General features: G+C 46.1%; 41 protein-coding genes and 1 tRNA gene (2 of these 42 cut by a window edge). 23 read left to right on the top strand and 19 right to left on the bottom strand.

What is annotated here, in order from left to right; all coding sequences use genetic code 11:
• The 4 genes from FHS86_RS00450 to FHS86_RS00465 all read left to right on the top strand — a co-directional run.
• Positions 1-426, top strand: the 3' portion of a protein-coding gene (locus tag FHS86_RS00450; protein WP_429409974.1) for a lipoprotein signal peptidase. The gene continues 213 nt to the left of window position 1, outside the view; 426 of the gene's 639 nt are visible here — the last part of the coding sequence; its start codon lies beyond the left edge, outside the window; its stop codon occupies positions 424-426.
• 210 nt (positions 427-636) lie between these two features.
• A tRNA-Ile gene (locus tag FHS86_RS00455) sits at positions 637-710 on the top strand.
• A gap of 55 nt (positions 711-765) precedes the next feature.
• A complete protein-coding gene (locus FHS86_RS00460) occupies positions 766-1,062 on the top strand; it encodes a GIY-YIG nuclease family protein (protein WP_429409975.1) in 297 nt (98 codons plus the stop codon).
• A gap of 120 nt (positions 1,063-1,182) precedes the next feature.
• Positions 1,183-1,392 carry a GIY-YIG nuclease family protein gene (locus tag FHS86_RS00465; protein WP_429409977.1) on the top strand — a complete coding sequence of 70 codons (210 nt, stop codon included), beginning with the start codon at positions 1,183-1,185 and terminating at the stop codon, positions 1,390-1,392.
• 226 nt (positions 1,393-1,618) lie between these two features.
• Here the strand turns inward: FHS86_RS00465 and FHS86_RS00470 are convergent, their stop codons facing one another.
• Complete coding sequence (locus FHS86_RS00470; RefSeq protein ID WP_429409979.1) at positions 1,619-2,530, bottom strand: helix-turn-helix domain-containing protein; 912 nt, start codon at positions 2,528-2,530, stop codon at positions 1,619-1,621.
• A 353-nt stretch (positions 2,531-2,883) separates the two neighbouring features.
• Here FHS86_RS00470 and FHS86_RS00475 point away from each other — a divergent pair, with 353 nt between their 5' ends.
• From FHS86_RS00475 to FHS86_RS00510, 8 genes are all read left to right on the top strand, one after another.
• Positions 2,884-3,996, top strand: coding sequence for an alpha/beta hydrolase (locus FHS86_RS00475; RefSeq protein WP_429409981.1), 1,113 nt, complete (start codon positions 2,884-2,886; stop codon positions 3,994-3,996).
• A gap of 8 nt (positions 3,997-4,004) precedes the next feature.
• Positions 4,005-4,856 carry an aldo/keto reductase gene (locus FHS86_RS00480; RefSeq protein ID WP_429409983.1) on the top strand — a complete coding sequence of 284 codons (852 nt, stop codon included), beginning with the start codon at positions 4,005-4,007 and terminating at the stop codon, positions 4,854-4,856.
• Between the two features lie 27 nt (positions 4,857-4,883).
• Positions 4,884-5,930: an alpha/beta hydrolase gene (locus FHS86_RS00485; RefSeq protein WP_429409985.1), complete on the top strand. Its 1,047-nt coding sequence runs from the start codon at positions 4,884-4,886 to the stop codon at positions 5,928-5,930.
• A 10-nt stretch (positions 5,931-5,940) separates the two neighbouring features.
• Positions 5,941-6,405 (top strand): nuclear transport factor 2 family protein, encoded by a 465-nt coding sequence (locus FHS86_RS00490; protein ID WP_429409987.1) that lies wholly within the window; start codon positions 5,941-5,943, stop codon positions 6,403-6,405.
• An 80-nt stretch (positions 6,406-6,485) separates the two neighbouring features.
• Positions 6,486-7,406, top strand: a complete 921-nt coding sequence (locus FHS86_RS00495) for an aldo/keto reductase (protein ID WP_429409989.1) — start codon at positions 6,486-6,488, stop codon at positions 7,404-7,406.
• 134 nt (positions 7,407-7,540) lie between these two features.
• Positions 7,541-8,800, top strand: a complete 1,260-nt coding sequence (locus FHS86_RS00500) for a DUF418 domain-containing protein (protein WP_429410989.1) — start codon at positions 7,541-7,543, stop codon at positions 8,798-8,800.
• Between the two features lie 4 nt (positions 8,801-8,804).
• Positions 8,805-9,536: a carboxymuconolactone decarboxylase family protein gene (locus tag FHS86_RS00505; RefSeq protein WP_429409991.1), complete on the top strand. Its 732-nt coding sequence runs from the start codon at positions 8,805-8,807 to the stop codon at positions 9,534-9,536.
• Between the two features lie 18 nt (positions 9,537-9,554).
• On the top strand, positions 9,555-10,040 hold the full coding sequence (locus FHS86_RS00510; protein ID WP_429409993.1) for a cupin domain-containing protein: 486 nt from the start codon (positions 9,555-9,557) through the stop codon (positions 10,038-10,040).
• A gap of 470 nt (positions 10,041-10,510) precedes the next feature.
• Here the strand turns inward: FHS86_RS00510 and FHS86_RS00515 are convergent, their stop codons facing one another.
• Both FHS86_RS00515 and FHS86_RS00520 read right to left on the bottom strand, forming a co-directional pair.
• Positions 10,511-11,563 (bottom strand): virulence RhuM family protein, encoded by a 1,053-nt coding sequence (locus FHS86_RS00515; protein ID WP_429409995.1) that lies wholly within the window; start codon positions 11,561-11,563, stop codon positions 10,511-10,513.
• A gap of 545 nt (positions 11,564-12,108) precedes the next feature.
• The gene (locus FHS86_RS00520; RefSeq protein WP_429409997.1) at positions 12,109-12,816 is read right to left on the bottom strand and encodes a DNA-binding domain-containing protein; all 708 of its coding nucleotides are present in this window, start codon (positions 12,814-12,816) and stop codon (positions 12,109-12,111) included.
• A gap of 869 nt (positions 12,817-13,685) precedes the next feature.
• Between FHS86_RS00520 and FHS86_RS00525 the strand changes: the two genes are divergently transcribed.
• From FHS86_RS00525 to FHS86_RS00570, 10 genes are all read left to right on the top strand, one after another.
• Positions 13,686-15,710, top strand: a complete 2,025-nt coding sequence (locus FHS86_RS00525; protein ID WP_429409999.1) for a glycoside hydrolase family 53 protein — start codon at positions 13,686-13,688, stop codon at positions 15,708-15,710.
• Between the two features lie 13 nt (positions 15,711-15,723).
• Complete coding sequence (locus FHS86_RS00530) at positions 15,724-18,159, top strand: glycoside hydrolase family 2 TIM barrel-domain containing protein (protein WP_429410002.1); 2,436 nt, start codon at positions 15,724-15,726, stop codon at positions 18,157-18,159.
• Between the two features lie 101 nt (positions 18,160-18,260).
• Positions 18,261-19,868, top strand: coding sequence for a family 43 glycosylhydrolase (locus tag FHS86_RS00535; RefSeq protein ID WP_429410004.1), 1,608 nt, complete (start codon positions 18,261-18,263; stop codon positions 19,866-19,868).
• A 38-nt stretch (positions 19,869-19,906) separates the two neighbouring features.
• Positions 19,907-20,899: a glycoside hydrolase family 43 protein gene (locus FHS86_RS00540; RefSeq protein WP_429410006.1), complete on the top strand. Its 993-nt coding sequence runs from the start codon at positions 19,907-19,909 to the stop codon at positions 20,897-20,899.
• Between the two features lie 15 nt (positions 20,900-20,914).
• Entirely contained in the window at positions 20,915-21,985 is a 1,071-nt protein-coding gene (locus FHS86_RS00545) for a glycoside hydrolase family 43 protein (protein ID WP_429410008.1), read from the top strand.
• Positions 21,986-21,990: 5 nt separating this feature from the next.
• On the top strand, positions 21,991-22,992 hold the full coding sequence (locus FHS86_RS00550; RefSeq protein ID WP_429410010.1) for a glycoside hydrolase family 43 protein: 1,002 nt from the start codon (positions 21,991-21,993) through the stop codon (positions 22,990-22,992).
• Positions 22,993-23,300: 308 nt separating this feature from the next.
• Complete coding sequence (locus tag FHS86_RS00555) at positions 23,301-23,879, top strand: Panacea domain-containing protein (protein WP_429410012.1); 579 nt, start codon at positions 23,301-23,303, stop codon at positions 23,877-23,879.
• A gap of 271 nt (positions 23,880-24,150) precedes the next feature.
• Positions 24,151-27,204, top strand: coding sequence for a rhamnogalacturonan lyase family protein (locus tag FHS86_RS00560; RefSeq protein WP_429410014.1), 3,054 nt, complete (start codon positions 24,151-24,153; stop codon positions 27,202-27,204).
• A gap of 220 nt (positions 27,205-27,424) precedes the next feature.
• The gene (locus FHS86_RS00565) at positions 27,425-30,751 is read left to right on the top strand and encodes an exo-rhamnogalacturonan lyase family protein (protein WP_429410016.1); all 3,327 of its coding nucleotides are present in this window, start codon (positions 27,425-27,427) and stop codon (positions 30,749-30,751) included.
• Between the two features lie 23 nt (positions 30,752-30,774).
• Positions 30,775-32,127, top strand: a complete 1,353-nt coding sequence (locus FHS86_RS00570) for a glycoside hydrolase family 88/105 protein (protein WP_429410018.1) — start codon at positions 30,775-30,777, stop codon at positions 32,125-32,127.
• 14 nt (positions 32,128-32,141) lie between these two features.
• Here FHS86_RS00570 and FHS86_RS00575 read toward each other — a convergent pair whose 3' ends face one another.
• From FHS86_RS00575 to FHS86_RS00590, 4 genes are all read right to left on the bottom strand, one after another.
• On the bottom strand, positions 32,142-33,437 hold the full coding sequence (locus tag FHS86_RS00575; RefSeq protein ID WP_429410020.1) for a BamA/TamA family outer membrane protein: 1,296 nt from the start codon (positions 33,435-33,437) through the stop codon (positions 32,142-32,144).
• A gap of 103 nt (positions 33,438-33,540) precedes the next feature.
• On the bottom strand, positions 33,541-34,977 hold the full coding sequence (locus FHS86_RS00580) for an NAD(P)(+) transhydrogenase (Re/Si-specific) subunit beta (RefSeq protein WP_429410022.1): 1,437 nt from the start codon (positions 34,975-34,977) through the stop codon (positions 33,541-33,543).
• A 6-nt stretch (positions 34,978-34,983) separates the two neighbouring features.
• Positions 34,984-35,298, bottom strand: a complete 315-nt coding sequence (locus FHS86_RS00585; protein ID WP_429410024.1) for an NAD(P) transhydrogenase subunit alpha part 2 — start codon at positions 35,296-35,298, stop codon at positions 34,984-34,986.
• Between the two features lie 3 nt (positions 35,299-35,301).
• Entirely contained in the window at positions 35,302-36,441 is a 1,140-nt protein-coding gene (locus FHS86_RS00590) for a Re/Si-specific NAD(P)(+) transhydrogenase subunit alpha (protein ID WP_429410026.1), read from the bottom strand.
• A 211-nt stretch (positions 36,442-36,652) separates the two neighbouring features.
• Here FHS86_RS00590 and FHS86_RS00595 point away from each other — a divergent pair, with 211 nt between their 5' ends.
• Entirely contained in the window at positions 36,653-39,385 is a 2,733-nt protein-coding gene (locus FHS86_RS00595) for an alpha-L-arabinofuranosidase C-terminal domain-containing protein (protein ID WP_429410028.1), read from the top strand.
• A 10-nt stretch (positions 39,386-39,395) separates the two neighbouring features.
• Here the strand turns inward: FHS86_RS00595 and FHS86_RS00600 are convergent, their stop codons facing one another.
• The 12 genes from FHS86_RS00600 to FHS86_RS00655 form a co-directional block, all read right to left on the bottom strand.
• Entirely contained in the window at positions 39,396-42,635 is a 3,240-nt protein-coding gene (locus tag FHS86_RS00600) for an ABC transporter permease (protein ID WP_429410030.1), read from the bottom strand.
• Positions 42,636-42,641: 6 nt separating this feature from the next.
• Positions 42,642-43,319 (bottom strand): ABC transporter ATP-binding protein, encoded by a 678-nt coding sequence (locus tag FHS86_RS00605; protein WP_429410032.1) that lies wholly within the window; start codon positions 43,317-43,319, stop codon positions 42,642-42,644.
• 55 nt (positions 43,320-43,374) lie between these two features.
• Positions 43,375-43,716: a type II toxin-antitoxin system PemK/MazF family toxin gene (locus FHS86_RS00610; RefSeq protein WP_429410034.1), complete on the bottom strand. Its 342-nt coding sequence runs from the start codon at positions 43,714-43,716 to the stop codon at positions 43,375-43,377.
• Positions 43,703-43,915 carry a hypothetical protein gene (locus FHS86_RS00615; RefSeq protein ID WP_429410036.1) on the bottom strand — a complete coding sequence of 71 codons (213 nt, stop codon included), beginning with the start codon at positions 43,913-43,915 and terminating at the stop codon, positions 43,703-43,705. The genes FHS86_RS00610 and FHS86_RS00615 overlap by 14 nt, the downstream gene beginning before the upstream one ends.
• A 64-nt stretch (positions 43,916-43,979) precedes the next feature.
• Positions 43,980-45,344, bottom strand: coding sequence for a glycosyltransferase family 4 protein (locus FHS86_RS00620; RefSeq protein ID WP_429410038.1), 1,365 nt, complete (start codon positions 45,342-45,344; stop codon positions 43,980-43,982).
• A 28-nt stretch (positions 45,345-45,372) separates the two neighbouring features.
• Positions 45,373-46,482 (bottom strand): outer membrane protein assembly factor BamB family protein, encoded by a 1,110-nt coding sequence (locus tag FHS86_RS00625; protein WP_429410041.1) that lies wholly within the window; start codon positions 46,480-46,482, stop codon positions 45,373-45,375.
• Between the two features lie 126 nt (positions 46,483-46,608).
• A complete protein-coding gene (locus FHS86_RS00630; RefSeq protein WP_429410043.1) occupies positions 46,609-48,369 on the bottom strand; it encodes a cellulase family glycosylhydrolase in 1,761 nt (586 codons plus the stop codon).
• A gap of 178 nt (positions 48,370-48,547) precedes the next feature.
• Positions 48,548-49,357 (bottom strand): glycoside hydrolase family 16 protein, encoded by an 810-nt coding sequence (locus FHS86_RS00635; RefSeq protein WP_429410045.1) that lies wholly within the window; start codon positions 49,355-49,357, stop codon positions 48,548-48,550.
• Between the two features lie 64 nt (positions 49,358-49,421).
• Positions 49,422-51,671 (bottom strand): glycoside hydrolase family 3 N-terminal domain-containing protein, encoded by a 2,250-nt coding sequence (locus FHS86_RS00640; RefSeq protein WP_429410047.1) that lies wholly within the window; start codon positions 51,669-51,671, stop codon positions 49,422-49,424.
• An 83-nt stretch (positions 51,672-51,754) separates the two neighbouring features.
• Entirely contained in the window at positions 51,755-53,191 is a 1,437-nt protein-coding gene (locus FHS86_RS00645; RefSeq protein WP_429410049.1) for a PKD domain-containing protein, read from the bottom strand.
• A 32-nt stretch (positions 53,192-53,223) separates the two neighbouring features.
• Positions 53,224-54,738, bottom strand: a complete 1,515-nt coding sequence (locus tag FHS86_RS00650) for a RagB/SusD family nutrient uptake outer membrane protein (protein WP_429410051.1) — start codon at positions 54,736-54,738, stop codon at positions 53,224-53,226.
• A 24-nt stretch (positions 54,739-54,762) separates the two neighbouring features.
• Positions 54,763-57,671, bottom strand: the 3' portion of a protein-coding gene (locus FHS86_RS00655) for a SusC/RagA family TonB-linked outer membrane protein (RefSeq protein ID WP_429410053.1). It continues 283 nt past the right edge of the window; 2,909 of the gene's 3,192 nt are visible here — the last part of the coding sequence; its start codon lies off the right edge, out of view — the gene reads right to left on this strand; its stop codon occupies positions 54,763-54,765.

Here is a 57,671-nt window from a genome sequence, read left to right on the forward strand (position 1 = left end):
CTGGTGGCTGCAACGGCCATCTTCTGGTACCTGCTTAAACTCATCAAACGCGGCATTCCAAGCGGTTTGGTGATCAGCATTGCCATGATCTTTGCTGGTGCCGTAGGCAACATCATCGACAGTGCCTTTTATGGTGTGTTGTTCAGCGACAGCTACGGCCGCATCGCCACCTTTCTGCCCGAAGGCGGAGGTTACGAAACTTTTTTACACGGTTCGGTGGTCGACATGTTCTTCTTCCCTGTCATTACAGGAAGCTGGCCCTCATGGTCGCCCATCAATGCCGGTGAAAGCTTTATGTTTTTCCGCCCTGTTTTCAACATTGCCGACTCATCGATCACCATCGGAATTGGCATTATCCTGGTATTTTACCGCAAGTATTTCAACGATCTTGACAAGCCAAAAACAGCAGCCCCGGACGAAGAATAAGCTTTTAAAGTTTTTGCTTGTGTAATTTGATGCAAATCGTTAAAATTGCACTCCGAAAATAAACGATGAATGATCGTTGAAAAACAATCATTCATTGGGGCCTGTAGCTCAGTTTCCGCAAGCTGGCGGATGACTCTTCCGATAGTTATCGGAACAGGGGGTCATTAAAAAATACTGACACATTGATTGAAATATCGATTTTTAGATATCGGGCCTATAGCTCAGTTGGTTAGAGCACCTGACTCATAATCAGGTGGTCCCTGGTTCAAGCCCAGGTGGGCCCACAAAACGCAAGAAGGAGATGATTTTTATAATTGTCTCCTTTTTTTGTTGCATGATATGAAAGCATATACCTACATACTTTTCAGTAAAAAAATAAACCGCTTTTATATTGGTTGTACCAATGAACCTGTTGAAAATAGGCTCTTGAAACATAACCTGCACAGTTATGGCAAACACCGCTTTACTGCAACCGCCGATGATTGGGAGATTTTTCTAATCATCGATGTCTCAAATTATTCACATGCTGTGCGTCTTGAGCGAAAAATTAAAGCAATGAAGAGCAAAACCTTCATTCTAAACCTTAAAAAGTATCCCGAACTCCTTCAAAAGATCATCAATGAAACAAGCACCTGACTCTTCCGTCCCGCTAGCTATTGGGAATCGGAACAGGGGGTCGTCCCTCTTAAGGCGGGACTGGGCCCACAAAACGAAGGGGACGATTTTGCAATTGTCCCCTTTTTTATTTCCTAAACTGTGAAAGCTTTCACTTACATACTATTCAGTAAAAAGCTGGATCGCTATTACATTGGTTCAACAGAATTATCCCCTGAAGAAAGATTATCTCTACACCTTTCGAAGCATTACGGAAATTCAAAGCCCCGATTAAATCGGGGGCAAAAACTGATGATTGGGAACTCAGGTCCCACATTGAATGCAGCTCAATCTCCCAAGCCAGAAAGTTAGAAAATTACCTTATTGAATTTTAGTTTCTTCTTTCAACGAAAAGTCGATCGAATAAATGTACAAATAAAGTCGTCCGTAAAAATGAAATCCAAAGCAAGACAATCACGAGAAGCAGCGCCTCAAAATAATTTGATTATCTGGTTGATATCTGATAGCAACCACCCTGTCATTGTACACGTTTGAATAAACAGATTCATCAAAACCTGTTACAGTTTCCAATTAGTTTTTAATTCATATTTCGGTACTCAATAGGAGTCAGGCCTGTTTCCTTTTTAAACATGCGGGCAAAATGTTGTGGATATTTAAAACCCAGCGTGTTGGCTATTTCACTTACTGTATTATCCTTATTGAATAGCTTATTCTTTGCAATATCAATGATCTTGCACTGTATATACTCTTTTGCTGACTTTCCGGTTTCCCTTTTTATCAGGTCCCCAAAATAATTGGAGGACAGATTAAATTCATTTGCAAAATAAGCTACCGAAGGCAAGCCAATTGTTTGGGGCCTGTCAGAAAAGAAGAAGTCGTGTAAATGCTCTTCAAATTTTTCAAGAATACCCTTATTGACATTCTCACGTGTAATAAATTGCCGATCGTAAAAGCGTGTACAGTAGTTTAAAAACAATTCAATGTTGGAAGTAATCACCTTCTTGCTATGCCTATCAATATTTTGTTGTAATTCATACTTTATCTTGGAGAAGCAATCCAGTACTATTTGCCTTTCGCGCTCTGAAACATGCAGTGCTTCATGTGATTTATAACTAAAGAAAGAATAGTCGTAGATACCATTTGACAAGTTGGTGCCTTGAAGCAGATCTGGATGAAATACAAGAGCATGACCTTTCGGCTGGTAGATTTTCCCATCGTTTTCAATCTCAATCACCTGCCCGGGAGCCACAAAGACCAAAGTGCCCTCCTGATAATCATAATAGTTGCGACCATATTTTAAATCACCACATTTTACATCTTTCAAAAAAATACAATATAAGCCAAAATTGAGTCTGACATTTGCTTCTGCTCCCCAGGTTCTGGGATTTGCTTTTGAGAAATCGATGACGTTTACTAAGGGGTGAAATGTCTCATGATTGTTTAGCACATTGTATTCGATCACCGTATCATATCTGAATATTTTCTCCATACTACCAAGATTATCTGAAACAAAAATAACGAATCACAGCTAGTTATCATTACTCTGAAAATCAAATCTGTTAAAATGGTAGGAAAACCAGTAAATTATATACTATTTCCCAAACCCAATATCTTAGCAACACTAATAACGAACAGTTTATACGTCTAAAAAGGCTCTGGCGTACTTGTATCATTTACTGTTCTCAATGACGCATGGACTGCTTATTGATTTACTTGTATAAGTGCTGAAACTGATCCGACCTGTAAAAATGGTTATAGAACCTGTAATCTATATACCAATAGTCATTGTTGATTTTCAGATATTTGTATTGTAGAAATTCAAACTTTTAAAGTCAATTTAAAATGAAAACAAACAGAAAGCATAAATTTAGAAAACGGACAATTAACATTACATTTTCGAGTCTGATTCTTATACTGTTCCTGGTTTCAGCTTGTACAAATAAGATAGCGGACAAAAACAGTGATTTTATTCAACTTAAAGAACAAGGCAGCTTTATGGTTGGAGGTTCTGTAATTACAAACCCCGGAACATTTAATCCTTATAATCCAACTCCGGAGGGGCAAACCTTGCATGGCGACCATGCTTATGTTTTTTACCAAATCCCTGCGGATGCCCGCAAATATCCGCTGGTAATGTGGCACGGTTTCGGACAGTTTTCAAAAACGTGGGAAACCACTCCTGATGGGCGCGAAGGGTATCAGAACATTTTTTTGCGTAGGCGATTTCCTGTTTATTTAATTGACCAGCCGAGAAGAGGCGATGCCGGACGAAGTACAGTTCCTGCTCAAATTGACCCAATTTCTGATGAGCAGCAATGGTTTGGAACATTTCGTATCGGCATTTGGCCAGACTATTTTGAAGGGGTTCAATTTGCCCGTGACAAACAAACATTGGAACAATATTTCCGCAGTATGACCCCTGATGTTGGTGCTGTTGATGTAAATGTCAATGTAGATGCCGTATCAGCATTATTTGATAAAATTGGTCAGGGTATTTTGATTACGCATTCGCATTCGGGCGGTATGGGCTGGTTAACGGCAATCAAAAATCAAAATATTAAAGCCATTGTTTCCTATGAACCCGGAAGTGGTTTTTTATTTCCCGAAGGGGAAGTCCCTGCACCAATGCCAAGTGCCGGTGGAACACTGGAAGCATTTGGTGTTCCCATGCAGGATTTTATGAAGTTAACACAAATTCCCATTGTCATTTACTATGGCGATTTCATCCCCAAAGAACCAAATTCAAATCCCGGACAGGATGGTTGGCGTGTACGTCTTGAAATGGCGAGACGCTGGCGCGATTGTGTCAATCAACATGGCGGCGATGTCACCGTGGTGCATTTGCCGGAAGTCGGGATTGAAGGCAATACCCATTTCCCGTTTTCAGATTTGAACAATGTTGAAATTGCCGATTTAATGTCGGAATGGTTGAGTGAAAAAGAATTAGATAATTAAAAGATAGTATGAAAAAAGTAAAATTAAACAATGGCATAGAAATGCCCATCCTCGGTTTTGGTGTGTTTCAAATGGCAGACTTAAAAGAATGCGAAAATAGCGTGCTAACAGCTATTGAGACTGGTTACAGGTTAATTGATACGGCAGCGATTTATTTGAATGAGACAGCTGTTGGCAATGCCATCAAAAGGAGTAGTGTTGCCAGAGAAGACCTCTTTATTACGACCAAGGTTTGGGTACAAGATGCCGGATACGAGAAAACAAAAAAGGCTTTCGAAAAATCACTAAGCAAATTGCAACTCGATTATCTTGATTTGTATTTGATACACCAGCCTTACGGCGATGTACATGGCTCGTGGCGTGCGATGGAAGAAATGTATAAGGAGGGAAAAATACGTGCTGTTGGTGTAAGTAATTTCCACCCCGACAGGGTGATGGATATGATTGTACACAATGAAATAGTTCCAGCGGTAAACCAGATTGAAACGCACCCATTTCATCAACAAACTGAAACACATCAATTCCTTCTCGACAATGGTGTTCAGCTGGAATCGTGGGGGCCATTTGCAGAAGGGAAAAACAAGCTCTTTACAAATGATTTGTTGGCTGGAATTGGCAGGAAATATAACAAGTCAGTTGCACAGGTTGTTCTTCGTTGGTTAACTCAACGGGGAATTGTTGCCATTCCCAAATCAGTTCACAAAGATAGAATTGTGCAAAACTACAACAGCCTTGATTTTGAACTATCAACCGAAGATATGGATGCAATAGCAACGCTTGATATGAAAGCTACAAGCTTTTTCGACCACCGTGACCCGGCGATGGTTAAATGGTTGGGAAACAGTAAAGCAGACCTATAGTTCTGTTTAATAAGAAAAACTAAGGAAATGAGAATAAGAAATAAAATATTGACAGTTATGCTTGTGGCAACCAGTATGCTTGCATCAGCTCAAACTAAACCTTCAAATCCATACGGACTGGTTTATGGAGATGCTATAAACGAAAATATTCAGGGTAAAGTAAATATTCACCCTGTAAACTATTATCTAAACGGCATAAAAATAGCAGCCAATGTTTATACACCTGCGAACTATGACCCTTCAAAGAGTTACCCTGCTGTTGTGATTGCGCACCCCAACGGTGGTGTTAAAGAGCAGGTGGCCGGATTATATGCACAACGTTTAGCCGAATTGGGCTATGTCACCATTGCTGCCGATGCATCCTATCAGGGAGCCAGCGGCGGTGAGCCCCGCAATGTTGATAAACCAGCCAATCGCATTGAAGATATACGTGGAATGGCCGATTATATTACCCAATATGCTGGTGTAAATGCTGAAAAACTGGGCTTATTAGGTGTTTGCGGTGGCGGTGGTTATTCATTGGCCGCTGCCCAAACCGACAAACGCTTTAAAGCTGTGGCAACCCTGAGCATGTTTAATTCAGGCGTGGTAAGGCGTAATGGTTTTCGTGACAGTCAACTTTCAACTATCCAGGAGAGGTTAAAGCAAGCATCGGATGCCCGGGCACAAGAAGCCGCAGGGGGTGAAGTGTTATACACGGCCAATGCCAAAACAAGCGATGAACAGGCAGACAAAATGCCATTTGATTTGTACCGCGAGGGACATTATTATTACAACCGGACCCACGCTCACCCCAATTCTACTTTCAGGTACACCACCAGCAGCCTGCTCGATTTGATGGCTTTTGATGCAAGTACCAATATGGCGTTAATCAACCAGCCATTATTAATGATGGCCGGAAGCAAAGCCGATACTTACTACATGACAGAAGATGCTTTCAGTAAAGCAACAGGAACCAACAAAAAAGAACTGTTCCTGATTGACGGAGCGACCCATATTCAAACTTATTATGTTCCGGAATATGTAAATCAGGCAATGAACAAACTCAATGACTTTTTTTGCAAATACTTATAAATAAAGCACTATGAAAACAACAATTCTCGGACTATTTCTAATCATCCTGTGCGCACAATTGTCCTTCGCACAAAATCAAGCGACAAAGAGTTTCACCGTTGCAGAACAGGAAATCATTGATCTTTCAAAACAGAAATGGCAGTGGATGGCCGACAAGAATGCCGATACCTTGAAATTTCTTTTTCACGAAAAAGCCATGTTTGTACACATGGGCGGAGCCTGGGGAACCGAACAGGAACTCAACATTATTAAAAGCGGTGGAATTTGGTATAAGAAAGCCGATATACACGAAGTTTCTGTTAATATTATCGACAATACAGCCATCTTGTTGAACCGAATAGACTTACTAGCCGAAGTTGGCGGGAATGAGGTAACAAACCCGTTTGAAGTTACAGAGGTGTATATTAAACAGGGGGATAACTGGAAATTAGGTTCATTATCATTTACCCGGTTGATGACACCCCCTGCGCATTAAATACAGATAATACTCTACAATAATAATTCGCAGTAGCGAACGAAGAAAGCAGTGATTACAAACATAAAAATTAAGAAAAAATGAAAACAGTTAAAAATTATTTTCTGCTAATAGCAGTCCTTTTTTTCGTTGGCATCAATCATGCTAACGCACAGGGGAAAGAATATGTGCCCATGTTAAAACTGAACAACGGGTTAGAAATGCCCCAGTTGGGAATTGGCACTTTTGCCATTTCATACGAACAGGCAAAGGAGGCGTGTCTTGAAGCATTTCGAAATGGCTTTCGCCATGTAGATTGCGCCACGGCCTATCGCGTGGAGGGAGCTGTTGGAGAAGCCATGAAAGAAAGCGGCATCCCGCGCGAAGAATTTTTTATCACCAGTAAATTATGGGTTTCCAACTATTCAAAGGGCAATACCCTGGCATCAATTGATACCATACTGAAACGTTTTCAAACCGATTATATCGACCTGCTTTACATCCATCAGCCCATTGGCGATTATGTTAATGCCTGGAAAGAAATGGAAAAGGCTGTTGCATCAGGCAAGGTACGCTCATTGGGAATCAGTAATTTTGATGCAAGTAAGGAACGCTTCCATGCCATTGTCGATAGCATGAAAATTAAACCCGTTGCGTTGCAAATCGAATGTCATCCCTACGCACAGCGTAACGATATACGGGAATGGGTAAAACCATACGATATTTATATTGAATGTTGGTATCCGCTGGGGCATGGTGACAAAGGATTATTATCCGACCCCGTGATTAAAACTATTGCCGATGCTCATGAAAAAAGTATTGTTCAAATAATTCTCCGATGGCATATTCAGGAAGGGTTTTCCGTCATTCCGGGAGCGACTAATCCAGTTCATATCAAGGAGAATATCAATATTTTTGACTTTGAATTGAGTGCTGAAGAAATGGCGACAATGCGTTCTTTGAACAAGGACAAACGCTTTTTTAATGTTACCTTGGAACAGCTTGATAGTTGGGCTAATTAATTAACAGAAGACGAATTGCAATGTGAATCATGGAAGTTGAATTTGCTATTGTTCATGAACTTGCATATAATCTTTGTCAGTACATTGGCTTGGAATTCAGTAAATTATTTTTAAAAAAGCAAGATTAAATGAATATGAAACAAAATAGTTCCTTATCATCACCTTTAAAGCGAATAACTGTTTTAGATGCTCTTCGGGGCTTTGCATTGTTGGGGGTAATTCTGATGCACATGATTCAACATTTTGGAATATTTTTCATGTATTCGCAACAGGAAACCCTTCAATTTCCAGCCCTGGATGAAGCCATTCAGTGGATTGGAAACAATATCATCATGGGCCGGTTTATCAATATCTTTGCCTTTCTGTTTGGTTTAAGCTTCTTTATTCAGATGGACCGGGCTGCCAAAAAAGGCATCGACTTTCGTAAACGTTTTGTGTGGCGAATGATTTTGTTATTGGGAATGGGCCTGTTGAGTCATTCCTTTTACAGTGTTGAAATAATTTCTATTTACGGGTTTTTCGGGTTGTTAATGATTCCGCTCTACCGGGTTAAAAAATGGATATTATTGGTGCTCGTTGGTTTTCTCTTATTAGGTGGTCCCCGTGCCATACAAGTCATTAATCATAACAGCAATGTGGGCACCGGGCAAACAGAGACTGAAGAACAAGTGAACAACAGGCAAAATGACCGTGAAGTGTCTCAACATATTTCAAACCCTTCTTTTTTTAATTCAGCAAAACACAATTATGAGAACCGTTTGCAAGGAAAGTTGAATTATCAGTTTGGCCTAATCGGACGGGGATATGTCACTTTTGCTTTGTTTGTTCTGGGACTGGTTCTCGGGCGTATTCGCTTTTTTGAAAACATTCACAGGCAGAAAAGACAAAACTTATTCCTGTTTATCGGATTTGTTGCGGCAACCCTGCTTGTAACCTTGATTCAAAACGTGATGCCGCCTCAAAACATACGCGCTCTGTTCGGGCCTGGAGACGAGACCATATCAGCTTCGCTGTTGATGGCAAAAGCGTTGGATGATATCGGCATGGTTTTGTTCACAGGATCATTAACGATGGGATTCATATTGCTGTATCAAACAAGACAATTTGGTAAACATCTGGATGTTTTGGCTCCGTACGGTCGGACCGCACTGACCAATTACATCATGCAGGGTTTCATTGGAAGTATTCTTTTTTCACCCTGGGCATTGGGTTCTTCTTTCGGTGGTTGGGGCCTTTCAGCTTTATTTTTCCTGGGGGTTGTGATTTATGTCCTTCAGGGTATTGTCAGCAAAATTTGGTTAAAATACTACTTGTACGGACCCCTGGAGTGGCTTTGGCGCAGTGGAACCTATTTATCTTTTCAACCTTTTAAAAAGAAATCACCAAAAGAGTAGAAATATGAGACAAGTCAAGACATTAGGGATCGTTGTATGGATGGTTTGTTCCTTTTTTTCCACAAACCATACATTGGCACAGTCTGGCAATAGTTTTAAGCACCTAAGTAAAAAAGAACAAAGTATTATTGCCATTGCCTCAACAGCAGGGATGGGCCATTTGTCAGAGTTAAAGACGAAATTGCATGCAGGCCTGGATGCCGGATTGACCATCAATGAAATCAAAGAAATCATGGTACACCTGTATGCCTATTGCGGATTTCCCCGCAGTATTCGTGGTTTGCAGACATTAATGGAGGTACTTGATGAGCGAAAGGCAAAAGGAATTGAAGATGAATGGGGTGCCGATGCATCACCAATCAGTGATGAACGAAGTAAATATGACCGGGGAAAAGCAAATTTAGAAGAACTGATCGGGAGGCCGTTAAACGAGCCACAAAGCGCTTATGCTGCCTTTGCTCCAACAATAGAAGTCTTTCTAAAAGAGCATTTATTTGCCGACATTTTCGACCGCGATGTTTTGACCTTTGCAGACCGAGAGTTAGTAAGCATCTCTGTAATAAGCGCTATTGGCGGTGCCGAACCCATGCTTAAAAGTCATTTGGCCATTTGCCTTAATTTAGGTTTCAGCCACCAACAATTGAATGAATTTTTGAGTGTCATCAAATCAACCGTGGGGAAAAAAGAGGCAAAGGCTGCTCAGCTTGTGTTAAATGAAGTGCTTAGCTCCCGATAAATAAAAACCAATTTGATAATGAAGAATAGTTTTAAATACAGCTTGCTATTTTGTGTGATTCTTGTTGCATCGTGCAATATGAAAAATAGCACCAATGAACCCCTTGCGCTAAGCGAACCTTGTTTTCCCAAGGGTGGATTACTAAAAAGTCCGAACTTCACCGGCACCGTTTGGTTGAATATGATGGGAGCCAAAGACACTGCCCTGCATGCCAGTTATGGATATGTAAGCTTTGCACCTGAAGCAAGAACCAACTGGCATTCACATCCGGGAGGGCAAATCCTTTTTATTACTGAAGGAAAGGGTTATTATCAGGCAAAAGGGCAAGCAGCCCAATTGCTGCAAAAAGGCGATTATGTTGAGATCCCTCCCAATGTGGTACATTGGCACGGAGCAGCACCCGATAGTAAATTTGCACACCTCGCAGTGAGTATGAATACCAACCGGGGAGGTGCAGTCTGGCTGGGCGCTGTTACGGAGCAGGAATACAGCTTTGATAACTAAAATGAAATTCTTCGTTAAAACAATATTCAGTAAAAAGCTGGACCGGTATTACATTGGTTCAACAGAATTATCGCCTGAAGAAAGATTATCCCTACACCTATCGAAGCATTATGGAAATTCAAAACCCCGATTAAATCGGGGGCAAAAACTGATGATTGGGAACTCAGGTCCCACATTGAATGCAGCTCAATCTCCCAAGCCAGAAAGTTAGACAACCACCTTATTGAATTTTAGTTTCTTCTTTCAACGAAAAGTCGATCGAATAAATGTACAAATACAAATAAAGTCGTCTGTAAAATTGTATTCCTACACTTATAGTTGTCCGTGAAAATGAAATCCGAAACAAGTCAACCATGAGAAGAAGCGCCTTAAAACAAATTTGATTTCTTTTGAACTTGTAAGTCGGTAGCACGTGAACATTGGTTTCAGGCCATTGACGAGTTAAACCTCATCACAGGGTGAAGGCGGACTTATTTCTTTTTTATATCCCCAATCTGTTTTAGAAACTTATCAAAGTCCGATTCAAACAGCCTGTCCTGCACCACCCTGAATTTTTCATATTCGTTTTCGGCCTTTAGCTTTGCTTCAAGCATTGATATTTTACCGGCATCCCGCAAAATTGGATAGTCAGACAGTTCGAGGAATTTGATCAAAAATATCTCCCAATCCTTCATGTTCATTACCTGACGGTTGATTGCCCTTGTTTCGGCCAAATCGAGATAGGCACTTACAATTCGTTCCAATGCCTTGATATGCTCCTCATTCAGGTAGTTTTTTGCAATGATAACATCGTTTTTTAGTATTTTTCCATCAGGTGCTTGTTTCCATGTTTTTAAGCCCATATTAATTTTCGCTGCATCGGCTTCGGTGTATATTATTTCGGCAGCTGTTTTGCCGGTAATTGCCCAATGAAGTTTATTTTGAACGGTAGCAAAAAACTGTTTTGTGATATCTGCTTTGCTGTCGTAGTCAGCTGAAAGAGAATATATATCGGTTATTTTCTGGTATAACCGGCGTTCGCTCATCCGTATTTCTCGGATACGTTCCAGCATTTCATCGAAATAATCCTGCCCGAAATGTTTTATTTGCTTCAGGCGCTCATCGTCCATGGCAAAGCCTTTGATGATGTATTCGTGTAAAATACCGGTAGCCCATTTTCTAAATTCAACAGCCCGGTGCGAGTTTACACGGTAGCCCACTGAAACAATGGCTTTCAGATTATAGTATTTAACCTCTTTCTCTTGCGTTTTGCCTTCAATGGCTCCGTGTTGAGTGGTGTGTGCAAAATTTGCACATACCACTTTTTCGTCAAGCTCGTCCGATTCAAAAATGTTTTTTAAATGTTTACTGATTACACTCCTATCTTTCTCAAACAGCACAGACAAGGCTTTTTGGGTAAGCCATAATGTTTCGTCCTTAAAAAACACATCGATGTTTACCTTGCCATCGACCGTTTTGAAGATTACAAAGTTGGAGAACTTTTGTAAACCATTGTTGTCATTATGTTTTTCGATGTCTGCCATAGCCATTGATTTATTGCTGTTTCTCATTCCCAAATTATTTTTTTCAGGTACTAAAGTAGGAAAATGATTACTTAATCACTGATGGTATTTATGAAATCATCCTGGAAAGTACTTAGCTCAGCATCTTCAATTCACCTGCAAAGGAGGGGCTACAAACACACAGCCTAAAACTTAAAGAGTAAAGTACGCTTGTATTGTTGCTTTTCATCATTATTACTTTGGCACTTTTCACCAGGTGGCATCGAAGACAATAAGTCAGTACAATAAATCTTACCCCGCAGGGTAAATGCCAAATCCATCACTAAGGGTTTACAACATCCATCACTAAGGGTTTGGTATCCCGGTCGGTAAGGGTTTACAACCTTGGTCGGTAAGGGTTTGGTATCTCAGTCGGTAAGGGTTTTTCATCTCAGTCGGTAAGGGTTTTTTTTATTGTTAAACCGCAAGTAAAAGCCATATCAAAAAAGCAGCATGAACCATTAGCGATTCATGCTGCCTGCTACTGGTCATCGGCTCAATGCCCTCTTCCAGCGTTCATTACTTACTTAAGCTCCACCTGAAACGGTTAAGAGCTTCCGGTGGGTCGTTTCACGAAGTGTTTTGCTTCCGGGATATTTTACCTTCAGCAACAATTCGTACTCTCCGGCTGCCAGTTCGGGGACCATGAAAATGACCTTCGAGGGCTTGTTCATGGCTACCGTACTGACTTTCGTTGCCGTGCCGTCGGTGGCTACCAGCCAGATGCCCTGTTCTTCATCGGTCGCATCAAAAGCAATGCGGCTTCCCTGGATCTCGCCGATGCCCTTCGAGGTGAGCACATCGTTGGTGGTATGGCTCAATACGTCGATGTACTGCTCGATGTAAGGCGACTTGTCGGTCGGGTCGATTTTCTCTGTTTTGATCTCCCTGATCGCGTCGCGAATCAGCAAACCCGGGTTCAGGTTGTATTTCAGCACATGCCGGTTCGGGTCGAAACTGTCGGCCGGACTGCTGAAAACGCCGCTGATGGAAGGCTGGCCGTTGCACAGGGGCAGGTTAATGGAATAACCTTCGGTAATCACGTCGCCAATCACCTGATGAAAGAGGTTAAGCACTGCGTATACATCGGTGCCTGTGAGTGAGGTGCCTCGTCTGAGCATCTCCTTCACCACATCGTCGAGGGTATAGCTCCGGCTGGTATTTACCTGGGCCATGAAATCGGACGGATCGGGTGTCAGATAGTTCTCTGCCAAATAATACTTCAAAGTATTCATAGTGAATAGAATTAAAGTTCAACTGCTTAACAGGAGAAGCATACATGCTTTCCTGCCAGGCTGAATTGATGTAATAACTGTCTTTTTTTGATGAAAGACTTGCCAATTCAGAAGAGCCAGGAGGAGTTTTAGAACTCCTTCGGGAGTTCTGATTTGATAGTGCAGACAGGAAACTGTGAATAAGAACAGTTCCTTCGGGAAGATAACGGCATTCCCCCTTGGAGGAATGAATGCATTGACCTGGCGAATTTTTCGCCTCAATGCTTTAGATGTTGGACATTTTGGCTTTTAATTCATACTTTTGTTCCGTTTACCGGAGCCTGTGTTTGTTCGACGGAAGCTCCGCGTTAGACACTCAATTTTGGGCAAACTGCCTGTTTCGAACCGGCATTTTGCCCTTAATTATTTCTACAACACTCAAGAAGTGTGGCCTGAACCGACCTGGATATAAGTGACTTCAATTTTGGGGGTACAGGCCTGACCTGAATGATTATTTAAGCACATACAAAATAATACAAACTATTTAAAAAGTCAATAGCTTTGCTATTTAAAGGGGCAGGAAATATTGATTTGAGGAAATTTGCCTGTCCTCAATTGTCTGAACATTGGGTAGTGCTTGATTTATGATGGCCCGTACCTGTTGAATTGGCTATTGATTCAGCTTTTAAACTTAAAGCTGGTAGCACCAAAATTAATCAATCAACCCACTTTCGCAAAGCCCTTTTTCCGCTTCCTAATAAATTTGTTGCCTTATTTGTCCAAAATGTACCATCCTGTAAATGAAATACTGCTTAAGTTTGATGACCTTGCTTAAGTAGTCAGCAGCCATTGTTACGGCAAGATTTTAAAGGACCGCTAAACCTATTCCTATGAATTCAAAAAAACACTTAACATCGAAAGGCAAACTGCCAGTCTTCACGCTCCTTCTCCTCTTCTTTTTTGTGATGAACAGTTGTGACCAAAAACCTGTACACAGCATCGGTGCCGACATCTCCTTTGTACCGCAAATGGAAGCACGGGGAAGTATTTACTACGATGAAAACAACAAGGAGAAGGACATCTGTCAAATCATGGCCGACAGCCATTTCGACAACATCCGTTTACGCCTTTTTGTGAACCCCGAAGCAGAAAACGGTTATTCGAAAGAAGGTTTCTGTGGCCTCGAAGAAACAGTTAAAATGGCCCAAAGGATAAAAAGTGCCGGAATGGACTTCACCCTGAACTTTCATTACAGCGACACCTGGGCCGATCCTGACAAGCAATTTAAACCATCGGCATGGGAAGGGCTTAGCGGAAAAGAACTGGAAAAGGCCTTGTACGACTATACCAAAATGGCATTAAGCACTTTTAAAGAGGCAGGTGCTGAGCCGGATATTATTCAGGTGGGAAACGAAATCAGCCACGGCATGGTTTGGCCCGAAGGAAGGGTGCTTGACAATGCCACCGAAGAAAACTGGGCAACACTGATGCGCTTATACAAAGCAGGCCAAAAGGCATGTCGTGAAGTGCTACCTGAAACCCAACTGATGGTTCACCTGGCACTTGGTGGACAGAACACCCTGTGCCGCGAGTTTCTCGACAAGATGAATACCTACGGCGCTGAGTTCGACATCATTGGCCTGTCGTACTACGAACGCTGGCACGAAACCTACAACGATCTGAAATTCAATTTATACGATCTGGCCGAACGATACAACAAGCCGGTTTGTGTGGCCGAATATGGTGCCAATAAGGACAACATCAGGCATATCAACGACATTGTCCGGTCTGTTCCCAATAATTTAGGTTACGGAACCATGGCCTGGGAACCCATACGCGTACTTTTCGACAGGGAAGGGAAACCTTCGGAAGAAATCTTTGACCTATATACAGAAATGCACAGACAGTATTCCAAACCTGCTTTTGAACCCGATGTTGCGCCGCCCTTTGAGCGGACCGTTGATATAGAAAAACCGGTCATTGGTGCCGACATTTCCTTTGTTCCCCAGGAAGAAGCCAGAGGAAAAACTTACTCAGACCAGGGCCTTGAAAAGGACGTGCTTGAAATCTTAAAAGACCACCGGTTCAACTGGGTTCGCTTACGCTTATTTGTCGATCCCGATGCTGAAAATGGTTATTCACGGGGTGGTGAAGGCTATTGCGGTTTGGAAAAGACACTTGCTATGGCCAAAAGGGTAAAAGCCTCGGGGATGAAGTTCCTGCTCGACTTCCACTACAGTGATACCTGGGCCGACCCGGGTAAACAATTTACCCCATCGGCATGGAAGGAGCTGCATGGCTCGGCCCTCGAAGGCAAAATTTACAGCTACACCAACGAAACCCTACAACGCTTTATCGACGAAGGCGTACGGCCCGATATGGTTCAGGTTGGAAACGAAATTAACAACGGCATGCTTTGGCCCATCGGTAAACTTCCCGATGGAAAAGAGAAAGTGAATTCAACAGAAGAAATGGAAAGCTTTTGCGTGCTTTTGCGTTGTGCCAGTGCAGCAGTGCGGGCTGCCGATCCCGACATTACCGTGATGGTGCACATTGCCTGCGGCGGGCAAAACCCCGAATCGGTGGCTTTCTTCGACAAAATTATCAGCCGCGATGTGAAATTCGACGTCATTGGCCAGTCGTACTACCCCGAATACCACGGCACCCTCGAAGACCTCGAAGCGAACCTCAACGACCTGGTTAAACGCTACAACAAACCCATCTTTGTGGTTGAATACCACGAAAACAGAAAAGAAATTAACGACATCGTTCGGAACATCCCCAATGGAATGGGACTGGGAACGTTTATCTGGGAGCCAACATCGCCCCGTTGGGGAGGCTTGTTCGATCGCGACGGAGCTACCAACAAGCACATCGATATTTATCCTGCATTTTACGAACAGTACAACAACTAATCAAGCATAAGACATGAAGAAACTTCTAACACTCATTTTCATTTTCACCGGCATGGTGGTATTTGCCCAGCAAAGCAAGAGCCGTGTCATTACCAACTTCGATGCCAACTGGAAGTTTGCCCTGGGCGATTTTCCCCAAGCCTCAAATTCAGCATTTGACGATGCTGCCTGGCGCAGCCTGAGTGTGCCCCACGACTGGAGCATTGAGCTCGAAAACGACAGGGATGCACCCGGCGGCGGGAACATTGGCTTTTTCCCCACCGGAATTGGCTGGTACCGCAAAACATTCGATGTAGCAAAATTTAATCCCGACAAGAAATATTCCATTGAGTTCGATGGCGTACACATGAACAGTGAGCTGTGGTTAAACGGTGAATACCTGGGCAAACGTCCTTACGGATACTCCAGTTTCTCGTACGATTTGAGCGGATTGCTCAAAAGCAAAGGCAACGTGCTTGCTGTTCGGGTGGATAATTCGGAACAGCCCAATTCGCGTTGGTACACCGGTTCGGGCATCTACAGGCATGTGCGCCTGGTGGAAACCAATCCACTGCATTTTGAAAAATGGAGTGTCTTTTATTACACCAAATCCATTGAAAACGAAAGCGCCATTCTTCATGTTGAAGCATCGGTGGTGAACGAAAACCAGCATGCCGTGCAGGAGGTGGCCATCCGGCATGCCCTGCTCGACACGGAAGGAAATGAAGTCGCTTTTGTCACCACATCGATTCCTGTCAATGCCAAAAGTACGATGAAGGCAGAACAAGAGATGAAGGTAGCTGCTCCCCTGCTGTGGTCGGTTGAATCGCCCAATTTGTACACCCTCCAATCGGTGATACTGGTCGACGGCAAAGAAAGCGACTGTGTATTCAATACCCTGGGCATTCGCACCATTGAATACCACGTAGACAAGGGCTTTTTACTGAATGGCAAGCAGGTAAAAATGAAAGGTGTTAACCTGCACCACGACGGTGGTCCGGTTGGTGCTGCCGTTCCCGAAAGGGTTTGGGAACGCCGCCTCGAAATATTGAAAGAAGGTGGCTGTAATGCCATCCGTACCGCCCACAATCCAATGGCTCCTGAGTTTTACGAGCTCTGCAATCAACTGGGTTTCCTGGTGATGGACGAAGCCTTTGACGAATGGATTCATGGCAAGCGCGACTTTAGCTACCAACGCTATTTCAAAGAATGGCACCTGGAAGACCTGAAAGCCATGGTATACCGCGACAGAAACCATCCTTCGGTGGTGATGTGGAGCATTGGCAACGAGGTGCCCGACCAGTCATCGAAAGAAGGACCCGAACTGGCCCGCAAAATGATTGACCTTTGCAAAGCGGCCGATCCAACCAGATTGGTTACTGCCGGAAACGACCGGATCGCGGCTGATGATAGTCCTGCATCGGAAGCCTACCTCGCCGAATTTGAAAACGAAATTGTAGGCTACAACTATCCCGACCGCTGGCATGAGCGCAGGGAGTTGTACTATCACCACGACAAACAGCAACATCCCGGGCGCAGGGTAGTGGCCACCGAATCGACCGGCATGGGTGGTGTGCGCGGAGCCTACTTCCTTGGCAGAAACCCTGAAAAAATACAGGCCGCCTACGCTCAGGGACGCCCCATTGATGTGGAGCAACGCTGGAAATTTACGATGCTCTACGATTACGTGATCGGAGATTTCATGTGGACCGGCATCGATTACTACGGCGAGTCGTGGCGCTGGCCATCCCGCGGAGCTTCTTCGGGATACCTTGACAATTGTGGCTTTAAAAAAGACGGCTACTATTTCTTTAAAAGTATCTGGACCGAAGATCCCACCCTGCACCTTCTACCTCACTGGAATCTCGAAGGCAGGGAAGGCCAGATTGTTCCTGTTATTTGTTACACCAACTGCGATTCGGTGGAGTTGTTCCTAAATGGAAAATCGTACGGTGAAAAGTTTTTGGAATTTCCACGCAAAGGCAATAATGAGCAATGGAATCAACCCGAGGACGGGAAAGTACATACTTCGACCGGCGATCTGCACCTTTCGTGGGATGTGCCTTATGAACCCGGCGAACTGGTTGCCAAAGGAAAGAAGGACGGGAAAGAATATACCTGTCGCCTGGTAACAGCCGGTGAGCCTGCTCAAATCCGTCTGTCCTCCGACCGTGAAGTGATCAAGGCCGATCCCACCGATGTAGCCCATCTTACTGTAGAAATACTCGACAAAGATGGCAACATGGTTCCTACAGCCGGCAACCTCGTCCGCTTTGAGGTGGAGGGAGCAACCATTATAGGTGTTGAAAGTGGCAACATGAGCGATTTGTCATCGCCCAAGGCCAAAGAACGTAAAGCGTTTAACGGCTTGTGCCTGGCCATTATCCAATCTGAAAAGCCTGGAACAATAAGTGTAAAGGCAGTTTCTGACGGTTTAAAAAGTGCGGTTATAAACATCGAAGCCAAATAAGAACATGCACTGCCTGATTGGGATATTCGAATTAAAAAAATAACTTTAAGAAGCAATAAGTCATCAGTAGCAACAAACCATTAAAACAACAATTTTACACGATGAGCACTACGCAAGGCTTTATTAAATTCATTTTACTTGTATTATTAATTGCGCTTACAGGAAGCAGGGAAAGCGCTGCACAGTTTCAAAACATCAAAAACGATCGTTTCTGGGATACCCGCGACGGCCAGCCCATTTATAGTCAGGGCGGTGGTATTTTCAAATTTGCAGATCCCCAAACAGGAGAAGAAAAATACTACTGGTATGGTGTGCATTACAAACAAGCCGAAATGTACAGAAAGGACCCGTCGGTTACGCAGGAAAGAAATAATTTCGAAGGTGTAAGCTGTTACACGTCAAGCGATTTAGTCAACTGGGAGTTTGAAGCCAATGTGTTAACTCCCGGGGAAGTATTTGGAGACACGGGCCAGCGCCGGGGCTGGCTGGGACGCATGGGCGTGGCCTGGGTAGAAGAAGCAAAGCAATATGTGCTGATCATTCAATACAATTCCAGTGTACTTTTTGCAACTGCCGATACTCCTTTAGGACCATTCAAAAAGCAGCACAGAAAAGATATGACAAGCTGGATTGGTACACCCAACACCGGAGATCAGACGGTATTTACCGACGAAGACAGCGGCAAATCGTACCTCGTTTACAGTTACGGTCGGGGGAGAAATAAAATTTACCTGTCCGAAATCGGGATGAAAAATGACACCATTACCTTGTTGGATTATAAACAGGTTTTCAGAGGTGCCGGCCGCGAGGGCAACTGCATGTTCAAATACAAAGGCAAATATTACCTGGCTGCTTCTCAACTTTATGGCTGGGATGGCTCCAATGCTTACTATCTTAAAGCCGACGATATTTGGGGCCCTTACCTGCCCGAAAACGACATGCAGATTTTCCCGGGTGCTGAAGACGATTATGCCCATATTTCTCAAACCGGCTTCTTTGTTACTGTTCGCGGTACCCAACAGGAAACAGTCATCTTTTGTGGCGACCGCTGGGCCAATTTTGCCGGGAACGGACTGGGCTACAACCAATGGTGCCCCTTATCGTTCGATGGTGACGAACCTTACTTTAATTCGTTGAATTCGTGGAACCTGAATGCAGCAAGCGGCGAATGGCAGGTAGCCGACGACAACAACTGGGTGAAAAATCCCAGTTTCGAAGCCGACCGAAAACAAATGCCAAGCCCGGTAAAACCGGTACAAACCAGGCTGCTGGGATGGGAAACGACCGTAATCGAAGGAACAGAAATCTCGCTCGACTCCCTTTCGCCAGTACTCAACCATGCCAATACACAGGAAGAGCGAAAGCTGGTAATTGGCGAGCGCAGCCTGAACATGAGCGACCGCGTGGACTTTGTAAGAAAAGTATCTCAAAAAATCGGCTCCTCACCCTACGTGCGCTTCGAAAATGGTTCGTATACACTGACCGCGAAAGTTAGAAGCAGCGGAGGCTTCAATCAACTCGAAATGTACGCGAAATCAGGAGATAAACATTTCGAGGTAGATGTGAAAGAAGCAAACGAAAACTGGACCACCATCAGCATTGACAACATAAAAGTTGAAAACAATGAAGTTGAAATTGGCTTCCTGTCCGATGGAAAAGCCGGTGCTTTTTGTCTGGTCGACGATGTTTCATTGCTTAAAAGCAAATAGAGGAAAAAAAGTTTTTATTCATTTTTAATGATTCAGCGATGCATCACACAATTAGGAAATCATTCACAATTTTGGCAGGCCTGCTTAGCATTTTATATGGCTACTCCCAACCCAATATTATCAATAGCTGGGAGGCAAAAGGCAACCCGGTAGTTACCCACAAATACACCTGCGATCCTGCTGCACTGGTTCATAACGATACCCTTTTTATTTTCACCGGACAAGATGCCAGAGGAGGCCTGAAGTTTTACGAAATTAAAAACTGGTGCTGCTTTGCCACCACCGACATGAAAAATTTTATTGAATACGACATTCCGCTGTTTGCTAATGATTTTAAATGGAACAGCGGTGAGTTTGCCTATGCAGGCCATGTAATCGAACGGAACGGAAAATTTTACTGGTATGTAAGCACCAACACCTCGGGCATAGGCGTTGCGGTGGCCGACCGCCCTCAGGGGCCTTACAAAGATGTATTGGGCAAACCACTGCTGACCAACGAAAACAGTCCGGGCAAAACACATAGCTGGCGTACCATCGATCCGGCCGCTTTTATCGACGACGATGGTCAGGCATGGTTGTATTGGGGAAATGGTGCCTGCTGGGCGGTGAAGTTAAATGAAGACATGATATCGTACGATACCGACTATGGCGTAAAAATCATTGAAATAGAAGGCGATATGGAGTTTCCCTTTACCGAGGCACCCTGGGTGCATAAAAAGGACGGCCTCTACCTGATGTCGTTTGCCATTGGCTTTCCCGAACGCATCGCTTTTGCGGTGAGTGATAAAGCGGATGGGCCCTACACCTACAAAGGCATCATCAACGAAATTGCAGGGAACAGCAACACCAACCATCAGTCGATCGTCGAATACAAGGGCAGCTGGTACTTTATTTACCACAACGGGGGCATCCAGACCGATGGTGGAAGTTACAGCCGCAGCATGTGTATCGACCAACTGGATTTTGATGAAAACGGGATGTATCAACCAGTTCTGATGACAACTAAAGGCGTCGAAAAGATTGATCAATAACAACAAATCAAAAATATGAATACACGACTACTGAATTTCAGCCGACTATTATTTTTAATCGTTGTATTGTTTACAGCAGTGGCCTGCAATCCAACAAAAAAGGCACAGGACGAAAAAATGGAAGCCTACCTGTTGGTTTATTTTACCGACCCCACGCATAGCCTGTTTATGGCACTCAGTACCGATGGTTATACTTTTACCGATGTGAACAATGCACAGCCCATCGTGGCGGGTGATACCATTGCCAGTCAGAAGGGGATTCGTGACCCGCACATTTCAAGAGGTCCCGATGGTGCCTTTTATGTGGTGATGACCGATCTTCACCTTTTTGCCAAACAACTGGGGTATCGCGAAACGACCTGGGAAAGGCCACAGGAAAAATACGACTGGGGAAACAACCGTGGTTTTGTGCTGATGAAATCGTACGATCTGATTAACTGGACACACAGTAATTTCCTTTTCGATGAAGCTTTTGAGGGCTACGAAGAGATGGGTTGTGCCTGGGCGCCCCAAACCATCTATGACCCGGAGGAAGATAAAATGATGATCTATTTTACCATGCGCATGGAGCACGGACTTACCAAATTGTATTATGCCTACACCGACGATGATTTCACCAAACTCATCACTCAACCCAAATCGTTGTTCGAATACCCCGATTCAAGCATACAGATTTTGGATGCCGACATCACGCCTCTGCCCGACGGGCGCTATTGCATGATGTACGTGGCACAGGAAAGACCGGGAGGCATCAAAATGGCCTTCTCCGACTATATCAACAAAGATTATCAATACGAAGCAGCATGGGTTGACAAGGAACCGGGAGCCTGTGAAGCACCCAATGTTTGGAAACGCATCGACAGCGAGCAATATGTTTTGATGTATGATGTTTTCAGCATTCAGCCCCACAACTTTGGCTTTGTCGAGACGACTGACTTTGTAAACTTTACAGACCTGGGGCACTTTAATGCGGGAACAATGAAAACCACCAATTTCACTTCTCCCAAACACGGAGCCATCATTCAGTTAACGAAAAAAGAAGCCCAAAGGCTGGCTGAACATTATCAAATGAAACTACAATTCTGATTATTATGAGACTTCTGACAACCTTATTCATGCTGCTAAGCGTTACAGCCATCTTTGCCCAGGGCTGGAAACCGGAAATTAAAGAAAACATTCCGCTGGATTCCATCCGCTTGAGCGACCCCGCCATTCTGGCCGATAAAAGTACTTCGACCTATTACATGACCGGAACCGGTGGCCTGTTATGGAAAAGTAAAGACCTGGCCAAATGGACAGGCCCTTACGTGGTTACCAAAACCGATCCCGATTCGTGGATGGGTCCTCGCCCCATGATTTGGGCAGCCGAATTGCATCAGTACAAAGACAAATACTATTATTTCGCCACTTTCACCAACCGCGATGTAGTAATCGATTCGGTAAAAGGAAATGCGATTCACCGTCGCGCCAGCCATATTCTGGTAAGCGATCGACCCGATGGCCCCTATGTTCCCATGGAAGATGAAACCTATTTGCCTGCCGACCTGCCTACTTTAGATGGCACCTTTTGGGTCGATGCCGATGGTAAACCCTACATGGTTTATTGCGGCGAATGGTTGATCAACTGGAACGGCACCATGGAAAAAATTGAATTGAAACCCGACTTAAGTGGTACCACCGGAAAAAGGAAAATACTGTTTTTTGCTTACGATTCACCCTGGAGCAAGGAAGAAGAAAATGGCCGTGTGATCCCCAACAAGGTGACCGACGGACCCTATCTGTTCAAAACCCAAACAGGAAAATTGGGAATGATTTGGACCAGCTGGGTTTTCAGCGACTATGTGCAGGGGGTGGCCTATTCCGAAAGTGGCACATTGGATGGCCCGTGGATTCAGGAAAAAGATCCGATTACACCACCCAACTTCGGGCACGGTATGTTGTTCCGCACCTTTGAGGGAAAACTGCTGATGTCGGCGCATAGTCACAAGGACGTAAATGGCCGCTATGTGCGCATACCGCACCTGTTTGAAGTGGATGATTCGGGCGATCAAATCGTCGTGAAAGGACGGTATCAACCTTCATTGAAAAACTAAAATCATGTAAACTAAATTTCCCCATACCCAATTATGCGGTTGAACAGGCTGAGGGCTATGGTAAAACATTGGACCAATGGTTTGAACGCACCGACTTTGCACAAGACAATTAAATCAATGCTGAAAAGAGACGATACGGAAGAGGTATCGTCTCTTCTTTACATTGATATTTAAAAAATTGAGAATAGAAACTTTTATGGCAGGTTCGGGATCAGTGAATCTCTACTTTATTTGTTGGTTTTCAATATACTGATTTGATTTTGGGCTTTAATATCGATCGAGTAAACTAATTTTAGTATTTTTGAAACATGAAAACTTATTCCAGAAGTGATATAGAAAAAATTGGGAATACGATTATTTATTTGGCTGAAAGGATTCCTAACTTATCCAAGACAAAGCTCTTGAAACTTCTGTATCTTCTAGAAGAGTCATTTGTGAAAAAATATCAATTGCCATTTCTAAATCTTGAATTCGAGGTATGGCAAGCTGGTCCGGTTGCCCGGGATATTTTTATTGATTTATCTGACGAACCAATTTTACTAAAGAATTATATCACTATTGAAAAGAAGCCTGATTCTACTTACATTAGGCCCATTACCGACTTTTCCGATGATGAATTTAGTGATAATGAGATTGATATGCTCGATCTGGTTGTTGAACATTTTGGATCATTAACTGCTACCGACCTGGTCAAACGAACACATCAGAAAAATTCCAACTGGTACATTGTCGCAAAAAGTAAGGGATTGCTCGTTTTATTTGAGAACCATCTAACCAACTCTTCTGACGAAAAAATTGATTTTACCTGGTATCTGGATGAAAAAGGCAAGGATGCTTTTGTTGAACAGAATCAATTTAATAAGTTGCTCAGTTATATCAACGAATAAAGATTCATTCTTCTACCTGAATAAATTCAACCGACCATTGGTTGTTGTCAATACCTTTGCGCCAAACCGATAATTCTGTTCCGGAGTTGTTCGAGAACAGATAACGCGCTTCTACTTCATACGCTGCTGTTTGGGCATCGGGCTGGTATAAATGGTCGTACTTGTAGGTTTTTAACAGCGTGTAATCATTGAAGCATTTCTTCCTTGTAACTTCTTACAAAAAAGACTAAACTTACCCCCCGTTAATATTTAATATATTAAAACTTTAGCAATGAATATCTATTTCAAAATTACATCTTTACTCATTAGCATACTGCTTTTATTTTCATTGAATACCAGCCAGGCCCAGCGGCAGGTAGAGCGACTGAACCGCGGTCTGGTGGCCGTCTCAACCGATCAGGGCGTGTTTTTGAGCTGGCGCCTGCTCGGCACCGACGATGAGCAAATTGCCTTCGATGTGTACCGCGACCATGAAAAAATAAATGAAAGTCCGATTACCGACAAAACCAACTACATCGATGCAGGTGGAACTTCAACGTCGTTGTATCATGTAAAAACAGTGAACAGTACCGAAGAAGTTTCGGACATGGTAAGTCCCTGGACCAACAATTTTCTCGAAATACCCTTGCAAACCCCGGCAGGTTATGAGCCCAACGACTGCTCAACCGGCGACCTCGACGGTGACGGGATCTACGAGCTGGTGGTGAAAATGACCAAAGACGGCAAAGACAATTCACAAAGCGGAATTACCGGCCAGCCCAAGCTCGAAGCCTATAAGCTCGACGGCACCCTGATGTGGCGCATCGATCTGGGCATTAACATCCGCTGCGGTGCACACTATACCCAGTTTTTGGTTTACGATTTCGATAGCGATGGCATGGCCGAAGTGGTTTGCAAAACAGCCGACGGCACCACCGATGCTCTGGGCAATGTAATTGGCGATGCTACAAAAGACTACCGCAATGCCAGCGGCTACATTCTGGAAGGCCCCGAATACCTCACGGTGTTCAATGGTTTAACAGGCAAAGCCGAATCAACGGTCGATTATTTGGAACCCCGTGGTGTGGTAGGAATGTGGGGAGACACCTACGGCAACCGGGTCGATCGCTTTCTGGCCGGAGTAGCCTATCTCGACGGCATTCACCCCAGCATTATCATGACCCGTGGTTACTATACCGGCAACTGGAATGGAGCTTCCCGCGGAAAAACCTCCATTGCTGCCTGGGATTACAAAGACGGACAACTGCAGGAACGCTGGCACTTTAAAGCCGACCTGACAACGGGCGAAAATGCAGACTATACAGGGCAGGGTACACACAGCCTTTCGGTGAACGACGTGGATGCCGATGGCAAAGACGAGATTGTATACGGCGCCTGCACCATCGATGACGATGGAAACGGCCTCTACACCACCCGCCTCCATCACGGCGATGCCTTGCATGTGAGCGACTTCGATCCCGAACGGCCCGGTCTGGAAGTGCTGCAACCACACGAAGACAAAGTGAATGGCCTTAGCTTCAGGGATGCGGCCACCGGCGCCATCATCTGGCAACACAAGAGCAACCAGGATGTAGGCAGGGCACTGATTGCCGACATCATGGCCGATCATCCCGGTGCCGAAAGCTGGGCATCGGCAGGACTGGGTGTGTACAATGCCAAAGGAGAACAGGTGAGTACCAACCGCCCCTCCATCAATTTTGCCATTTGGTGGGATGGTGATTTGTTGCGCGAATTGCTCGATGGCACTTCCATCACCAAATACGGTGGAGGAACACTGCTCAATGCTTCGGGCTGTACCTCGAACAATGGCACCAAAAAAACACCGGCGCTCAGTGCCGACCTACTTGGTGACTGGCGCGAAGAAGTGGTATTCAGAACAACCGATAATCAAAAATTACGTATTTATACAACAACACAGCCCAGCGAGCACCGCATCTATACCCTGATGCACGATCCGCAATACCGTACCAGCATTGCCTGGCAAAACGCCGGATACAACCAGCCACCACACACCAGTTTTTTTCTGGGTCACGGCATGGCCGAAGCACCCCGCCAAAACATCTGGGCTGCCAGTGGCGACGGAAATCCAACGGTTTACATCACCGAACCAGTCAACAACTCGGTAAAAGCCCTGGGACTTCCTGTTAATGTGGCCATCAGCGCATCCGACTATGGCGAAACACTCGACGGGGTGGAGCTCTACCTCAACGATGACTTCTTAGTCAAACTGAGTGATCTGCCTTACAGCTATCAAATTGAAGGACTGAGCACCGGCAGCTACACCATTAAAGCCATCGCGCTCGATGCCGATGGAAACAGTACCACGTCGGCTCCGGTAACTTTCTCTGTTGATGAAGGAAAGCCGCATGTTGAACTGATTGAGCCGGTGAGCGGAAGCATGTACGGGCGCAACAGCACCATCAGACTCCTGGCTGAGGCCAGCGACAGCGACGGTGAAATTGTAAAGGTCAGCTTTATGGTGAACGATCAGCCTGAAGGAGAAGTAAACAGTGCACCCTATGAGCTTGAACTACACAACCTGCCTTCGGGGAAATATATGATACAGGCCATCGCTTACGACAATCTTAACAATTCAACAGCATCGGAAATTGTTTCGATCGAAGTTGGAAGCAGCATGATAATTCAGGAAATGACGACCGGATATTGTGGTGTCGACGGCATTGAGCTTGAAGATAAAAATGCGGGCTTTACCGGTGCGGGCTATGCCAATACCGACAATGAAACAGGCAAGGGAATCAACTGGAGAGTCAGCATTCCCGAAGCCTCGGAATACACCATTAACTGGCGTTATGCAGGCACCAGCGACCGACCCGGTAAATTGTTGCTCAACGGTGAGGAACTTGCACAGCTACCGTTTACCAGCACCGGCGACTGGACCAACTGGAATGAAAATGCACTCGACATCGATCTGCCCCGGGGAGTGGTGGAACTCCGGCTCGAAGCGACCGGCGCCGACGGGCTGCCCAACATCGACTATCTCGAAATCAAATCGACCCAAAGTGCCAGCGACCCTATAGCCGTCGACTGTGGCACACCGCTTACTACGGTCGACCACCTGCCGGCACTGAATGCTCAACTAATCGCATACCAGCAGTCGTCAGGCAGCATTGTGATTTCCTTGCAAAACAGCAGGCACCAACTTGAATCGGTGAGCTTCATGAGCATGACAGGCCAACGCCTTCAACAGCTCGATGTGGATGCTTTTGAAATCAGGCTTGAGCCCGGTACGCTGCCCAAAGGCCTGTACCTGATTCACGCAAAAACAAGTACCAGAACTTATCCCGGAAGAATCATCATTCGTTAAGTTCATTTTAAAGCTATTTTAAATTGAAGGGAGCCCTGCAACTTTAGCGGCTCCCTTTTTTATGCACCAGGGATGAGTCTTTCTTTCCACCATGAAATTCACTCTTGCCCACTTGCCGTTGCTTTCTGCCGAAAAGTATGTATTTTTATTACTTTCGACTGAAACCCGTTTCAAGCGGCTGCCTTCGATTTCATTTTGTAAACAAAAATACCTGACCGATATGGAGCAATTCAGAAGACAATTTCAGGCAAAGCTGCTTTTTCTGCTTTTATTACTGCCGTTAGCATTCGTTTCAAAAGCAGAAATTCCGCCGGTGCAGTTGCGATGGCTCGACAGTGTAGCACCTGCCCCGGGAACGGGGGTTAGCTGGGGTGTTCCTTTTCAACAAGGCAGTGTACAAGCTGACACCGAATTTGTCTTGTCCGACCGCAACGAAAAAATATATCCGCTACAATACCATCCTTTGGCCTACTGGCCCGACGGATCGCTTAAATGGGCAGGATTCAGCACGGTAAGCGACACCGGCACCCTTGAGCAGCTTCTTCTTCGGGAGGTGACAAGCAAACAGGATTTTCAAGGAACGAAAATAGCCATAAGGGAATCAGAAGAAGATCTGCTTATTTACACCGGCCCGATGGAGTGTTTGATTTCAAAATCAGGCAGTCGGCTCATAAAGTATGTAAAGATGAATGGAAAGCCCATAGCCCTCGACGGCACCCTGCTTGCCGTTCTTCAAAAGGGAGCTCCTTCGGAATATGGTCCACAGGCCGATAAAATCAAACTTGAAAGCAAGATCGAAAAGCTGACGCTGGAGCAGCATGGTCCTGTTAAAGCGCTTGTTAAAATTGAAGGCAGCCACCTCAACACCATCTCAGGAGAAAAAATACTGCCATTTGTTGTACGCATTTATTTCTATGCCGGATCGGTCTCGGTAAAAATGGTTCACACCTTTGTTTACGATGCCGACCAGGAGCAGGATTTTGTTCGTGGAATTGGCCTGGTTTTCGACGTGCCTCTCGACGAAGCTTTGTACAACCGCCATGTGCGTTTTGCCGGTGACGATCAGGGCTTTTGGGATGAGCCGGTACAAGCACTCACAGGTCGCATGCCATTGAGCTTTGAAACCGACTGGTACGAACGCCAGCTCAAAGGCGAAAGAATACCCGAACGCGATCAGTTTTCGGTACAACAACACCGGCTCATCGACAACTGGGCCTCGTGGAACGATTTTCAGCTGCAGCAGCTCAGTGCCGATGCTTTCAGCATTAACAAACGAAGCAACGGGCAGAGTGCCTGGATCAGTGCCGGTTGGGGCAAACGCTCTCAGGGACTGGCATGGCTTGGTGATGTAAGCGGCGGAATGGCCGTTGGCATGCGCGATTTTTGGCAGTCACATCCCTCGGCACTCGAAGTACGCAATGCGCGAAGCAATGAGGCACAGCTTTATGCCTGGCTTTGGTCGCCCGAAGCACAGCCCATGGACATGCGCCACTATGACACACTGGCCTGGGGCCACACCCTGCATGCGAGCTATGAAGATGTTCAGCCGGGTTTCAGCACCGCAAACGGAGTGGCCCGCACCAGCGAGCTTTATTTGTATTTCACCAGCGAGGTCCCTGCCTTCGATGAACTCCAACAGTGGAGCCGCCAAAGCAATCAGCCGGCCCTGTTAATGGCCAGCCCCGAATACCTCCATTCGATACCTGTTTTCGGTCACTGGAGTCTGCCCGACACCACATCGAAAGGAAAACGCTGGATTGAAAAACAACTGAACCAGGCCTTTCGTTTCTACCTCAACGAGGTGGAACAACGCCATTGGTATGGTTTCTGGGACTATGGCGATGTGATGCACGCCTACGACCGCCACCGCCATGTGTGGCGTTACGACATAGGTGGTTATGCCTGGGCCAACACCGAACTGATGCCCAACCTGTGGCTCTGGTACCAGTTTCTGCGAAGTGGCGATCAGCGAGCTTTCAGAATGGCCGAAGCCATGACCCGGCACACCGGCGAAGTGGATGTTTACCATTCGGGACCATTCAATGGTTTGGGATCGCGGCACAATGTGCGGCACTGGGGCTGTGGCGCCAAGGAAGTGCGGATTTCGCAGGCAGCACTGTCGCGCATTTATTATTACCTCACCACCGACGAACGAACCGGCGATTTGATGGAAGCTGCTGTTGAAGCTTCAAACGAAGCCATTGGAAAAACCGATCCGCTGCGGATGATACTGGACAAAGGACCCTACCCCACACATGCCCGCGTTGGCCCCGACTGGCTGGCACTCGCCGGCAACTGGATGACCGCCTGGGAACGAAGCGGCGATACCATCTATCGTAATCGCATTCTGAAAGGAGTTGAAAGCCTAAATAAAATGCCCTACGGCTTCTTTTCAGGGAAGACATCGGCCATGGGCTACGATCCTTCAAGTTATGAATTGTTTCAACTTGAAAAGGAACACATGGGCATTGGCCACCTTTCGGTTTTGATGGGCGGACCGGAAGTGGCCTATGAGCTGAGCCAGCTGCTGAACAATCAAAACTGGGATGAACTATGGCTTCAGTACTGCAAGCTCTATGGCGCCCATACCGATAGTGTGGCTGCTGAATTTGGAAGAAAGGAACAGCTGGGCGACCCGGGAATATGGTATGCCCGGCTGCCTGCTTACTATGCTTATGCTACAGGAACGAAAAGTTATGCAACAAGGGCCTGGAAAGAATTCCTCGAAGGTTCGCCGTGGGGCTACCCTACCTTCAACACACAGCCCATCGAAGGTGCCAACCTGCTTCAGGCAGTTGACGAAATCAGCAATGTGTCGACCAACAGTACAGCCCAGTGGTGCCTCAATGCCATTCAGTTGCTGGAGCTGATCGGCGATGAAATCCCCGATGAACATCCCCGTTTCAATCCACCGGGGGCCCTGGATGAATACATCAGGGGTGCACTCATTTTCAGAGACAATTTCAGCGAGGCAAGCGACAACTGGATCGTCGAAAGCAATTCGGACCAGGGGAAAGGAGTGCTGGTAGAAAATGGAAAACTGGTGATCGATGTCAACGGTGGCGCCACGGTATGGCTCAAACAGCCTCTTTCGGGAAATGTACTCATTTCTTTCGACCGGAAAGTGCTGATGAACGATGGCATTAACGACCGGCTGTCCGATCTGAACATGTTCTGGATGGCCACTGACCCGGAAAATGAAAACCTTTTCACCCGCAACGGGGTATTTTCACAATATCACGGATTAAGCCTGTATTATGCCGGCATTGGCGGGAATTACAACAGCACCACCCGTTTCAGAAAATACAATGGAAAAGGTGAACGCATCCTGCATGCTGAACTGAACGACGAAGCCCATCTGCTTAAAGCCAATAAAAGCTATCACATTGAAATTGTTGTTTACAATGGGACGACCAAACTTTATGTTGATGGCAATGAATATTTTTCATTCACCGACGAGGAGCCACTCAGCAAAGGATGGTTTGGCTTCAGAACCGTGAAGTCGCATCACGAAATCGACAATGTTCGTATTGATCGCTTGAAATAAGAACAACTAATAAATATAAACAGATGAAAAAGCTACACTACTTATTACTTCCTGGGATACTGCTGATGGCAGGCTGCCAGCCGGCAAACAACAAGTCCGAAGAACAGAAGATTTCGGACACCAATACCCCCCTGCATGCCATGCAGGTCGATTATCCCAGTCCGTACGGAGCACCTGCCGAGGCAGATGTCAAAGCCGTGCTCGACCGTGTACTGCTTTACCTCGACGAGGTAACACCCAAAAAGGTGGTTGACAGTGAAACAGGTGAAGTACTCAGCAATTTTGAATTACTGGATAGCCAGCATCGCTTCGAACAGGGCGATTTCAGGCTCACCAGCTACGAGTGGGGCGTTACCTATGCTGGCATGCTCTTAGCAGCAGAAACTACGGGCGATGAGCGTTATTCGCAATATACCCTTGAGCGCCTGCAACTGATCAGCGATCTGGCAAAGCATTCGCGGCTAAAAGGAAGTCCGGAAAAAAGCCTGATTCACTCGGTGCTTCATCCGGGTGCCCTCGACGATGCCGGAGCTATTTGTGCCGCCATGATCAAAGCGCTTGAATATGGAGCAACCAGCGAGCTGCGTCCTTCGATCGATAACTTCATCGCCTACATCCACAGCCAGCAATACCGGCTCAGCGATGGAACACTGGCCCGTAACCGACCACAGCCCAATACGTTGTGGCTCGACGACTTGTTCATGAGTGTTCCGGCACTTGCACAAATGGGCAAACTGAGCGGCGATCAGCGCTACTTCGACGATGCCGTTAAGCAGGTTCTGCAATTTTCGGAACGCATGTTCAATCACGACAAAGGGCTTTACATGCACGGCTGGGTAGAGCACATGAGCGTTCACCCCCAGTTTCACTGGGCCCGTGCCAATGGTTGGGCTGTTATGGCCATGGTTGAACTGCTCGATGTACTGCCCCGCGACCACGAAGGATTTCCGGCCGTATTACTTCAACTGCAACAACATGTGGCAGGCCTGGTAAAATACCAGGATGGAGCAGGTTTCTGGCATCAGTTACTCGATCATAACAATACTTATCTCGAAACATCGGCCACAGCCATTTTCAGCTATTCAATGGCAAAAGCCATCAACGAAGGCTGGATTGATGCATCGGCCTACGCCCCTGCTGCCATTCTGGGCTGGAATGCTGTCACGACCAAGGTCAACGCAAAGGGTCAGGTTGAAGGAACCTGTGTGGGAACCGGCATGGCTTTCGATCCAGCTTTCTATTATTATCGTCCGGTGAATGTATATGCCGCCCATGGTTACGGACCGGTACTGCTTGCCGGAGCCGAAATCATCCGACTGATGAAAGCACATGATTTTGAAATCAACGACAGCTCCCTGCAGTTGCTTGTTAAGTAGAAAACACTGATTAGTTAAAACAGAAAGCCCGAAACAACATACAAGCCGCCGGCCCCCAGTTGCCGATCGGGTGAAAAACCATAATGAACAGCAATTACGTTGTTCGTATTGTAAATTAAACTGATGCTCCCTCCATAAGTGGCATTCATTTGCCGGGGAGCATCAGTAAAATGAAGCTGTCGGTCGGATGTGGAAAGACCACTCCAATCGACGGCATATTTTTGTGTTATGAAGGCTGCATCGGCAAAAAGAGAGAGGTCGATGTTCCAGTTGATTGAAAGCCAACTGAAGGCAGCCAGGTTTTTTCTGAATTCAGCATTCGCAAGCACAAAACCGTCGGCTACCAACCGGTTACGTATCATCCCGCGCAAAGTATAGGCACCACCCGGACCATCGTTTACTTCGCGCGTACCATAGTGAAAAGGGAGTGCATAAAACGGGACATGACCGGCCAGTTTCTGCTGACTGCTCAGTCTCCACGAAAACACCGCCGCAATGGCCTGCAATGGCTGATAATTGCGCAGTGTTGCAAGGTGCTTCACATACGACGGGGCATTCTTAAAAGGAAGCGGTGACATAATAAAACTTTCGAACCACCAGCCTTTTTTGGTGTTGATGCGGCTATCGCGCGTATCGTAAGTAAATCCTGCATTCAGCAAAAATTCATTGCCTCCGGTTCGCTCACTGCGATCGATAAGATTTTGATCGAAGTAAAAACGCAGAAGACTTTGATCATCACCATCATTGTCAGCTTCAGTAACAGGCTGCTGCTCGTTCACTGTAAACCAATTGATGGTGCTCCCATAAAACAGGTTCCAGTTGCCGGTACCCAGTGGCTTAAAAAAGTTGAAGCGGCCACGGATGAGTTGTCGCTGGTAACTGTAATAAAAGCGGTTTACAAATTCAGGATGAGCCGCTGAAGTAAATTCGGGATGATAAATTGAAGCGGGACCATTGAAGCCGGTAAAATCGAGGGTCTTATCGTTAATGTAGCTGAACTCGGCCAGCAAGCGGTGTGAAGGAACCAGGCTTGTACTTTCATATTGAAGTGTCAGGTTGCCGGTTCCGCCGGTACTGTTCGATGCGCTGATTTTTAAGTAATGCCGGTAATCGGGAAAGCGCTTCCCGTATTCAAACAAATTGAGCAACAAGCCATATTTTAGTCCCAAATCCTGATCGTAGGCCAGAATGGGATTTCCCCCTACGGCAAAATGCCGCGCTCTTTCTGAAGCGCCTTCAACAGCGCCAGACTGAGCAGTCAGCCTTAAGCTTAAAGACAATAGCAGTATAATCGTCAGCTGAAGTTTCATGAAAGATTGCTAGCGTTCGGTGCAAAAATAAACAAGAAGGGTATTCCCTGCACCGAAAGACGGCATAATCATCAGCAAAACTTTTAAAAAAGAATGCGTTGCTTTAAATGGTTTTGATTTCGTTCACCAGTTTCTGCAAAGAGCTTTTGGCATCGCCGAAGAGCATACGCGTTTTATCGTTAAAGAAAAGCGGGTTTTCGATGCCGGCATAGCCTTTTCCCATTCCACGTTTCATAATGATGATATTTTTGGCATGACTGGCATTGATAATTGGCATTCCATGTATCGGGCTCGAAGGATCGTCGTTGGCTGCCGGATTCACCACGTCGTTGGCGCCGATGATAATGGCCACATCGACATTGGGCATGTCGGGGTTGATGCTTTCCATTTCGACCAGTTGTTCGTAGGGAACATCGGCTTCGGCAAGCAGCACGTTCATGTGTCCGGGCATGCGGCCTGCCACCGGATGAATTCCATAACGCACATCGACCCCTTTATCGGCCAGCAAGGCATCAAACTCATGAACCATGTGTTGTGCCTGTGCAGCAGCCAGACCGTAGCCCGGTATTATGACCACTTTCTTGGAGTAAGCCAGCAAAATGGCTGCATCGCTCAACTGAATTTCTTTAATGGTACCTTCTTCGCCTGCTACGGCAGCACCGCCGCCGCCAAAGGCACCTACAATCACATTCAGCAACGAACGGTTCATGGCCTTACACATCAGCAGGGTCAGTATCATTCCGGCAGCACCCACAAAGATTCCCCCCAATATCATGGCTTCGTTTGAATAAATAAAACCACCCATGGCGGCTGCGATGCCCGTTAGTGCATTCAACAAGGAAATCACCACCGGCATATCGGCTCCTCCAATGGGCATTACAAAAAGCACCCCGTACAACAAGGCCACGGCAAGCAGCGCATAAACAGCCCATTGGGTCATGGCACCTTCACCTGCGATAATGATGAAAACTGCCAGCGCAATGGTAATCACCAGCAACAAAATGTTCACATATTTCATGTAAGCCCCGGTCAGATCTTTCACCTTTCCGTCGAGCTTGCCGTAGGCAATCATACTTCCGCTAAAGGCGATCGCACCAATAACAAGGCCCAGCACGGTAACAATAATCGAAGAAACGTCGCCTCCAAGGGCCTTGGGGAATTCAAGCAGGGCCACCAGGGCCGATGCAGCACCGCCGGTTGCATTATAAAGTGAAACCAACTGAGGCATGGCAGTCATTTTAACCTTAATGGCCACCATCCATCCGATGGCCGATCCCACGCCAATGGCAGCCAGGATGATCCAAATGTTGGTGAGCGAAATTCCGTTCCCTGCATCATCTTTATGCAGCAGCAGGGTAGTAATCATGGCAAGCCCCATTCCGGTCGCAGCCCATAGGTTGCCACGTCGAGCCGTTTCAGGATGGGATAAGCGTTTCAGTCCGAAAACAAACAGCAGTGCAGCTACCAAATAACTCAGTTCAAGCAGGCTGTCGCCCAGCGAAATAGCTGTTCCGTTTAAAGTTCCTATAATTTGATTCATGGCAGCTTACTTTTTTTTCTTTTTAAACATTTCGAGCATACGGTCGGTAACGGCAAAACCACCCACAACATTGAGGGTCCCAAAGATGAGTGCCAGTATCCCAAGCACCAGTTCGGCCGAAAAAACGGATAAATCGGCATGTCCAACCAAAATAATTCCTCCTATAATAATTACGCCACTAATGGCGTTGGCACCCGACATCAGGGGTGTATGTAAAACAGAGGGAACATTCGAAATCACTTCAATGCCCAAAAATACCGACAATGCGATAATGAAGATGGCCTCTTTGTAGGCATAAAACAGGTACAGTGCTTGTTCCATAACTTAAGATGATTGTTGTTGATCGATGATTGACTTTACCCGCTCGCTAATTATTTCTCCCTGGTGGCTGATGCAGGTTCCTTTTACAATGTCGTCTTCAAAGTTGAGATTCAGTCCTCCGTCCTCGTTGATTATCAATTTCAGGAAGTTAAATACATTCTTTCCAAACATGCGGCTGGCATCAACGGCCATCGTCGAGGGATAATTTGACTGACCAATGATGGTTACACCATGATGCTCCACGGTCTCGTTGTTTTTACTCAGTTCGCAGTTTCCGCCGGTCGATGCAGCCAGGTCAATGATCACACTGCCGGGCTTCATTTTTTCGACGGCTTCGGCTGGTAGCAACAAGGGTGCCTTTCGTCCGGGAATCTGTGCCGTACAAAGCACCACATTGGCTTTGGCTGCATGCTCGTTAATGGCTTTTTGCTGACGCTGCTTAAAATCTTCGTCCTGTTCGACGGCATAGCCCCCTGCACTCTTGCTTTCCGAAGCACCTTCAACTTCAATAAACCTGGCTCCCAGGCTTCGGACTTCTTCGCCGGCAGCAGCACGAACATCGAAAGCCTCGACCCTTGCACCAAGGCGCCGGGCAGTTGCAATGGCCTGCAAGCCGGCAACTCCGGCTCCCAGAACCAATACGTTGGCCGGCCTGATGGTTCCGGCTGCCGTCATGAACATGGGGAAAAAGGTGGGTAAGCGCAAGGCAGCTTCCAGTATTGCTTTATAACCCGCCACCGTTGCCATCGATGAAAGTACGTCCATAGCTTGCGCCCGAGATGTTCGCGGTATGTTATCAAGGCTGAAGGTAGTGATTCTGTTCTTGACAAACTGGTGCACCAGTTCCTGATTCATCAGGGGGTTAAAAACACTGCACCATACCTGTCCCTCCCGAAGTTGAGCACTTAGTTCGTCTTCAGGACCATGGATCTGTAATAGTACATCGGCTTTAGCAATGAGCGATGAGCGTTTTTCAACCTTCGCCCCTGCTTCACGGTAAGCGTCGTCGCTGGCAAAGGCGCGCACACCGGCCTGCTCTTCAACCAGCATTTCAACTTTCATTTCTGTAAGTTGTTTTACATGTTCGGGTAAGAGTGCTACCCTGTTTTCGCCTTCGGTTTCTTTTAATAATCCCAGAATCATTGGAATAGCTTTAGTGATATGCATAGAAACAAGTCACCCGGTGTTTTGTTTCAGAAAATTCATCCGCCATTCTGCTGTGTCATTTCATCGCTTTTCGACCGGCTCTGAAACTTCAATATACGATTATCCTCTATTTTCATACAGCGATCGTCGTCGCTTTGACTGCTTTGACTTATTTTTGAAATCTAAAATCCAATTAAAAACTACTACTATGTTACCAGTTCGTTTCACCACTTTATTCATTTTCTTCGTAATTACGCTTGGTTTAAATGCCCAGGTAACGCTAAACATCGATATAAACCAGGAGCGCACTGCCATAAGTGAAAACCTGATGGGCGTTTTTTTCGAAGACATCAACTATGCCGCCGACGGCGGGCTGTATGCAGAATTGATTCAAAACCGTTCGTTCGAATACTATCCTGTAAGCGGATACACCAGCATGCCCCCACTTACGGCCTGGGCTTTGGTTAAGGAAAACGGAGCAAACGCCACCATGCGTATCGATGACATAGAATCGCTTAACACCAACAATACCAAACACCTTCGCTTAAGCATCAACAGCGAAACCGGAAAAGCAGGAATCCGAAATGCAGGCTTCGATGGAATGGTGTTGCGAAACGGAGAAAGGTACAATTTCTCGGTTTACCTGAAACGCGACAGTCACTTTGACCAGCCGCTTGAAGTAAGGCTCGAAAACAACAACGGATCGGTCATCGGAAGTGCACTGATCGACAATACTTCAGCCACATGGACCCAATACGAACTGGAATTAAGCTGCACCGAAACAAGTTATAACGGAACCCTGAGCCTGATAACCAGTGGAGCCGGTACTGTCGATATTGACATGGTATCTCTTTTTCCTCAGAAAACATTTAAAAACCGCAAAAACGGTCTGCGTCCTGACCTGGCTCAGGCCATTGCCGATGTAAAACCACAGTTTTTGCGTTTCCCCGGTGGTTGTATTTCGCACGGGAGAGGACTCGACAACGCCTACCGCTGGAAGCACACCGTAGGCGATGTGGCCGAACGAAAACCCAACTGGAACCTGTGGGGTTACCATCAAACCTACGGACTGGGATTTTTCGAATACTTTCAGTTTGCCGAAGACATTGGCGCCATGCCTTTGCCTGTAGTGCCAATGGGCGTTTCATGCCAGTTCAGAGAACGTGAAATTTGCCCCATAGGCGACATGGGCATGTGGATAGACGATGCCCTCGACCTGGTTGAATTTGCCAATGGCGACGTCAACACGGAGTGGGGTGCAGTAAGAGCCCAAATGGGCCATCCCGAACCCTTCAATATGGAATACATTTGTCTTGGAAATGAGGAAGATGACATCCCTGAGTTCAGGGAACGCTTTATGATGATTACCGACTCACTCCGAAAGTATTATCCCGAAATTAAAATCATCGGAACCTCGGGTGTTGATGATACAGGAGCTTACTATCATTCCCTGTGGGAATTCAGCCGTCATCATCACCTCGATGCTGTAGACGAACATTATTATAACGACCCCGAATGGTTTTTAAACAATGTACATCGTTACGATAATTTCGACCGTAACGGGCCGAAGGTTTTTATTGGTGAATATGCCTCGCGCGACGACCGTCACTTTAATGCAATAGCCGAAGCAGCCTATCTTACAGGCGTTGAGCGCAATGCCGATGTTATCGAGTTTGCCTGCTATGCACCCATGCTGAGCAATGTGAATCATCAGCAATGGCATCCCGACATGATCCGTTTCGATAACAAAAGTGTGGTTAAAACGGCCAGTTATTACGTTCAGCAACTGTACAGTGTGAATACAGGCGATTTCTACCTGAAAAGCCAGTTAAGCTACAACGAAGGTTTCGATCCCGCTTCCGCTGCTTTCGAAGGAAGCATGGGACTTGGCACCTGGAACACTCAGGCCCGTTTCGACGATATTCAAATTGTGAGCGGAGGAAAAGTTATTTATGAAGAAGAGTTCAATGAAGGCTCAGGAGAGTGGCAGGTACTTTCAGGAGCTTTTTCAATCAATGATGAAAGCTATGTACAAACCTCGAATGCCGAACCAGCCCTGAGCCGCTTCAGTGCCTACATCGATTCGAGCGAATACACCATCACCCTTAAAGCAATGAAAACAGGCGGACGCGAAGGATTCTTAATACCCTTTGCCATGAAGGATGCCAACAACTACTACTGGTTTAACATTGCCGGTTGGGCCAATACCCAGCATGCTATCGAACAGGTAGTGAACGGATCGAAAAATGTACTGTATACTTCAGGTGGCAGCATTCAAAACAACCGCTGGTATACCATTAAAATTGAAGTTAACGCTTCGGGTGCCAGTTGCTGGCTCGACCAGGAAAGAATCTTCGACATCCCGGCACCAAGCGGACCTGTTACCGCATCGGTGCTTGAAGACACCGAAAGCAACGATTTAATTGTGAAGCTGGTTAATTCAGGAGATCAGTCCATTCAATCAACCATCAACATAGAAGGGATCAATATTAACCAGCAGGCCAAACTGACCACCATGAGCGGAGCACCCGATGATCGAAATTCCATTTCTTCACCCAACAAGATTGTTCCCGAAGTCCGCGGATTCCATGTGACAAACACGTTTAACTACTCACTTCCACCCTACTCATTTCATGTTTTCCGCATCAATAAGGCCAACGGTTCGTGGTCATCGATCAAAAACATGAAGCAGAAAAACGAATCGATGCTGAAGATTGTTCCCAATCCTTCGGACGGATTCACCCAAATCTATTTTGACAATCCGCATTCCGAAGCATTCGACCTTTACCTCTACGACACCATGGGTAAATTAATGCTTCAGAAACTGAATACGAAAAAGAACAGCTTTACCATCGAAGCAAGCAGTTTGCCCAGCGGCGTTTACCTGGTAAGTGTGAAAGGCAAGGACCGCGATTATACCGGAAGGCTGGTGATGAACTAAGCAGCACTGCTCAATCGTTCCGCAGGGCTTCGATCAACCGGAGTTTTTTCAGCTGACTGTTGGCCAGCAGGACAATCCAGATCATGCCGTTCAGCATAATTGCTGCGATAAGCAGAAGAACAAAACCGACAGAAAGTTCTGAAAGCGAGCCTGCAATTACCGGATAAACCGACACCAACGCAGTCACAAGTCCGATCAGAAGTCCCATCACTAATAAAAGTAGGTATTCAATTATCACAAGATTCCGGATGGTACTGCGCTGAAAACCAATGGAACTCAACAGGGCAAACTCGGCTTTTCGCTCGAGCAATGAACGCTGCAGCACAATGGCCAGACCAATGGTTCCGATTAAAAGCCCAAGTGCTCCCAGCACCAGAAAGATAGCCAGGTAAGTATTGGTAATGCTCATGAAGCGGGCCAGGCGTACCGGAGCTTCGGTGAGTGCAAGACCAAAATCGCGGTAGATCAGTTCCAGATCACTGGCTATTGCTTCTTTTTGTTCCCTGTCTCCATCAATCAACATCACTTTCGATCCGCTGGATGTAGGGAAATGCTTCAGAAAGTGGGCATTGTCGACGATGACATTACCCTGAAAAACCGATGCTTTCAGTCCGGCCACCAGGAGCAGTTTCACTTCTTCGCCCAGCGCATTGCTGTAGCTCAGGGTATCGCCCACCTTTTTACCCAGGCCCCACTGAAGCACTGTTTGATCGGCAATGGCAGGTACCAGTTCACCGTAATCCTTTTTCAACGTTTGCCAGAAATCGCTTTTATCAACATTTTCCATGCTGCTTTGTATGGCAAAACGTCCTTTGAGCTGTGTGGCATCAAGGCCTAAAATCCGGGGATTGCTGACACGGTTCAGGTTCAGACAGCTTGCATCGTCGCCCTCGGCCACCCGCATCTGAACGGCCGTAAAGGGCACCGAAAATCCCTGTTCCCTGCGATAAGCTTCGTTATTTAGCTGGTGCAATACCGGCACGGTGGTTTCGGCCCAGTATAAAAACCCGCCAGTACCGCTGGTAAACTCACCGGCAGTCGAAAACAGATCCTTTCGGTTCATACCGGTACTCACCACCAGATAAGTACCCATGGCAAGCAGCAATACAACTGTCAAACTGCGTGAAGGACTCAGCCTGATGTTTTCGAACACCAGCTTTTTTCTGTTGAACTGTTGTGTTTCTCCTGTTTCTTTTGTCAGAAATAACCAGAAAAGAAGAACAAAAGCCAGCAACAGGGCACCACCAGCTACAAAAAATGCAGTAGCATCCAAATTGGCATTACTGCCCTGTACTTCCAATAAAACAGAAAGCAACGCATAAGCCAATGCCAGCCAGGCAAACAGATGCAATATGATTCTCGAGCGCCGGCTCATAATGGTGGCTGCTTTTCGCTGCAAGGCTGCTGTGTTTTTCTTTAGGGCACTTCTCAGGCTGAAAGCAACTGTTAGCAGTGCCACCAGCACACTGAGCAAAAAGCCTGTCAGTAAACTGCCTGTTTCAATTTTCGGCACCAGAACACTGGTACGTACGATGTCGTTCCAAACGTGATTCAAACCCCAAAACACCATGCGGTTGTACAAAACAGCCAGCAACAAACCGGGCAGTGCTCCGGCAACAGCAATCAGCAAACCTTCGGATAGAAAAAGCATTTGTATTCTTCGCCCCGTAAATCCCATGGCCGAAAGTGTAGCAATTTCAGATTGTCGTTTTTCAAGGTTCAGACGGAAAAGCAGGGCGGTTAATATGACACCGGCAAGCAGAATGAAAAAACTGAGCCCGATAAACAACTGCGTAAAATCGGTGCCATTTCGTGCAGCCGATAAACCTTCCTCTTTAACTGACTGAAGTTGAAAGCCCAGCAGAAACGGATCGAGCTGTTCACTGATCTGCCTTGTAATCATTTCATCACTCCCCTCGCTTCGGGCAAAGCGAAGTGCGGTGAACGAGCCATAACGGTTGGCCCACAATTCACGGGCTGTTGAATAAGCCACAAAAGCCTTGGGCAAGCCACGGTATTCATACCAGTAAGCTTCATCCTTGTCGCGGATGGCTTTCAGGTTGACAGGCACACCGGTTTGCCAGTCGCTGCAACTTTCGGAGTCGGATAAACCCGGAATTCGCGGCATCAATGAGCGGTCGGCATAAGCACCTTCGATTTCCACTACTTTCTTCACCAGAAAACTACGGGAGCTTTCAGTGAGTTCCCTGAGCGGTCCTATATTGAAATAGCCTGTTTCGAGGCTGTCTCCTTCGGCTAGCTGCAAATCATCGGCCAGCCAGCTGTTGATGATTATTTCACCGGGTGCCAGCTGCGAATCGGGGACGGTGGAAACAAAGGAATAAGGCGTTTCACGACCATTGAATCGGAAGTAATTGGTAAAATATGTTAGGATGGGAGTAGACTGAAGTCCGCTGTTCTCCACACTCCGTCGAACAGCATCGTCGATAAAAACCCGCTGAGAACGGAGCTCCCACTCATCGGTAGCAGGCACATCGATCAGCTCAAGCGAAGCATCGGCAAGGGAAAACGAATTGCTTACAGCGCTTCGGATGGCCTCTTCGTCGGGCTTGCCTGTTAGGAGTATCAGGTTGGCATTTCCATTGAGTTCCATCAGCGCATTCAACTGGTCGAGCGACATAAAAACGTTAAACGGTGCTGTTTGGGAGTTGTGCAGGCTCAGTCGCCCAAGTTCCTCATCACTCAGGATACGGCTTACCCGTGCACGAAACGAAACAGTCTGATTTTCGTCGGATACAAAGGGCGCATTGGCCGGAATAAGCGAGGCCTTTTCGATGCGCAGTACTACTTCATCGCCACTTTCAAGATTCAGGCGTACAGCCATGTTAGTACTCACCGCCACCTCATTATTATTGAAAGTAAAACCAGGGATGCCGGCCACATCATCAAAGTGCTCGTCCAGTCCCCATACATTCACCTTACTCAACGAAAGCCTGCCTCCATCGGTCGAAGCCAGGGCTTCCTGTTTTAAAACGGCTGTTGCATTGAAGTCTTCATCCCTTAGTTTTTGCGAAAGAGCAGTGGTAAAATACCGGTCGCCCGAATTCAGCGCATGGCTTATCTCGCCCAGGCGCAGGTGGACGGTTTTTTCAAGACTGTAATTAACCGAGTCGCCAACAATCAAACCACCTGTTATTACTGCCGTTGTGATGGCCACACCGGCTGCAATAAACAGGTTGGCCATCAAATAATGCCGTATGCTTTGCAGTACAAGTTTGAATTTTGTCATATCGGTTTAATCTCTGAGATGCAATTTTCCGCTGTGCAGTTCATAAACCTGATCCATGCGGGCAGCCAGACCTGGTGAGTGGGTGACTACAACGAGCGTTGTTCCCATTTCTTTGTTCAGTTCGAGCAGCAGCGACGACAGCTTTTCGGCATTGTCCTCATCGAGGGCACCGGTCGGTTCGTCGGCCAGAATGATCGAGGGCTGATTGATGAGCGCCCGCACCACGGCAGCCCGCTGACATTCACCACCCGACAGGGAGGCAGGTTTCTGAAAGCGCTGTTCCCATATTCCGGTTCGTTTCAGAAGGGCCTCGGCCCGTTTCGATGCTGCATCCACATCGTTGGTAAACGGAAGCACCGGCAGCAAAATGTTCTCCCACAGCGTGCACTGGGGCAACAGATGATGCAGCTGAAACACCATCCCTATTTTCCGGTTTCTGAATTCAGCCTGTTCGCGTGCCTGAAGCTGTCCAATATCCACACCATCGATGTTTACGCTACCTTCATCGGCCTTATCGAGCGTTCCAAGGATGTTGAGCAGGGTTGTTTTTCCACTTCCCGAGGGGCCGACAATGGCCACAGTATGCCCTTTTGGAAAGTCGGCCGAAAGCCCGTTCAGTACTTTGTGTTTAACCAAACCCGAAGCCGAAGGGTACGATTTAGCTATGTTTTGAATGTGTAGCATTTAGGTATATTTGTTGGGTATGAAAGCTTTTTTAAAGTTTTAATAAAACGATTTCTTAACGAATGGAAAGCACTTTCGAAAGACCATTTCTGATTTCATCCATTATAGAAACATTAAGTTCTCCAATTTTTCTTATGAATCGCAACTGAGAAACCGATCGAACCTGAAAACAATCAGCACATGATATTTTTTCCAAAAAGTTGATGGAATCAGGATAAAGTTTTATCATCCATGGTGCAATCGCATAATGATCCTTCCAGTCGGTAATGGGGACAATTACTTTTAACGGAAGTTTCCCTAATGAATTATCATTGACAATTATTACCGGTCGAACCTTTCTAATTTCAGAACCAATTGTAGGTTCCAGATTTATGAGCCATATCTCATTTTGCTTCATAAAAGTCGTCCATATCAATTTTTGTCATTGAAGTTAACTCATAATCCGACTCATAATCAGTTAGCAGAGCACTAGCTGCTTTTTCCATCTTTTGTATGTCTTTGCTCTTGCGAATTGACCGAATGGTTCGTTCAACAATGTAAATTCTTTCCAATGTAGGCAACTCTTCAATTGCCCTGATGATTTCTGAAGTGTTCATTATGAATATTTTATTGCAAATTAAGAAAAATATGGAAAATAAATATTCATTCTTTTCATCCTGATCAATCCTTCTTAATTTTTCTATAAATCTCTACCAGCTTTTCAGCCTGTATGTTAATGTCGAAATGCTTTTCAATGCTGGCGCGTGCTTCCCTGCTGAGTTGACCAATTTTTTCGGGATCATCGAGCAAAGCAGCCCAGGCTTTGGCCAGTGCTTCGGGTGAATTGGGTTCGTAAATAAAACCACCCCCCGCAGTATTTACAATCTCGGGGAAAGCGCCAAGGGCAGGTTGCACCACCGGGATGCCCGATGCCATGGCTTCGGTAAGATATATACCAAAGGCTTCACCGTTCAGAACCGGCACACTCAGAAGCTGTATTTTTTTCAGAAAGCGAAGGCGGTGTTCCCCTTCAAACTCCTCCCAGAAATGCACGTCGAAAGCGATGCCGGCTGCTTCTATTTTACGCTTTTGTTCTTTGATAAAACGCTGATCTTCTCCGGTAGAACCTCCGGTTAACTGAAGTTGTACATCGGAAAAACGTTCTTCCCTTTTCAAAAGAATAAAAGCATCGACCAGTAGCTCAGTTCCGTTTTCGGCGTTCAAACGAGAAAGATAGCCAATGTGACGTTCTTTTTCCTGTGCATTCACATATTCATAATCGGCCGGATCGATACCCAAATGCACTGTATAAAGCTTTTCGCCGGGGAGCTTCATCCATTGTTTAGCTGCTCCCGCAAAAAAATTGCTCACTGCAATAAAGGCATCCACATCGGCAGCACGTTCGCTCATCAGTTTCCATACATGTTCCCTTGCCGAGGGCTTCATCGGATCGACCCAAACATCTTCATCCTGTAGCGAACAAACCACCGGGACATTCAGCTTCTCCTTCATGCGCCGGGCAAGGCCCAGCAACAAGGCATTCGAAAGATGAATCACATCGGGCCTGCAATGTTCGCCTATCCAGTCGATCATTTTATCCAGTTCTTCGCTTTGCGCTCCCTGTTCGCCCAGCAACATCGAGATGGTCATCTCCTCGAGCCCTTTGGCATTGGTTGAACCGGCCATACCGGCCGCGAGCTTCATCAATGGTTTTGAATTTAACAAGCGATCGAACCAGGCAGGTGCCTTTCGAAAAATGGGGTATAACTGTTTCAGATAAATGGAAATGGCACCATAAAAAACCGGAATATCTTCCAGGTCGTGCTCATCGGAAAACAGGGGCAGGTACATGGGAATTTTCACCACCCGGTGCCCCAGGCTTTTCAACGAATCGACAAACTTACTGTCGCGCAGGCAATTTCCACAATAGAAACTTCCCCCCGAGCCGGGAATAATTTGAATGATATTGAGGCCACCCTTCCTTCTTTCCTCTGAAGTTTCTTTCGCTATTTCAAGGTCAGTTTTCATTATCTTGTTTTCGTCCATCTACACTATTTTCTACAAAACACATTTGTTATGGTTGGGAAAAGAAGTAAACATTTCCATCGCTGGCGGCCACTACTATGGTATTTTCAATTACCGCCGGCGTATTGATCACACCCGTCCCCAGCTGGTAGGTCCATATTTCGGAACCATCGCTATGATTCAGTAGCATCAGGTCGCCACGCATATTCACCACCAGCACCTGATGGCGATTGACTACTGTGGAAGCGTCGATGCGACTGCCGGTATTGCGTTTCCAAAGCAGTTGTCCATTTTCGGTATTGAAACAGTACAGAAATTTATCCCGGCTACCGATCAGCACTTTGTCGCTAAGTAACGAGGGAGAAGCGATAAAGGGCAGGTCGTTATCGGGATTCTGGTACCTCCAGATTATTTTTTCCTGCTGAAGGTCGATGCAGGTAAAGCCTCCGTCGTAATCGCCAATGTAGGCCCGATTACCCAGCACGGCAGGTGATGAAGCCACATAGGTAGCTACTTCGATCTTCGCCTGTAACTTGCCTGTGAGCATGTTTACCTGATGCAGAAAGCCGTCGCAACCGCCAAAAACAGCCTGATCGACGCTCAGCGCAGGAGCACTGTTCAGAAAATTATCTGTTTCGTATTTCCAGCGTGAAGCACCGGTTCGGGCATTGATTCCATGAAGGTAATAGTCGTAGCTGCCCACAGCCAGAATTTTTTCTCCCTGGTAGTTTATAAGGGTTGGCGCTCCCATGATCTGATTTTCGCTATGATAGGCCCAGCGTTGTTTGCCTGTTTCCAGATCGAGCGCAAAGAGTGTCCCCGAAAGATTGCCAATAAAAACCAGGCCGTCATCAATCAAAGCGGGTGCTTCAATGGCATTGTCTGTTGCAAAGCCCCATAAAGAGTCACCCTGAAAATTCAGGCAATACACGGTTCCGTTGGTGCTTCCCACCACAATTTTATTGTCATGAATTACCGGTGCCGCCTTAAAAATACCATCGGCATCGAAGGTCCACTGCAGCTGTACCGACTGTGGAAACGAAGCCGAAGTAATTCCGTGTAGTTTTACATTCCCCCGCGAATTAGGCCAGCTTTTGCTTGTTTGCCCAAATAAAGTGGAAGAAAAAAGCAACAATACACCCAGTAATAATTTTCCCATCAAGCTATGTTTTTCTGAATCTTTCAAATTTAAACAATTCAGGATTGCAGAAAAACATAAAGTTGTTAAAACTCGGTTAATTCGCTTTATTACTCCAGCAGTGCTATCAGTTGGCGGCTAATCAATTCATTGTTTCACAAAATGAAGCCCTTTCAGGTTGAAGCCACCTTTGCGTACAAGCACTTTCAGCTGATGGGTACCTTCTGGCAAATTCACATTATCGATGCTAATGTTCTGCCATTCCTGATCGCCTCCCGTTGAAGGTAGTGTAACTTCCAGCTCCTTGTTTCCCGGCAGCTCAAGCCCGATTTTACCCTGCTTTTCGGCCGAAGCATAAGTGATGTTGAGTTGAAAGTTTGCACCCTTCTGAATTGTGACCGTATAGTGCAGCCATTCGCCGGTTTCGGTCCATCCTACATAGAAATCATTATCAATACTGACCGAAATATCGACCCCGTCGTTGCGGTAAGAACGTCCCTTGTTCCAGGTTGTATTCTTTCCGGTTGAAGTCCGGTAATTGGCGGTATCGGAGTCGAAATAAGCCAGGCGATTGGCACCCAAATCGTAATCGACCGCATTGATTTTTCCCGGAATGCTGTGCTTTTTAAAAGCTTTGGCCGAACGGTCGCCCTGCGCCTGACGGAACATGGCATCGATTACATCGTAACGAATGATGCAGTGGTTCAACTTCATCATTTCGGCCTGTTCCATGAGCCAGTCGGCAGCCTGAGCACGATCGGGTTCCTTTCCGTTTCCATTCCAGTAATCGAGCAGCTTTTGATAACCTTCAGTCTTGGGAATAGTTACCGTTCCGGTAACCGAGGCAATCTTTTTGTAGGGCCACCAGGCCCATCCTATCTGGTGTGCTTCGAGCAGGGCAATGGCGTTGGTAAACCAGGTGTTTGAGTTTTCACCCGATTCGCCCAGCCAAACCGGCACCTTGTATTGCTCCCTATAATCAAGAATATACTGAATTTCTGGCAGGCTGTTGTAGTTCCAGTATTTATGAAAGCTCATCACCAGGTTATTGTCGAAAGTGGCCGGGTGAGGCATGTTCTTATAATTGTTTCCCCAACAGTTGCCTTCGATGATTAGCAGATGGTTTTTATCCACTTCGCGAATGGCCCTGATGGTTTCGCCATAAAAGCTCCACAGTAATTCATTTTTTTCGCAGTTACAGCCATTTTTGTTGCCTGCATTGTCGAAATCCCAGTTGGGTTCGTTGATGAGATCGTAGCCTCCCATCCACGGTTCATCCTTATAGCGTTCAGCCAGTTTGGTCCAAAGAGCCATGGTTTTCCGGCGGTTTTCGGCACTCTCCCACAACGACGGTTTTTCAGGATCGTAATCCGAAATGTTGGCATCTTTGCCCTGACCGCCCGGTGCAGCATGCAAATCGAGAATCAGGTACATTTCGTTGGCTTCACACCAGCTGAGCAGCGAGTCGATCATGATAAAACCTTTGGAAAGCCAGGTATCTTCACCCTTGATTGGTTCCTCTTCGATGGGAAGTGTAAACAGCTTATAATGCATGGGCAGGCGTATGGAGTTAAAACCCCAGGCCGCCATTGAGTCGACATCCTGCCGGGTGCAATAGTTCGCCAGCCAGGCATCGTAAAAGGCAAGCATGGCTTCGGTCCCAATTGTTTTTTCAATAATTGATTCAATCTGATGTTGCGGACCGGCGAAGCGTGACGTTTCGAGCATGTAACCCTCCTGCAACATCCAGCCTCCAAGCCCCATGCCACGAAGCAATACTTCCTTACCATTGGCATCTTTTATAACTTTCCCGCTTGCATGCAGGAATTTGTTTTCTGACCTGACATAGAAGGACAAAAGCAGAGCGACCGCAATCAGCATCATTCTCTTTACTTTAATAGCATTCATTTTCTTGAATTTACGTATTGGTTACCCATCGAATAAAGCACAAAGGTTGCCGTTCATAATGAAGCAGCAACCCCTGGACAAACATGTCGCTAATGACATGGTAACATCTAATTTAACCTATGAAAAACTAATCACTATCGATTTAAACTAACTGAAAATATCATTGATCAAGATGCTTCTACTGCAAAGAATCTTTCAACTGATAAACCCTCACATACTCAATTTCCATTGTCGCCGGAAAAATTTCTTCATCGATACCTTTTTGTCCACCCCAATCGCCACCGACAGCAATGTTTAATAATAAATGAAAACGTTTGTCGAAAGGCCAAACATCAGGATTATCGGCTTCCTTTTCGAAAGTAAAATAGACCTTGCTGTCGACCAGTCCCCTGATCACTTCAGGTTCCCACTCAATACTGTAAATATGAAATTTTTCACGATTGTCGGGTAGTGAGACTTTGTTATTCCGGTGGGTACCCAGCCTGTGATTGTAGCTGGCTGTATGCACCGAAGCCACGATGGTATCGGGATCGTATCCCACATTTTCCATGATGTCGATTTCACCACTCTGTGGCCACCCTCCATATTCCCAGTCGGTAGGCAGCATCCATATTGCAGGCCATAAACCTCGTCCGTCGGGCAGCTTTGCTTTGATGTCGAAACGACCATACAGCCAATCGCCCTTTTCTTTGGTAATGAGCCTTGCCGAGGTGTAATTCTTCCCTTCCCATGCCTGTTTGCGGGCAATAATTTTTAGTTTTCCGTCGCTTACAATGGCATTGGATAAGTTGTGGGATGTATAATGCTGTAATTCCCGGTTACCCCAGCCCCATTCGTTACCGACAGTGTCGTAACTCCATTTGCTTGAATCGGGTAAGCCTTCATATTCAAACTCATCGCTCCAAACCAACTCATATTTATCAGTTTGCTGTGTATTGCATGAAAAGAAAACAACAGCAAGCAACATTATTATCAGTATATTTCTCATTGGTCAGGTTTTTAATTCGATTGTCTGATTGACTGTTATGCCATTCAAACAATCGAATAAATTATTAATTAATCAGTTCGAATTCAAGCGGTGAGCCTGCATCCGAATTGGTCGCAATCCACAAATTGAACATCCCCGGCTCGCTAAGGTAAGTTTCCCCGTTAAAGAATTCAAAGTCACTTGCACTCAACTCAAAGCTGATGGTTTTTGACTCGCCTGGTGCCAGAATTACCTGTTCATAGGCTTTTAGTTCCTTGATCGGGCGGGTAAGGCTGGCCGCAATGTCGCGAACGTACAACTGAACTGTCTCAGTACCTTCAAGCATCCCCGTATTGGTAACAGTACATGAAGCAACAAGGGTTTCGGACATTGTCATCTGTGTGGTTGACAAAGCCACATCGCTGTATTCAAAAGTAGTATACGACAGTCCATAGCCAAAGGGGAACAAGGGGGTAATTCCGTAGTCGATGTGATGCGATTTAAAGCCCAGCGACAATTGTTCTGAATTACGCGGAATATCATCGATGTACACAATTTGTGCAGGATCGGACGGACGTCCGGTGTTTTTACGGTAATAGTAAAAAGGAATCTGACCGGCCCCTTTAACGAAGGTGACAGGCAGCTTGCCCGAAGGATTGTGTACACCATAGAGCACATCGGCCAGGGCAGGTCCGCCCATGGTACCCGGATGCCATGCATATACAACGGCTCCGCTTGCTTCAATTTCGGGAGCGATGGCCAGCGGACGACCGGCCATTACAACCAGTACAATTGGCTTTCCGGTTTTGGCCAGTTCGGCAATCAGTTCACTTTGAATACCGGGCAGATTGATGATCCCTCTTGAATTCGATTCGCCAGACAAGCCGGATTCTTCACCTGCAACAAATACAATAACGTCCGATTGACGTGCAGCTGCCAAGGCACTGCTGAATCCACTTTTGCTTTTATCACGACTGTATTCCAGTCCGGCACTATATTTCATCTTATTACCCAACAACTCACTAAAAGCTTCGAATGGAGTCACTGAATTGTCACCATCTCCATCAAATACCCAGGTACCCATCTGATCGTGGGGAGCATTGGCCATGGGGCCAATCAAAGCTACCTTTTGCGAAGGATTAAGAGGCAACAATTGTTGCTCGTTTTTCAACAGTACCATGCTTTCGCGTGCCACCTTACGGGCAGCATCGAGATGCTCACTATTCAAAATTACCTTTTCAGCAAGCCCTTCTTCGGTGTAGGGATTATCGAACAAGCCCAGCTTGAATTTAACCCGTAAAATATTGGCAACACTTTCGTCGATCAGTTTTTCATCTATTTTGCCTTCATCGAGGAGCACCTTCAGGTTGTCGTAACAACGTGACGCCATTTCCATATCGACTCCGGCTGCTATGGCCCTGTGGGCAGCTTCCTTTTCATCGGCGGCATAACCATGAGCAATCATTTCTTCAATCGATGCCCAGTCGCTTACTACCATTCCCTTATAATTCCACTCATCCCTCAGGATGGTGCGAAGTGTGAAATAATTGCCACTGGTTGGTACGCCATTCAGATCGTTAAAGGCCGACATAAATGTTAAGCAACCGGCATCGGCTGCTGCTTTAAACGGACGCAGGTGTACATTACGCAACAAAGCTTCGGGAATGTAGGTGGTGTTGTAGTCACGGCCTGCTTCTGAGGCACCATAACCGACATAATGCTTAGCACAGGCAGCAATGGTATGCGGATCGGCCGGATCGCCCTGAAAACCTTCAACCATGGCCACTGCCAGCTGACTTGCCAGATAGGGATCTTCGCCACAACTTTCGGCAATACGGCCCCAGCGTGGGTCCCAGGTAATATCAATCATCGGGGCAAAAGTCCAGTTCACACCGTTTGATGAAGCTTCACGAGCCGAAACCGACATGGCCAGTCTGGCATTATCGGTACTCCACGAAGCAGCCAGGCCCAATGGAATGGGGAAAATTGTTTTGTAACCATGGATAACATCACGGCCAATCAACAGAGGAATTCCCAAACGGCTCTCTTCTACTGCAATGCGCTGCAGTTCGTTGGCGGTAGTTGCCGATGCATCTACATTCAGGAATGATCCAATTTCCCCGTTCTGCAATGCTTCGCTCCAGGTTGAAGGCTCACCCTCGTAATTGGTTTGTACCATTTGACCCAGCTTTTCTTCAAGTGTCATCTGTGCCAGCAATGCTTTCACCTTTTCCTCAACAGGATCGCTCCCGCCTGATTTTACACCAGAGCAAGCAACAATTAGCTGTACTGTAGCAAACAGTACAATCACGGTGATAAAATTTCTCCTTTTCATCTCTTTATTTTCTTTATACAGTAAAAGTAAAAAAGGACAGCAGTTTAGCTGCTGCTGCCCTTTAATTCTGTTCTATCAATTGCTTACTTATCGAACGAAAAATCGTCGAAGAAGAAAATACCAGTTCCGGTATGACCTTCCTGTCCAAACTGGATCACAATTTTATCGTAGTCCTCGCGATCGGCTACATTACTGAAATCGAATTCCAGGTCGAGCCATTTATCCATTTCGAGATTGCCATGAATGATTTCGGTTTGCGTTTCCCAGGCACTTCCACCTTTAGCCGTATTTTGCAATTTAACAGCGAGCTGAGGCTTGAGCTGGTTAATTGAAATCCATTCTCCTGCTACGTCGTTTACCGTTTCATAGTCGTTGTACGATGGAATAAATACTTTAACGCGAATCTTGTTCACCTCGCTAAGATCGAATTTATATCCATCGGCTACATAGAAAATATTGGAATAAAAAGCACTGCTTTTTTCGTAAAGGAATACTTTCGACGAAGTATTGATTCCGAAAGGTGCAGGATTCGACCATGAATGACTGGTGTTTGCACCCATGTCTTCAAAATTGAAAGTAACACTGTTAGCCCCTTCAAAATCTTCGAGCAGCGGCTGGGCCTTTAGTACAATTTCTTCAACTGGTTTAACATTTAATTCCTTAGGAATCAATCTGAACCACCAGCCATTTCCTGGTTCAACCACGCTAACACATTTCACATACAATTCGGTTTCGGTAAGTGAAAGTATTTCGAAAGTTGAAGAACCGGTATAAAAACCGAAGAATGCTCCGTCGCTAAGGGTCAAAGTATTATCCACTTCATTGAGGGTGAAGTTGTAGCTGTCGTTGGTTTGATATGCTACGTCGAAGTCGCCAACACCACCCGGGTTTTCGATGAATTCTCCACCAAGGGCATCTTTACCAGGGCCATTGGTATAAACATAACCGTTGTTGGTCCATTCGAGTTTCACGCCTACCTGGGTAAAAGTAAATTCCTGGGTATAAAGGCTTGAACCGGTTTTGGCTTCGGCCGGTGCGCTCCACCACGAGGGAGTTGCAGCATCGAAAGGTCCTACACCAAAGTGACCGTCGTGGTACTGGTCGAACACCCAGGTTTTTCCTTCCAGGTTATCGGCACCACCGGTAAGGGCAGTATAACCGGGCGTATTCAAAAGTGCCATATCGTCTTCGGCAATGACGAGCTCCTGTGTAATTTGAGCCGATCCGCCCGAAGTATAAAGGGTCATTGTCACCGTATAGTTTCCGGCGAAAGGATATTGCGCTTCAACGCTTTCACCTTTTCCTTTGGACCCGTTTCCCAAGTCCCAGATAGCCACACCCGAAACTGATGAAGTATTGGTGAATTGCAGGATGTTTCCATCACCACTTTTCTCAAACGATAGTTGTTCAGCCGTGGGGGTCGGTCCCAATTCATATTCGTCGTTTTCCATCGGCTCGCAGGCAAACATCACAAAAAGTGATAGTAACACTGCAATTCCTGTTTTCAATATATTTTTCATCTGATTATTTTTTCTATGTTATTGATTCACAACTACAGTGGATTTTGAACCAGTTCAAATTCGGTACCTGCTGTTTTATCAATTTCGCTTTGAGGTATGGGCAGGTATTTCTGACTGTCTTTCCAGGTACGCTGACTTTTATCGTCATTGTCGTTCAACAGATTGGTATCGCCCCAGCGAACCACATCCCAAAATCGAATGCCTTCGCCCAAAAATTCGCGACGGCGCTCCAGCTTGATATTTTCAGCTGTTGCATCGATACCCGGCACTTTTGCACGAACACGAATCTGATCGATACAATCCTGAGCGGTAATTCCACCTACCGGGCTTTGACCATGAACTACAACCAATTCGGCATAATTCAGCAGGGCTTCGGCATATCGGAAAATCCGGAAGTTATTGGCATAGTTTAAATCCTGATCTCCCGGAGGAGGATTGTAGCCTACACGTGCAGCATATTTTGCCATGAACAAGCCGGTATCCTGAAAACGAATGGTATAAGTCTCCTGATCGAATTGGTTGATTGAACCTTCGCGACGGGTATCACCGTCTTCGTACATAGCATAAGCGGAAGTACGTACCGGACCAAATCCCCAGCCACCTTTTGGAGTTCCAACAGGAGCGTCGGCATCAACTTCAAGTGCGTTGGGTGAAATAAAGGCCGGAAGGTTGGTTCCGTAACCCTGCCATCCTGAGGCCCAGTTTTTACCTTCGGGGAGCTGATTGCTTTCGAAAATTGATTCTACGCAGAATTCATTTTCATCGAGCCAAAGGGCTTCAAAATCGTTCAACAAGGAATAAGAACCGCTGCTGATAATTTCGGCCATGTCGGCTGTTACTTCAGCATAGCGAGACTCGTCGTTCTGATACATTACCACACGGGCTTTCAACATAAGGGCTGCAGCACGGTTGGCACGACCAAGGTCGTTACCTGAAACAGCCATCGGCATTTTTCCTTCGGTACAGGCAAAATCGAGATCTTCCATAATTTCGGCATAAATCTGGTCGGCAGTGTACTGAGGAGCTAAGTAAGGCTCTTCGAGCGGTTCTTCAAAATAAGGAATATTGCCCCAGAATTTCCACAGCCAATGCATGTAGTATGCACGCAGAAAATGTGCTTCGGCACGGAATTGTTCCAGTTTTTCAGGATCAACATCCACTGCATTGTCGCAGGCCATAATTACGTTGTTGGCACGGGCCAGTCCGGTATAATAAATATTCCAAAGACCGAAGGGACCTTCATCGGCAGAAGCTGTAAACTGCGACAGCAAATAAAGCTGATGCTGGTCACCTGCATCGCCTCCTCCTTTGTAAATGTCATCCGAACGAAGGTCGGACATCAGCGGAATGCTATTGTAGTTGTTGTTGGCATAACTGTCGAACAGGAGCAACTGATAGCTTGCTGCAAGGTTCGACAAAATGGCTCCTTCGGTGGCAGCGCCACCCGCTTCCTGCTTTTCAGTCGGATAAACTGTCAGGAATTCGTCGCCACACGAGCTCAGGGTGAACAGTGCAGCTATGAGTAATATAATTGGATATGCTTTCATTTTCGATAATGTTTGTTTTCGTGGTTAAAATGTAATGTTTGCACCAATTGAGATGGTACGTGCCTGCGGATAAATACCGCGGTCGATACCAATGGTAGTGTAACCACCTGAAGCAATTTCAGGATCAAACCCGTCGTATTTGGTAAAGGTCAGCAGGTTTTCGGCACTCACATAAAGGCGAAGCTGCTGCACCGATACACGGCGGGTCAACTCAGCCGGCAAGGTATAACCCAGCTGCATGTTTTTCAGTCGGATGTACGATCCGTCTTTGACATAAAGATCAGACGAACGCCAGTTGCTGTTGGGGTTGGCCGATGTCACACGCGGAATCTCATTTGAAGTACCTTCGCCAATCCAGCGGTCGAGAATCCAGCTGGGACGGTTCATTGCAGGAATATCACCACGCTGGGCAAAGTCGAAGATGTCGTTCCCCTGGGTTCCCTGGAAGAAAACATTCACATCGAAGCCCTTGTAGTCGGCACCTAAAGTCAAACCAAAGGTCCAGTCGGGCATCCCCTTGCCAATTTTTGTTTTATCGGCATCGGTGATTTCTCCATCATTGTTGAAATCGACAAAACGCACATCACCAGGTGCTGCACTTGGCAGTAATTTATCACCATTGCTGTTCACATAGGCATCTACTTCTTCCTGATTCTGGAAGATTCCATCGGTTTTAAAGCCATAGAAATAAGGAAATACTTCACCATTTTCACCTTTTACATAGCTGCCAACACCCGATGCACCGGCTGATTCATAGATATTTTCACCTGAAGCATTGCCAAGGTTAATCAGGGTATTTTTCAGGTAGGAAGCATTGGCCAGAATGTGGTAGTTAAACTCGCCTTTTGTGTGACGGTAACCCAGTTCAAATTCCAAACCTTCATTTTCCATGTCACCGGCATTTGCAATGGGGCGTCCCTGACCAACGTAATCAGGAATTGGTTGTTCCATTAACATTCCATTGGTTTCCTTTTTGAAATAATCGAAACCAAAGCTGAGTGAATTATTGAAAAAGCGGGTCTCAAAACCAAGGTCGATCTGTTCCGACTCTTCCCATTTTACATTGGGGTTCGGAATGGCCGCCGGAGAGCTTCCATATTGCATAATACCGGTTTTTGCCTCATCGGCTACACTGTAACCACCTCCAAAGTAGTAGTTTTGTCCACCATCCATGAGGGATGTATAGCGAAAAGCTCCAATTCGTTCGTTACCATTTTTACCCCAGCTGGCACGCAATTTCAAAGCATCAAACCAGTCGGGACGATCTTCCATAAAAGCTTCATTGGTCACATTCCATCCAACAGAAACAGCCGGGAAAATGGCCCATTTGTTTTTGGCTCCAAAGTTCGACGAACCATCACGTCGTACGGTAGCCTGGATGATGTATTTTTCATCGAAGTTGTAATCAACACGACCGAAGAAGGAAGCCAGCGTTGCGGCAGTGTAACCACCGGTTCCGCCCCATACACGTTCATCATCGCGGTCGGCGATGGCCGAATTGATGTTGGCCTTTGTTGGATCGGTTTCAAGCAGATCGTAGTCAACGCCGCCCAGGTTGCGATAGGTATATTTCTGCGCCGACTGACCAGCAACCACTGTCAGGTTATGTACTTCAGCAAAAGTTTTGGTATAGGTCAAAACATTTTCAACCTGCCATTTGAACCCGCGGTTCATTTCGCTTTGCACGGAACTTTGTGTAACCGATTTTCCCTGAGTCGCAAGGAAGTAAGGGAAAGTATAAGCATCGTAACCCCAAAAAGCAAGGTCGGTACCATAACTGCTCTTGAATCTTAATCCTTCTGCAATGTCGATCTCTCCCCAGAAAGTACCAACGAACTTGTCATCGTTGTTCAAACCACTGCTGGGCTGATGCAACATGGCAACCGGGTTGGCAATTTCCTGAAATCCTGAAGGTGGGATTGAGAATACATTTCCTTCTTCATCCTTCACTGCATGTGGATAGCGATTGAGAATATCGGCCGCTGTTTCTTCATCGGCGTAAACGGGTACCAGCGGAGAAAAAGTGAGCGCACTTCCCAATATTGATCCGTATTCCGAATTGGTTTCAATGCCGCTTGACTGACCCCTTGAGTAACCCAGGTTGACACCTGCCCTTACCCTGTTCAGGAAATTGCGGTCGTTGGTTTCAAAAATATTGTAAGTTGAGTTGGTACGAACACTATAGCGTTTGTAGTTCGATTTTCCAAAGTTACCTCCTACAATCCCTTCCTGGTCGTAATATCCAAACGATAGGAAATAGTTTGCCTTGTCGCTTGCGCCGCTCACACTCACCTGATGGCTTTGTACCGGGGCATCGTAATTAAAAGTTTCTTCCTGCCAGTCGGTACCCTCGCCTGCTGCAGCAATTTCTTCATTTGTGTAACGGGGAGCATTTCCATCGTTGATCTGCGATTCATTCATGATCACCATGTACTCTTTGGCATTCAACACCGATCGCTTTTTCCATGGATTTTGCCAGCCATAGTTAAAATCGTAGTTGATGCTTGCATTGCTTTCAGTGCCTGAAGCCTTTCCGCCCTTGGTAGTAATCAGTACCACCCCGTTGGCAGCACGGGCACCATAAATAGCCGCCGAAGCAGCATCTTTAAGAATTTCGACCGATTGGATGTCGGCAGGGTTCAGGTAGTTGATACCACCATCAACCGGCATTCCGTCGACAATGTAAAGTGGTTCACTGTTATTTACAGTACCAATACCACGGATACGAACTTTCGAATCGGAACCGGGCTGACCTGAACTTTGAGTAATCTGAACACCGGCAACCCGGCCTTTCAGCACATCTTCCACCCGTGAAGGTTTGGCCTGGTCGAGATCCTCTTCGGTAACACGACTTATGGCAGCGGTTACCACACTCTTCTTTTGAACACCATAACCAACTACTACCACTTCATCTACATCGAGCGTAGCCGATT

This window comes from Roseimarinus sediminis (genome assembly GCF_050433125.1).
Taxonomy (GTDB): Bacteria; Bacteroidota; Bacteroidia; order Bacteroidales; family Prolixibacteraceae; genus Roseimarinus; species Roseimarinus sediminis.

What these genes read in the sequence shown, in the direction of transcription:
- FHS86_RS00540 (WP_429410006.1), top strand. Translation starts at nt 19,907, where the DNA reads ATGCATCACACAATTAGGAAATCATTCACAATTTTGGCAGGCCTGCTT.
- FHS86_RS00585 (WP_429410024.1), bottom strand. Translation starts at nt 35,298, where the DNA reads ATGGAACAAGCACTGTACCTGTTTTATGCCTACAAAGAGGCCATCTTC.
- FHS86_RS00615 (WP_429410036.1), bottom strand. Translation starts at nt 43,915, where the DNA reads ATGAACACTTCAGAAATCATCAGGGCAATTGAAGAGTTGCCTACATTG.
- FHS86_RS00520 (WP_429409997.1), bottom strand. Translation starts at nt 12,816, where the DNA reads ATGAATACTTTGAAGTATTATTTGGCAGAGAACTATCTGACACCCGAT.
- FHS86_RS00505 (WP_429409991.1), top strand. Translation starts at nt 8,805, where the DNA reads ATGAGACAAGTCAAGACATTAGGGATCGTTGTATGGATGGTTTGTTCC.
- FHS86_RS00535 (WP_429410004.1), top strand. Translation starts at nt 18,261, where the DNA reads ATGAGCACTACGCAAGGCTTTATTAAATTCATTTTACTTGTATTATTA.
- FHS86_RS00460 (WP_429409975.1), top strand. Translation starts at nt 766, where the DNA reads ATGAAAGCATATACCTACATACTTTTCAGTAAAAAAATAAACCGCTTT.
- FHS86_RS00635 (WP_429410045.1), bottom strand. Translation starts at nt 49,357, where the DNA reads ATGAGAAATATACTGATAATAATGTTGCTTGCTGTTGTTTTCTTTTCA.
- FHS86_RS00640 (WP_429410047.1), bottom strand. Translation starts at nt 51,671, where the DNA reads ATGAAAAGGAGAAATTTTATCACCGTGATTGTACTGTTTGCTACAGTA.
- FHS86_RS00580 (WP_429410022.1), bottom strand. Translation starts at nt 34,977, where the DNA reads ATGAATCAAATTATAGGAACTTTAAACGGAACAGCTATTTCGCTGGGC.
- FHS86_RS00480 (WP_429409983.1), top strand. Translation starts at nt 4,005, where the DNA reads ATGAAAAAAGTAAAATTAAACAATGGCATAGAAATGCCCATCCTCGGT.
- FHS86_RS00610 (WP_429410034.1), bottom strand. Translation starts at nt 43,716, where the DNA reads ATGAAGCAAAATGAGATATGGCTCATAAATCTGGAACCTACAATTGGT.
- FHS86_RS00560 (WP_429410014.1), top strand. Translation starts at nt 24,151, where the DNA reads ATGAATATCTATTTCAAAATTACATCTTTACTCATTAGCATACTGCTT.
- FHS86_RS00525 (WP_429409999.1), top strand. Translation starts at nt 13,686, where the DNA reads ATGAATTCAAAAAAACACTTAACATCGAAAGGCAAACTGCCAGTCTTC.
- FHS86_RS00555 (WP_429410012.1), top strand. Translation starts at nt 23,301, where the DNA reads ATGAAAACTTATTCCAGAAGTGATATAGAAAAAATTGGGAATACGATT.
- FHS86_RS00600 (WP_429410030.1), bottom strand. Translation starts at nt 42,635, where the DNA reads ATGACAAAATTCAAACTTGTACTGCAAAGCATACGGCATTATTTGATG.
- FHS86_RS00650 (WP_429410051.1), bottom strand. Translation starts at nt 54,738, where the DNA reads ATGAAAGCATATCCAATTATATTACTCATAGCTGCACTGTTCACCCTG.
- FHS86_RS00545 (WP_429410008.1), top strand. Translation starts at nt 20,915, where the DNA reads ATGAATACACGACTACTGAATTTCAGCCGACTATTATTTTTAATCGTT.
- FHS86_RS00510 (WP_429409993.1), top strand. Translation starts at nt 9,555, where the DNA reads ATGAAGAATAGTTTTAAATACAGCTTGCTATTTTGTGTGATTCTTGTT.
- FHS86_RS00490 (WP_429409987.1), top strand. Translation starts at nt 5,941, where the DNA reads ATGAAAACAACAATTCTCGGACTATTTCTAATCATCCTGTGCGCACAA.
- FHS86_RS00470 (WP_429409979.1), bottom strand. Translation starts at nt 2,530, where the DNA reads ATGGAGAAAATATTCAGATATGATACGGTGATCGAATACAATGTGCTA.
- FHS86_RS00630 (WP_429410043.1), bottom strand. Translation starts at nt 48,369, where the DNA reads ATGAATGCTATTAAAGTAAAGAGAATGATGCTGATTGCGGTCGCTCTG.
- FHS86_RS00595 (WP_429410028.1), top strand. Translation starts at nt 36,653, where the DNA reads ATGTTACCAGTTCGTTTCACCACTTTATTCATTTTCTTCGTAATTACG.
- FHS86_RS00570 (WP_429410018.1), top strand. Translation starts at nt 30,775, where the DNA reads ATGAAAAAGCTACACTACTTATTACTTCCTGGGATACTGCTGATGGCA.
- FHS86_RS00485 (WP_429409985.1), top strand. Translation starts at nt 4,884, where the DNA reads ATGAGAATAAGAAATAAAATATTGACAGTTATGCTTGTGGCAACCAGT.
- FHS86_RS00645 (WP_429410049.1), bottom strand. Translation starts at nt 53,191, where the DNA reads ATGAAAAATATATTGAAAACAGGAATTGCAGTGTTACTATCACTTTTT.
- FHS86_RS00515 (WP_429409995.1), bottom strand. Translation starts at nt 11,563, where the DNA reads ATGGCAGACATCGAAAAACATAATGACAACAATGGTTTACAAAAGTTC.
- FHS86_RS00625 (WP_429410041.1), bottom strand. Translation starts at nt 46,482, where the DNA reads ATGGGAAAATTATTACTGGGTGTATTGTTGCTTTTTTCTTCCACTTTA.
- FHS86_RS00565 (WP_429410016.1), top strand. Translation starts at nt 27,425, where the DNA reads ATGGAGCAATTCAGAAGACAATTTCAGGCAAAGCTGCTTTTTCTGCTT.
- FHS86_RS00495 (WP_429409989.1), top strand. Translation starts at nt 6,486, where the DNA reads ATGAAAACAGTTAAAAATTATTTTCTGCTAATAGCAGTCCTTTTTTTC.
- FHS86_RS00475 (WP_429409981.1), top strand. Translation starts at nt 2,884, where the DNA reads ATGAAAACAAACAGAAAGCATAAATTTAGAAAACGGACAATTAACATT.
- FHS86_RS00530 (WP_429410002.1), top strand. Translation starts at nt 15,724, where the DNA reads ATGAAGAAACTTCTAACACTCATTTTCATTTTCACCGGCATGGTGGTA.
- FHS86_RS00620 (WP_429410038.1), bottom strand. Translation starts at nt 45,344, where the DNA reads ATGGACGAAAACAAGATAATGAAAACTGACCTTGAAATAGCGAAAGAA.
- FHS86_RS00575 (WP_429410020.1), bottom strand. Translation starts at nt 33,437, where the DNA reads ATGAAACTTCAGCTGACGATTATACTGCTATTGTCTTTAAGCTTAAGG.
- FHS86_RS00500 (WP_429410989.1), top strand. Translation starts at nt 7,541, where the DNA reads ATGAAACAAAATAGTTCCTTATCATCACCTTTAAAGCGAATAACTGTT.
- FHS86_RS00590 (WP_429410026.1), bottom strand. Translation starts at nt 36,441, where the DNA reads ATGATTCTGGGATTATTAAAAGAAACCGAAGGCGAAAACAGGGTAGCA.
- FHS86_RS00550 (WP_429410010.1), top strand. Translation starts at nt 21,991, where the DNA reads ATGAGACTTCTGACAACCTTATTCATGCTGCTAAGCGTTACAGCCATC.
- FHS86_RS00605 (WP_429410032.1), bottom strand. Translation starts at nt 43,319, where the DNA reads ATGCTACACATTCAAAACATAGCTAAATCGTACCCTTCGGCTTCGGGT.